Consider the following 57,671-nt stretch of genomic DNA (forward strand, 5'->3'; position numbering starts at 1 on the left):
GAAAGCAACACCAAAATAAGGGCGTTTTTACTCGATAATACCTTGTTTTCTCTAGCAAATACAATAAATTCTGAAAGATTTAAATCGGGATTGTCCGTCAATTTTTGATACACAAAATAAATGGCACCCCCAACAATGCTTAATTTAATAAGCACAAAAAAGAATTGTTTAGTTTTGTATGGAAGCGAGTTGTGCATGTTTCGGCTTGCAAAATAACCTTAAAGTCTTTATGAACCCAAAAATAAATCAACTTACCACGGTATTGCTATGGTTGTGCGTTTTGTTTTGCTGTTTTAGGACTATTGGGCAAGGTGACACCAGCACTATAAAAGGGCAAATTGCTTTAGGTGTTAGCAGTCCATCAAGTGGTGGGTTTGTGGATGGTTATGAAGGTAAGTCGATAAACTTTCCGTCCGTAAGTTTAGGGTTTCAATATATGTTTAAACCCAGACTGGGAGGTAAAATGGATTATAATTTCAGCAGAATTTCCAATGCTTCCAGCTCGCAGGAATTTAAGTTGAACTATTCGCGAGTCAATGTGCAACTGGTGTATGACGCTTCGAGGCTCATTTCATTTTCACAACGAATTGGCACTTTTTTTCATGCGGGTCCGGGATTGTCGTTTGCAAAACCCTTGGGGAATTTTGGGGCCAACAAAACGACTTTTTTTAATTCAATGGCCGGAGTGGAATTGCATTACGGTATTTCAGATACGTTGACTGTTTATTTGGACGGCTCTTATGTTTTTGGGTTTGGAAAAGAATTTAGTCCAATATCGGAAGGTTTCGGGTCGTTTAACGGAAACTTGCTCACTATCACTTTTGGGGTGTCCATTTCATTTAGCGGTTGTTATTTTTGTGGGGATTAAGAGAGAGGCTGTTTAAAAATATGTCAATTATTTTTTTATGTCCTTTTTTGCGTCCTTTGTCGTTAAAATTTTAGACCGTAACTTTGGCTATGCTGGAAAATTTTGCCTAACAGCCCATCAAAAATGAACTGTAAAAATTATAATCACACATTTCTAAACAGCCTCTTATGAAAGAGAAAATCATTTTAGGCATTGACCCTGGTACTACCATTATGGGTTTTGGACTTATAAAAGTGGAGGGGAAAACCATGCAGTTTATGCAGCTGAACGAGCTGGATTTAAAAAAATACGACGACCATTACCTGAAATTAAAATTGATTTTTGAGCGTACTGTCGAACTTATCGATACCCACCATCCCGACGAAATAGCGATTGAAGCGCCTTTTTATGGCAAAAACGTACAAAGTATGTTAAAACTGGGCAGAGCACAAGGCGTAGCCATGGCGGCCGGATTGAGCCGACAGATACCCATTACCGAATATCTTCCTAAAAAAATTAAAATGGCCATCACAGGCAATGGAAATGCAAGCAAAGAGCAGGTGGCAAAAATGCTCCAAAGTTTATTGGGGCTTAAAACGCTTCCAAAGAATTTGGATGCCACCGATGGATTGGCCGCCGCAGTTTGCCATTTTTATAATTCCGGTAGAGTTGAGGTGGGGAAGAGTTATTCTGGATGGAGTGCTTTTGTGAAGCAGAATCCGCAAAAAATAAGCCCCCTATCCCCCAAAGGGGGAATAAAACAGCCTAATAAATGAGTATGAGTGAGAGTTCCTCCCCCATGGGGAGGCTAGGAGGGGCTTTGGGTTTAGGAGGGGCCGGAATCTACATCCACATACCCTTCTGCAAACAAGCGTGCCATTATTGCGATTTTCATTTTTCAACGTCATTAAAAAAGAAGGATGAATTAATTCAATGTTTGGCCAAAGAAATCGAATTGCGAAAGGATGAATTGGGAGGAGAAACTGTTGAAACCATTTACTTCGGGGGAGGTACACCGTCTTTATTGTCGAATGACGAATTACGGTTTTTGATTGATACGGTTTACAAAAATTTTGAGGTTAGTGAAACCCCCGAAATCACTCTCGAAGCCAATCCCGACGATTTGTCCGATGAGCAAATAAACGAACTAACGACTACTCGGATAAACAGACTAAGCATTGGTGTCCAATCCTTTTTTGAGCGAGACTTAAAACTGATGAACCGAGCCCACAATGCTGAAGAAGCTAAAAATTGCCTATCGGAAGCCATCAAATCTTTCGAAAATATTTCCATCGATTTGATTTACGGCATTCCCGGGTTGTCCAATAATGAATGGATTTCAAATATTGAAAAAGCACTATCTTTTAAAGTACCGCATATTTCGGCTTATGCCTTGACCGTTGAACCAAAAACGGCACTGGCCTCATTCATAAAAAAAGGCATTGTTGACAATGTGGACGACGATTTGGCGCATGAGCAATACAATATTTTGGTTGATAAATTGCAGGCGGAAGGTTTTATCAATTATGAACTGTCCAATTTCGGTAAGCCCAATTATTTTAGCAAAAACAATTCGGCATATTGGCTGGGAAACCCCTATTTGGGCATTGGGCCTTCGGCACATTCCTTTAATGGTGACCAGCGTAGTTGGAATGTGTCCAATAATACAAAATACATCAAAGCCATTCAAAATGGCGAATTACCGCAAGAGATTGAGACCCTATCAAAGCGAGACCGTTTTAACGAATATGTGATGACCGGTTTGCGCACGATTTGTGGCGTTTCCTTGAAAAAAGTGGAACAGGATTTTGGTTTGGATTACAAAAAATACCTTTTGGAGCAGTCAGAAATTTATATTGACGAACATTTATTGTATATTGATGGAGCTAAATTATTAACCACAAAAAAAGGTAAATTTTTGAGCGATGGTATCGCTTCGCACCTTTTTAAAATCACCTAAATTTGATTGCTACCGTACAATACAATTCCAGAAAACTGCAGATAGATTTGTCCAAACCCTTGGATATTTCCATTCCGGTAAGCGATAGACAGGATAATGTAAACGCATGGTATATAGATAAACCCAGTGTTGAGCCTGTAAGAGAAGGCGAGTGGGTGGCTACCGTAAAAGATGGGGCTTGTATCAATTTTAATAATATAAAATTCAATCCACATTCGCATGGGACGCATACCGAATGTGTAGGGCATATTACGGAAAAAGTACACTCGATAAACCAAAATTTAAACCAGTTTTTCTTTTTGGCCGAAGTGATTACTGTGGCACCAGAGAACTATATGAAAGATAAAGTGATTTCCAAAAAGCAGCTCCAATTTGCATTGGGAAACAAAAAAAGGGACGCTGTGATTTTGCGCACCATGCCCAATACCAGGGAAAAATTAACCCGACAACATTCCAATACCAACTGGCCGTATCTGCTGAAAGAGGCGGTGGAGTTTTTGGTAAGCAAAGGCATCAAACACCTTTTGATAGACACTCCGAGTATTGATAGGGAAAAGGACGAATGTGAACTAGTGGGACACAATGTCTTTTGGAATACATCGGGGAAATTACGGATGGATGCTACGATAACAGAGTTTATTTATGTGGATAACAGGATAAAGGATGGGGAATATTTCTTGAATTTACAGGTAGCTCCTTTTGAAAATGATGCCTCACCAAGTCGTCCTGTATTATTTGAAGTGATAGATTAATGGAAGTATTTATTGCAATTATCATAGCAATTTTGGTCACACTTGGGGTGGTTACCGTTGTGAAATCCTTCAGAAAAAAACAATTGATTAATGCACAGTCCACTATCCTTCTAAATAAGATCAAAAAGGTGTGCAAGTTTATTACGGTGGAGGGGGATTTTGCCGAGATCTACCACTACGAGGACGTTAAGCAAAAGTTTTTAAAGCTGATTACAAGTAAAAAGAAAGCTTTGGTGGTGGTTAACGCAAAGGCACATGTGGGGTACGATTTGTCCAAAATTCATTTGAAAGCTGATAATGATAAAAGGAAAATTATCTTAGAGCATTTTCCACAACCCGAGGTTTTATCTATTGAAACTAATTTGAACTATTACGACAAAAGCGACGGGTATTTTAATAAGTTTGAAGCCAACGATTTAACCGATTTGCACAATGAAGCCAAGTTGCATATTCGGGATAAAATTCCTGAAAGCGGGCTCATTGAAATAGCACAGCAGGAAGCCTTGGAAACTATTTTGCTAATTGAAACCATTGTGGAAACCATTGGCTGGAAGCTGGATTACTCGTCTTTAAAAATCGAAGACAAAGAAGTTAAAAAACTGGAGTAAGGTGGACATAGAACAGATCAGAATACATTGCTTGAGTAAAAAAGGCGCCACAGAAAGTTTTCCATTTGATGAAAGCACGTTGGTTTTTAAAGTGTTGACTAAAATGTTTTTGATGGCCCCATTAAGCCGGTGGGATAAGGGCGAGAATACCATCACTTTGAAATGCGATCCAGAATACACCGAACAACTTCGAGCCGATTACGAAAGTATTTATGCAGGCCCCTACGTCAGCAACAAACATTGGAATACCATCGATATTTACAAAGGCGAATTAAAACCATTGTTTATCAAAGAGTTAATGGACCATTCCTATGACATGGTGGTAAAAGGCATGACCAAAAAAATGCGGGAAGAGCTTCAAAATTCCTAAAACCGCCTAGCTTTGTTGAAGCGACCGTTTTTTTATTGTATATTTAGATACTCTCAATTCTCCATCACATTTTAATAGCACCAGAATTTAGCCCCCAATCTTAATGTTACGTGAGTTCGAAATGGATTTTGCGGACAGGTTTCGCTGTTTGAGGTTTTTCGAAACCCTTGGCTAGTTTGTCCCGCGTTAGGGATTGCAGTGGAAATCCCACAGCGGAGTCAAGATTGCTATAGGGACGGAGCGAGGAATTGGAACGGAAAGCCCGACCCTCCCGATAGCTATCGGGAGTGGGTAACGCCCAAATGAAGAAATCAGTTTCGAAATCAGGTTAAAGTAGAGTGTGATTAATCAATATATTAACTTTAATTTTTTACTAATTATGAAAACTACCAACCAATTTTATGCAGTGCTTTTTGTATTGCTGATGGCTCCTGCCACATTTTTTACACAAGATGAAAAAGAGGCACCCCGCCCGCAGTACATTACGATGACCACCATGCACTGGAACATGGACATGGAGGATTTTGACATGGACGAGTGGAAGGCCGTTGAAAAGGAATACTTGGACAAGGTAACGGCCAAAAATGAGCATGTAATGGCCTCTTCCTTTTATATGCACCAAATGACGCCTGACAATCGGGAGCTGGTGTATGTAAGGGTCTATGCTTCTTGGGCTGATATTGAAAAGGCCCAAATGCGAAATGGGGAGCTGGAAGAAGAAGGCTGGCCGGATGAGGAGGCTAGAGAGGCTTATATGAAGAAACGTAATGCATATTATTCCAATTATCACTCCGATGAGATATATGCCACTTTACCATTGGTGAAACGGGTACAAGATGCTTCAAAGGATATGATTTGTTATGTTAGGACATCGCATTTGGCGTTTCCGGATGATGGGGATAATGATGAAATCAAAAAGGTGATGACTGATGATTTTAATAAAATGATAAAAGACAACCCATTGATTAAGGGGTATTATCCGCACAGACACGCTTGGGGCAGTGATGGAAGGGAAATAATGGAGGCCTACTTTTTGGATTCGATGACGGATTTAGATAAAATATTTAAAGGTCTCGGAGAAGCTATAGAGAAAGCATACCCGGATGAAGTGGATAGGAAAAAGCGGGAAGAGGTGCTCCAAAAGTATTTTACCGGAGTGCACGGGGATGCTATTTATAGATTTGTAGCTGGTTTGTCGAAATAATTTTTGCTTAGGTATATAAAAAGGACACTTTTTAAGTGTCCTTTTTTTTGAAAAGCCCCAGACCAAAGGGAAACATAAATACCAAAAAGAGATATCTGCCCGTAATCAATCCGTAAATGGTGATGCCGGCCAGAATGACCATCAGTATAACTTTGTAGCTATATTTCATAGGGCAAAAATAATTGTCTATTTTCAAAATATAAAATACCTATCCCAATGTTAGAAATTAGACCCACTTGCGAAAACTGTAACAAGGCCCTGCCTTTTGATGCCGAAGATGCCATGATCTGCACATTTGAATGTACCTTTTGCTGGGAATGTGCAGAAACGGTTTTAAAACAGGTTTGCCCAAACTGTGGTGGTAATTTTGAAAAGCGTCCTATTCGGCCAGAGCATTTGTTGGAGAAGTATCCGGTTTCTGAGGTGGTGGTTTATAAGCCGATTGACATTAAAAAGCATCAAAAACAGTATCCTCAGGGCACTAAAAGAATTGCTTAAACCGAAGTATCCGCAATAATCTTCCACTCACCATTAATTTTCTTAAATACCAACATAAAAATACCGTCGGCATTGCCAATGTCGCGCTTAATATGATACTCGCCAAAAACATAATAGGCATCCGTAGCGATTTTGTTGATGGCATTTATTTTAAAGCTCAACTTTCCGGTATATGCTGCGGTGGGGTAATAGGTTTGGTAATGATCCAAGGTTTCGTGCCATCCGTAGGTAACACCTTTTTTTCCATAGTAAGCAAGGGAGTCGCTTTTCCAGTAGCTGTCCATAAAGCCCTCAATATCGTTATTGGACCATGCCATACGTGCGTTTTTTAATACTTTGTTGATGGCCTTGGTGTCTTCGTTTTCTGGGGTCTGTGCATAAGATATGCTGAAAATTAGCAGACAAAAAAGTGTAACTATTTTTTTCATTGTTGTAGGTTTTTCAAAAGTAAAACTAGGCTAAAATAATCAAATATTATGCTAAACTTGCTACTCGTCGATGAAATTGACACCGACTGATTTTTCAACTAGAGTAAAAACCAATTTGTCGATTAATTGTTGCGTAATCAAATTTACTTTTTATATTTACGTCATATTCAGACTATTAATAGCCCAAATTTATTGTCGAACTAATATCATTTATAATGGAATTAAGAATTACTAGTTGTAATAATTTCTACAAACTAAAAGGTGTGCTCAACAAATCAAATGTTGACGCTTTTCAAACAGAATTCAAAGACGCTTTTCAAAAATTTAACAACCTGACCATCAGTATTGAAGGTCTGGAAAGTGTGGACCGCTATGGTGTTAACGCCCTAATGGATTTGCACGAGGAGTCTTTAAAAACTGCCAAGCAACTGTCTATTGTTGGTTTGGGTTGTAAAGAACTTTACGACCACTTTAAAACTAACGAAGCGGCCTAAGTCAAAGCGCAGTTTTCTGCCTGTTGTAAAACGCATCGGCTTGCAATTGCATCAATTCGCGAGCCTTTTTGTGTTTATAGGCGTATAATTCTTCGTCATTTTTAATGTCGTTGTAAACGTTGTCGTTTAAGGCATTTTCGGTTTGTACCAATTTGACTCGTTGTGCTTTATTTTGAAGGATAATGCTCTTTAGGGTGTCTTCCTGTTCTTCAAGATGATGGTCGTACGCGCCTTTTGGGGCTAATAATTTTGCAAAGATGGGGGCGGTTTCAATCGCGAGGAACAAAAGGAAAATAAAGAAAGAAGGCAACCATGGCAGTTTGTTCAAGGCATTAACCCGCGCCATCAATCCATCAAAATTATTGATGACGGGTTGGGTATTAACCACTTGTGTATTGTAATCCCCTTTTAAGGATGCGATTTCGTTTTCCGTAGCAAATATCTTGGCTTTGTTTTCTTCTTTAAGGGCTTGCAATTCTGCCAATGCGGTATCATGTTTTTCTCTTTTTTCCTTATACACCGGGCCTTTGCCTAAAAGCTTTGTGCCGGCAGTACCTTCTGCTTCGGAAATATATATGTCGTATAAGCCATTAACTTCTGCTTCTTTATCATTAATTTCTTTTTGTAAAGCCGTAATATCATTTTGAAGCGAAGTGATTTCAGGTGTATAACGTTGCGCGATTTGCTCTTGGTTGGCAAGTGTCATTTCATTTTTTTCTTCTAAAAGCACCTGATTGATTTCTTTTTCAAAAATCTTCAGTTCTAACGGTTTAGCGATAACCACAGCTATGATTAAGGCTAAAATAATTCGTGGCAGGGCTTGAATGAATTCGTCCAGCGCACTCCCTGTCTTTTTAATGGTAGATACAATATAACGGTCTAAATTAAAAATGAGAAGCCCCCAAATAAGTCCGAAGAAAACGGAAGTATATAAATTATCAAAAACAGTATAGAGCGCATAACTCGCCGCTATAAAAGCCATAATCGCTGTAAAGAAAACAGTAGCTCCAATACCAGCATATTTGTTTTGTTCTCCAACAGAACATTCTTCTAAAATATGAGTATCTGCCCCAGAGCAGAGGATAAAAAATCGCTTTAACATGATGTGGTCGTTTTTTGATTGATTGACTATTAGAACGTTAAAGCGATGGATTTGTTACATGTTTTTTGCTAAAAACTTCCAATCAAACTATTCAAGCAGTTTTAAAATGTATTTTTCAAATATTTCCCCATTGCCAAGTTCCATTTTTCCATTTTTTTTGAAATGGGGGAGGCCCCGTGTAATTTTTTTAACAACGCCATTCTTGTCAATGAATAAATTTTTGGGATAAGAACTATTGCCGATTTTTTCTAAATATGCCCTGGCATCGGTTAAGTGAATAAAGTGAAATGGTTGATTTTTTAAAAACTCTAATGTTGTTTCTTTGCGATCGGGGGTTATTGTGACAAAATTTACTTTATCAGCATATTTTTTTGACAGCTCATTCAAAACGGGGATTTCCTCAACGCAAGGCTTACATCTTGTAAGCCATAGATTTATGAGTGTGGGTTTGCCCTTAAGATCATTTGAGTTAAGTTCCTTGCCCTCCGCTGTGGTTAAGTTAAAATTTGGCAGTTCTTTATTGAGGTAAGTATTGATTTTTTCGGGAAGTCTTTTTGTGCCTTTATGGTGTCTTGTTCTTTTAATATCTAGTTGCATCGTCTTAATTATTGAATCATTGGATACAACACTGTCTGTCAAGCTTTCGTTTATTGTCACTTCTGCTCCGTCTTCACTGAGTTTCTTTCTAATGTGTTGTTTTAGCAGTTGATAGGATTCCTCAGAGTGAATTGTTGTAGAGCTATTCGTCTTATAATATACTTTTTGTTGAGCTTCAATATTTGAAATAAAAATGAATGCGATAACTAATATGGATATAACTTTATTCATATAACTTATTTATTTTGAATTTGTCTTGTTGGAAATACTCTTCTTTTTATTTCTTATTTCATACTGTTTGATGACGGGATATGGCAGGTTTGGGAAAATTTCAACTGATTCTTTTTCTTCTTCACTCAGTAGGTTATAGAGCAGGAATAATTTATCTATTTCAGGACGGGGATATCTTTGTCCGTTGGGATTGGGGTTGTTGTATTTTTTAGCCAAAATGTTATAAGCTTTAGCATTTTCAGATAGATTTTTTATGGTACTTATGGAATCATTTCTGACAGAATTTGAAGGTAGTTTAGGTGCTTTACGCGGTTTAAAGGACTCTAATTCGCTTTCAGAGAAATTATCATAAATGTTATCCAGTTGCTTCTTTAAAATTAACAATTCTGAAGTGTCCGAATTATCCCCTTTTTGATGTTTTTCAATTTCGTTTAGATACCTTACGTATAGTTTATGGTAGCTGTTATAATTTGCCTTCAAGACAATATTGTCATAGCCATCCTTAGTATATAATGCGCACGAATTTGGTTTCTTTATTTGAAGTGCTTCATGTTTAGACTTAGCACTTTTAGCCATGCGATAAAAAACGAAGTCGTTTGGTTTATAGTTTTTTAACTCTATGTTTTTTATCCTATGGGCATCAATGGATACAGTAATATCTGTGTCATTTTGCCACTGTTCAAGTTGAGTTCGTGTTGGCTGTTCTAATTTTGTTGATTCGGGGTTTTTAAAGGATTTTACTTCGGGATACATTTTAACGGTAGCCTGTTGAGCCTTGGTCATGATTTTATAAATAGCAATGGCCCTGCGCAATTCGTCGTGATGAATTCTTTTGGTTTTTTCGCATTCGTCAATAAATGCATTGTATTCTTGCATCATGGCTGGTGTTGCACCTTTTCCTTCTTTGCTTTGGACGCTAATATGTCCTATAGCATTGTGTTCTATGGATTTATTATGAAAATATGGGAAGGGCTCAGCAATATTTTTTTCGTCATCGGTCATGTTCTCATAAATAAAATACAAGCGTTTTATTTCATTAGATTTAATGAATATTTTCTTTTGAACATTCTGGTCATTATATTTTTTTGCCAGTGTATTATATTCAATGATTTCGTCGGACAATGTTTTTGAAAGGTCGGGCTTTGTGTACGTCAAACTAGGAATTTCAGGAGCTTGTCTTATGTTGAATTTGTCGAAATCTTCAGGTTGTAAATCATTATATAAATCATCCAATTGATGCTTTAGGAGTTTTAATTCACTGTCGTCTTTCTTTTCAGAATTTAGAAAATGTTCAATTTCACCTTTATACTTTAGAAGTGCTTTATTGTATAATCTCGCCCGGATGTCCTGCATGGATAAGCGATACCCATCTTTGGTCAATAGCATAAAATTATTGGAGTCGTAAGTGCCCTTATCTGGATCGCCGTCTATCGCAAATTTATTGCTGTAACTATAAATATCTTTGGGCGAGTACTTATTTAATTCTGAAGTTGGGATTGGTTTTCCGTCCATGTGAAAGACAAAGTTTGTCGTTTTTTTCCAACTATTAAATTCTTCTTGGGATGGATGTTGGGGGAGGGCATAATTCCGTCCGCGAGTCATCCATTTTAGGTTTAAATCTTTAATAGAATTTCGCTGTTCTGTGGTCATCATTTTATAAATGGTTTTTATCCTGGACAGCTTCTCATGTCCCAAGCCTCTAGTGCGTTTAAAATTCTCATTAAAATCGATAAACTCATCCATCATCGATTCGCTTACGCCATCTCCAGGAGGTATTTGGTCGAGATTAATACGCTGTATTTCAACATTTCTTGTTACGGTATTTTTTTGGCCAAATCCAAAAACTAACCCGCAAACCAACAGAAGAAGCCCCATATTTCTGACCCATAAAATTTTTTTAGAAGTGCTGTTTTTCATTATGGCAAACCTTTTTTTGATGGGTGAATAATTGAATCTACTGGAAAGAGTGGTGCAGGAAACCAAAGCCGTAAATTCCAGCATCATATTTTGGTATGCGGAAACATCAGCACCGTTTTTCAGAACCGCCCGGTCTGCTATGAACTCATGGTTGAGTTTGATGTCTTTTTTTATTAGAAACAACAAAGGGTTGAACCAAAATGCAATTTGAAGTATTTCAATAAAGAGAATATCCAATGAATGTTTTTGAGTCGCGTGTGTTTGCTCATGCAAAAGAATTTCCTCGGGAATGGCCTTTTTTTCAAATAGAGATTTATTCAAAAAAATATAACTAAAAAACGAATGAGGTGTTTCTAAATTGTTCAGTAAAACATACCAAAAACTGTGGGTTTTATGCTTCGGATTTTGCCTGATTTTTTGGATGAGTTGATGCAGATTGATGCAAAATCTGATAGAAAATAATATAGTACCTAACGCATAAATCCCCCATAAAATGTTGGGAAGATAGTCTTTTGTTGACTTTACTTCGGTAGTTTCAATATGTTGTATGATGGATTCACCTGGCCCATAACTGGTATCAAAAGAAGCGGTTTGTATAGGTACATCGACATATACCGTATAAGTTACAAAAGGGATGCAGGCAGATAGTAATACGATGCCTATCAAATAGAAACGTTTAAACGTATGGGCACTGGTTTTTTCTAAACAAAGTTTGTAAAACAGCATTAGGATGGCTAAACAGGCGCTGGATTTTAAAATCATCAAAGGCATAACTATTTCTTTTTAATTTCACTATCGATTAGGGCTTTTAACTCTTCCAATTCTTCCTTGCTAAGATTGGTTTCTTGTGTAAAAAAGGACGCAAATTGCGTTGCGCTTCCATCAAAAAAGTTTTTTACCAATCCTTTTACGTGCTTTGAGAAATAGTCTTTTTTCTTCACTAAAGGATAGTACTGTCGCGATTTTCCAAATAATTTGTATGCGATAAACCCCTTATCCGTCATGCGTTTTAACAATGTAGCTACGGTGGTTGTGGCTGGTTTTGGTTCAGGGTAAACTTCCAACAGATCTTTCATGAAGGCTTTTTTTAGCTTCCATAAATGATTCATTAATTCCTCTTCGGTTTTTGATAGTTGCATCTTCTACAAGTTTAGAATTGTTTCTACAAATGTAGAATAAAAATTCAATTCTACAAACGTAGAATACAAATATTAGTTAATTTTAACTATTTCCTAGACCGAATACTTTCGATAATTACCGTTGAAATAATCAATGTTCCTCCAATAAACGTATTGGAAGTAGGTATTTCATTTAAAAAGAAATAGGCCAAAAGAATCCCAAAAAATGGTTGTGTGCTTAAAATAATACTGGCAGTGCTTACTGAAAAATATTTTAGGCTTTTTATTAGTAAGGAATGTCCAACTGCTGTGGCCAATAGTGCTAGAATAATGACATAGGGGTATTGAGTCGATATTTCTGAAGTTCCAAATATGAATAATACGGGAACAAGGACAATGGTTACTACCAATAATTGGTGCATCATAATCATGGTACCATTATGGGATTTTGAGCTTCTCTTCAACATTATGTTGCGAAGTGTAAATAGTATTGCTGAAATTACTCCCCAAATGACACCTTTAAAATGTGAGTTTTCCGTGTTAAACTCTGGGGCCAAAATGTAAACACCGATTAAAACCAAAATGGCCAATAGCAAATGAACCTTGTTGAATTTGGTTTTGGTGAGAATGGGCTCCAAAATTGCGGTAATTGCCGGATAGGTGTATAGCGACAACATCCCAATGGACACATTGGATACTTTTACGGAATGGAAATAGGTAATCCAATGGGCTCCTAAAAATAAGGCGCTGATCAAAACAGTTCTGGCGTCCTTTTTTGACCTAAATTTCAAATTTACTTTTTGAAGTTTGCAGAATGCAAACAGAAAAATCAGGGCTAGTGCGGAACGCCACCAAATTATTACGGCAGTCGGCATTGCAATATATTTGCCCAATACCGCCGCAGAGCTTATTAAAACAGTAGCAAGTGTTAGTTCTAAAACATTTCTAAAATGTTGATTATTCATTTAAATTGACACTTGATTATGGCGTTCAAAAGTAGTTAAAATTTGCAGATACCTAGTTTTTCCTATTGAGTAATGTGCTATTTTATGTTACTTTTACCGTTTAGCTTTTTAAATTTATCGTAGTAGGTGATTGCCGCACATTCCATAGACCAAGTTTTTGATACTGCCAGAGTTGAGGAGGTAATCGGCGATTTTGTGCAATTGAAAAAGGCCGGTAGCAATTATAAGGGTTTAAGCCCCTTTAGCGATGAGCGAACGCCAAGTTTTATGGTATCGCCAGTAAAACAGATTTGGAAGGATTTTAGTACTGGAAAAGGTGGTAATGTTGTTGCTTTTTTGATGGAGCATGAACATTTTACCTATCCAGAGGCTATTCGCTATTTGGCAAAAAAATATAACATTGAACTTGAGGAAACTCAGCAAAGTGATGCTCAAAAGGAAGCCGCCAACGAACGTGAAAGTCTGTATCTGGTCAGTGAATTTGCTAATGTTTATTTTCAAAAGATATTAAACAAAACAGACCAGGGCAAATCTATCGGATTAAGTTATTTTAAGGAACGTGGTTTTACGGAAGAAACCATCAAAAAATTTGATTTGGGTTATGCCTTGGATGAATGGCAGGCCTTTACGGATGAGGCTTTAAAGCAGGGTTATCAGCTTGAATTTTTAGAGAAAACAGGACTTACTATTGTAAAGGGTGAAAAGCGTTTCGACCGTTTTAAGGGTCGCGTAATGTTCCCTATTAAAAGTATGAGCGGGCGTGTACTTGGTTTTGGTGGCCGAATTTTGATAAATGATAAAAAGGCCGCAAAATATCTGAACTCCCCCGAAAGCGAGATCTACCATAAAAGCAAAGTACTTTACGGTATATACAATGCAAAACAAAGTATTGCTAAGGAGGACAATTGTTATTTGGTGGAGGGTTATACGGATGTGATTCAATTCCATCAAACCGGAATTAAAAATGTGGTATCTTCTTCAGGAACAGCTTTAACTTCGGAGCAAATCCGTCTGATCAACCGACTTACCAAAAACATTACTGTTCTTTTTGATGGGGATGCGGCAGGAATGCGTGCATCACTTCGGGGTATCGATTTGATATTGGAGCAGGGAATGAACGTTAAGGTGTGTTCTTTTCCAGAAGGAGAAGACCCAGACAGTTTTGCCAAGCAAAACACCTTTGAGGAGCTCACACTTTACTTAGATGAACAGGCTCAAGATTTTATTCAGTTTAAGGCATCCATTCTTTTTGAAGACTCCAAAAACGACCCCATAAAAAAGGCCGAAACTATTCGCGATATTGTCAATAGCATTTCCAAAATTCCTGATACTATAAAAAAGGAGATTTATATTAAGGAATGTTCGAAAATTATGGATATCAGCGAAGAAGTGCTGTTTAGTACTTTAGCTCAAATCAGTAAAAAAGAACTTCAGGAAGAGAATAAAAAGTTCAAAAAAGAACAGCAGAGTTTTGAGGTGATACGCCATGAACAGCCACGAGAAAAAGTGGATGTGCAATATATTTTGGAGCGAAAGATTATCGAAATTTTATTGCTTTACGGCAACAAGATCGAGGATTTTGAGGATTTGGTGCTAAAGGAAAATGAACAAGGCGAGCTGGTGCGAGAGCCGGTCATTCAACAGGCCAAAGTGTTCGAAAAAATTTATCTGGATCTTCAGGAGGATGAAATGGAGTTTTCAGATCCTCAGTTCAAGGATTTGTACTACACGGTGATTGACAAGTTAAATCAAGAAGACAAAGATTTTGAGTTGAGAAACTTCATCAATACACTTGATGCCAATACGGCCAATGAGATTACCAACATCTTAATGGAAGATGAACGCTATACTTTGGACGATTGGCACCGAAAGAATATATTCCCAAAGGAAAAGACACAAACGGTCTCGCAATTGGTGAGCGAGACCATTTTAAATCTTCGATGCTTTTTAATAGAGCAAAAAGTACTAGAATGTCAACAAAAGACGTTGGAGCACAAATCTGAAATCAACAGGTCTGTACTGGAAGAAGTCAAAGAATACTCCAACCTTAAAATGTTGCTGTCAAGAAAATTGAGCCGCGTATTATAGGTCTAAAAACTTCGCTTGATTCACTAAGTCGACCAAATTGTCCACCTTTAGTTTTTTCATCAAACGTGCTTTATATGTACTCACAGTTTTTTCGTTGATATCCAATTCCTTGGAAACTTCCTTGTTCTTCTTTCCAATGGCCAAAAGTTTTAACACTTCGGTTTCCCTTGTAGAAAGTTTTTTAAAGAAGGTGCCATTTTTGTTGTTTCGGCTTCCAAATGCAAGTTCCTGGGTCAACTCATTGCTAAGGTGGATGCCGCCATCATGAACTTTGGAAACAGCTTCACTTACAGTAATGACATTTTCGTTTTTGGAAACGTAGCCAGAAGCTCCTGCTTTAATAGAGTTAAAGCCGTAAACATTTTCAGGTTGGGCACTGAACATCAATGCCTTTACATCTGGAAAGTCTGACTTTATGTGCCTTAGCACGGTTAAACCATTTAATTTAGGCAAATCAATTTCAGTCAAAAGAACGTCAACGGGTTCTTTTCTGAGAAAATCCAAAACGGCTTCGCCATTGTCAACACTGCCGACGATTTTCACGTCAGAAGAAGCAGAAAAAAGGTGCTCAAGCCCTTTTCTAATAATAGGGTGAGGGTCTGCTATTAATAATTTAATCATATTCTTAGGGTTTTAATTTACTATGATGTTGATTTTAATTGAGAGAATCATAGTATAGCTATTAGGGAATACACCCAAAATGCAAAAATACTAAAATTTTTGATGATAATACAATGCTCATATCAAATTGCTAGGAATTTCGCAAATTGGAATAGGAATCATCTTGTGCTTGTTGTTATTATTGTAACGCTTATAAATTCTGAAAACCTCTTGTTGTCGACCGGAAAAATCCTCGATAGTTTTACCATCGTCATCCATTTTCATGGCCCATTCCAATTCCGGGTAGGATGCTCCAATTTGGTCCTCGTCGCTACGGGCATCACCAAATAAACCGTCACTCGGTGCAGCTATCATAATGGATTCTGGTACTTTAAGGTACTCTCCGAGCATGTACACCTGGGATTTCAATAAATCTGCTATTGGGCTTAAATCAACACCGCCATCACCATATTTTGTGTAAAAGCCTACCCCAAAGTCTTCAACCTTATTACCAGTACCGGCTACTAAAAGCGAATATAGACCAGCATAATAATATAAAGTAGTCATTCGAAGCCGTGCCCTCGTATTTGCCAAGGCCATGTCAATAGTAGCTTGGTCGCCGTCCATAAATACCTCAGTTTTAAACTCCTCAAAAACTGGAGTCAAGTCTGCTCGGGTATCACTTACATTGTCAAACCTTGCTTTAAGTTGCTCAATATGTTCATGGGCGCGAGAAACATGGCTTTCTGCTTGGTGGATAGGCATTTCAACGCAAAGAACGTTCATGCCGGTTTTTGCGCACAATGTGGAAGTTACGGCAGAATCAATACCGCCAGAAACACCAACAACAAATCCATTAACACCGGCATTCGTGGCATAGTTCTTCAGCCAGTTTACGATAAAATCAACAACTTTTTCAGTTTGCATACAGTAAGAATTTTAATTTGGGAATAGTACCTTTGCAAACAAAAATAAAGCAATCACCCAATTAATAAAAATTTAAGGCGTTATACTTTTCATGAAAAATTTGATGTTGTTTATGTTGCTGATGCTCCTTATTTCCTGCGGAAATGACAATAAATTGGAGCAGGCGATTGCACAAATTAATACCGATATTTCTGTTGAAAGATTTGATTTGCTTTTTGGAAAAGCTACAAACAATGATTTACCTGAATTAAAAAGGGCCTATCCTTTTATGTTTTCCGAAAAGTTTCCCGATTCCTTTTGGATTGCGAAAATAAGGGATACCATTCAGCAGGAACTTGTTAAGGAAGTTGCAAAGGTATTTCCAAATCTTGATGAGGAGGAAATGGATATTGAATCGCTTTTCAATCATTTGAAATATTATTTTCCTGAATTTAATACGCCACGGGTGATTACGACCACTTCTATGGTGGACTATCGAAATCGGATAATCGTTACCGACACCATTGCCATTATTGCTCTTGATAATTATTTGGGGAAAGATCATTTTTTTTATCAGGAAATTCAAAAGTATATCCGAAAGAATTTTGAAGCCAAGCAGATTGTGGTGGATTTAGCATCTGAGTATGCAGGACGGTACATCTATCAGCCGCAACGGAAAACTTTATTGGATGAAATGGTATACTTCGGAAAGCAATTATATTTTAAGGACATTATGTTGCCAAATGTTTCAGAGGCTGAACGTATTGGATATTCTGAATCCGAATTGGAATGGGCCAGGGCTAATGAACACTACGTTTGGCGGTATTTTGTTGAGCGCGAATTACTATATAGTGCCGATACCAAACTGCCTAGCAGGTTTATCAATCCAGCTCCTTTTAGTAAATTTTATTTGGAAGAGATAGACACTGATTCTCCGGGTAGATTGGGCCAATACATCGGCTGGCAAATAGTTAGGGCCTATATGAAAAACAATGAAGTTTCCGTAAAGGACATGCTACAAATGAAACCTGAGGATATTTTTAATAATTCAAAGTTTAAACCACTTAAATAATGGCAAATACAATAACTTCAAAAATTGAGCTGAATGTTGAACTAGATGAAAACCGCGTGCCGGAAAAGCTCTCATGGTCAGCGGAAGATGGGGGCATAAGTAATGCAGAAGCCAAGGCGATGATGCTGTCTGTTTGGGACGATAAGGCTAAAGAAATGTTGCGTATTGATTTGTGGACCAAAGATATGCCCGTTGATGAGATGAAAATATTCTTCCATCAAACTTTAGTAGCAATGGCCAATACATTTAATCGGGCTACCCAGGACGAAAAAATGACGGCAACCATGAAGGATTTTTGCGATTATTTTGCTGAAAAATTGGAGTTGAAAAAATAAACGATTTATTCAAATATCTCCGTAAAATACTTGTAAAACCAAGGAATTGTTTCAATCCCTTTAATATAGTTCCAGATCCCAAAATGCTCGTTAGGGGAGTGGATGGCGTCACTATCCAAACCAAAGCCCATTAAAATAGTTTTGCTTTTTAATTCTTTTTCAAATAAGGCAACAATCGGAATACTGCCCCCGCTGCGCTGTGGAATGGGAGTTTTTCCAAACGTGGTTTCGTAAGCCTTACTGGCTGCAAGATACCCGATGCTATCAATTGGTGTTACGTACCCTTGCCCACCGTGATGTGGCGTTACCTTTACTTTCACACCTTTTGGGGCAATGCCTTCAAAATGGGTTTTAAACAATTGGGTAATTTCTTCCCAATCTTGATGTGGTACCAAACGCATGGAAATTTTAGCAAAGGCTTTACTCGGGATTACCGTTTTAGCACCTTCGCCAATATACCCGCCCCAAATACCATTTACATCCAAAGTAGGTCTAATTGAATTGCGTTCATTCGTGGTAAAGCCTTTTTCGCCATAAACAGCATCTATGTCCAGAGCGTTTTTGTAGCTTTCCAAATTAAAGGGGGCTTTTGCCATTTCGGCGCGTTCTTCTTTGGACAGTTCTTCTACTTTACCATAAAATCCTGGTATGGTAATGTGGTTGTTCTCATCGTGAAGTGAGGCTATCATTTTAGCGAGAATATTGATAGGGTTTGCCACTGCGCCTCCATACAAACCAGAGTGCAAATCACGATTTGGCCCCGTAACTTCTACTTCAACATAGCTTAGCCCGCGAAGCCCAGTTGTGATAGATGGGACATCATTGGCAATCATGCCCGTATCTGAAATAAGAATGACATCATTTTCCAGTTTCTTATGATTGTTCTTTACAAAGGTTGCCAAATTTGCGCTGCCAACTTCCTCTTCGCCCTCAATCATAAACTTCACATTACAGGGCAGTTGATTGGTGGCTGTCATAAACTCTAAGGCTTTCACATGCATATACAATTGACCTTTGTCATCACAAGCGCCTCTAGCAAAAATAGCACCGTCGGGATGTTTTTCCGTGGTTTTGATGACAGGCTCAAAAGGAGGGGAGTACCACAGATCTAAAGGGTCTGGGGGCTGTACGTCGTAATGTCCATAGACCAAAACGGTAGGTAAGGTTTTCCCAACTATTTTTTCCCCATAAACAATGGGGTAACCGTCAGTTTTGCATATCTCTACGGTATCGCACCCTGCTTTCTCCAGACTTTTTTTAATGGCCTCGGCCGTTTTTAAAACATCGTTTCTATAAGCCGAATCGGCACTTATTGATGGGATTTTTAGCAGATCGACCAGTTCATTGATAAAGCGTTCTTTGTGTTGTTTTATATAAGATTTAATCGCGTTCATAGGCCATATTGAATGAAGATATCCAAAAGTATAAAAAAGAATACTTTTTATAGCATCGAGGTTTGGAATTTAAAAATCTTAACTATATTTGCATCCCGATTCCCGATAGCTATCGGGAGGGACTATGCGGGCGTGGTGGAATTGGTAGACACGCTAGACTTAGGATCTAGTGCCGCGAGGTGTGAGAGTTCGAGTCTCTCCGCCCGCACATGACAAGAGCTTCTTTTTATAAAGGAGCTTTTTTTATGCAATACTGTTTGATTGAAAAATATGAAAGGAGACGCGAGAAGTTTATCATAAGGGTAGACTAAAGGGGCCCTCGTCAGTACATAAATCAAAAAGTGCTACATATTTTGCTGAATTAATACAGGACGTGCATTTTCTTCCATTAAAGAACTTGAAAATTTAACATTTATCCTCGTAACAATTAGACTGTTAGAACGTCTCTTTTATAACGACTAACCCAATAATTTGTAACTTTGTACCCTAATTTAATCCATAAGATGGACATCAACGATAGTATTGAGTCGCCAATGATGCTAAAAGTCAGCTTCAACAAGTTGCTTCAGCATTATGAAAAACTGGCCGAGAGTGAAGATGAATTTCTTTCTGCCAAGGCGAAGCGTGTCCTAAGGTCTGCGGCATCGTTTCCGGAGTTAAGGGATGGTTTTAGCGATACTCAAATTTTGGAGGACAGGAAAGAAGAGATAAGCATTATTCTTCAAGATTCATTTGCCCCCGTATTGACCAAAAATGAGATTAAGACAGCCTCTGTGCCTTTTCATAATTTGATATTCAATTCTTCGGAAAGGTTTAAAAATATTATCAAAACCGCAGGCGATGGTTTTGAGTTGAATATCAAAAATATGCCTGATGACCACAGGTATATTATTGCATGTACCATAATTCTAAATTTTTGCTATGGCTATAATTTGAATTTTAAGCGCCCATTTTATTATGAAATTCCGGATGCCAATGGCATTTTAAGGTTTTACAAGATAATGTACAATGCCGATTTTTGTGAAATCGTTCCAACGGAAAGGGCAAAAAAAATTACTGAAGAAGATTATAAAAAACTCCTGGATAATTTTGAAAATTTAGACTTATGGAAGGAACTTTTTCCTCAAGGTAGCTATATTTTCAAAGGCTTCGTGATTTCCAATATTTTTGATGTTACGGAGGATCAATCTATTTCCAACATAAAATCCAATTTAATCGGTGAGGATAAGCGTAAGGACGAAAACTTTATGTACGAGTTTCATGATGTATTTAGGTCTCTGCTGGGTATCAATGATTTGCAGGTTGGTTTTTCAATTTATAATGAAGAGGAAAAGGCTTTTGAGCGTGTATATGGGGTAGGGATCAATAGTTACCTTTTAGGGGACCAAGAACGCTTGGAATGTGATAGTTCATTGTGCAAATGGTCCTATAACAGATTGATTGTAGAGAACAAATATTTCTCTATTTCTGACGTAGATGGTGTTTATAAAAAAGCAAAAGGAGGTTTTGCACCTCAGGTGGAGGTGTTGCATAAACAAGGTTTTAAAAGTGCCATTTTTGCACCAATTGCTAATGATGAAGGACTTATGGGAATAATGGAAATTGTATCCAATACACCACATGCTTTGAATAGTATCAATGCCAATAAGTTGGTGGATGTGATGCCATTTATCGTTTCGGCAGTGGAGCGGTCCAAAAAGGATGAAGAGAATCTTATTGAAGCTATTATTCAAAAGGAATGCACCTCAATTCATCCGAGTGTGCATTGGCGTTTTGCTAAAGAAGCAAAGAATTATATAAAGGCTGAAATGGAAGGGCAAGAGGCTTCCTTTCGAAAAATTGCTTTTGATAATGTATACCCGTTGTACGGGCAAATAGATATTAAGGGGTCCTCCGAAGCTAGAAACTATGCGACAAGAGAAGATTTGTCGCTTCAACTTAGAGCGGCAAAACAGATTTTGGATAAGGCTTTGAAATTGGAACATTTGCCAATCTATGAGCAGTTTATTTATCAGATAAATGATTTTCAGAACGGATTGGACGAAAACTTCCAAGTGGATAGCGAGCAACAGATTTCATCCTTCTTCAAAGAAGACGTTGAACCTCTTTTAGATCATTTAAAAAGTAAACAACTGTTGAATGATGATGTAGAAGCCTACTACGAAAATATTGACGAAAAGGTCAACGTACTTTACAGACATAGAAAAGACTACGACGAAACTATTGCCAAAATTAATGTGGAAATGGCTACGCTCTTGGATAAAAAACAAGAGGAAGCGCAACAGATGTATCCGCATTATTTTGAACGCTTTAAAACCGATGGTGTTGAGCATAATATGTACGTTGGAGAGTCTATTACCAAAGAAGATAGTTTCAATAAAATTTACTTGTACAATCTGCGTTTATGGCAATTGCAGGTAATGTGTGAAATGGAAAACGCCTATTACCAAATGCAATCTGATTTTCCAGTGGCGTTGGACGTAGCCTCCATGATTTTGGTGTTCAACCAGCCTTTGACCATCAGTTTTAGGATGGACGAAAAGCAATTTGATGTGGACGGCACCTACAATGCACGTTACGAAATCGTAAAAAAACGTGTAGATAAGGCTTATATAAAAGGCACCACAGAGCGCGTTACGCAAAAAGGAAAAATCAGCATCGTGTATTCCCAAAAACAGGATGAAATTGAATATTTGGGTTACATCAAGTTTCTTCAGTCCAAGAATTATTTGGATACTGATGTAGAAATCGTAGAGTTGCAAGATTTACAGGCGGTAACCGGATTAAAAGCAATTCGCGTAAGTGTACTATATCATAAAAACGAAAATGACAAGGCGTTTTATACCTATGATGATTTGATGAAGGAACTTAAGGCATAATACTTCTAGGGCGCGCCACTGGTCGCAAAAGCTATTCCAAAAGCAATAACACTTACCACAATACCAATCATAAATACGGTATAGGTAGTTCGTAAAAGGTTGTATTTCCTATTGAGAACAAGCCCCAAAAAATAGAGATCTTTGGTCAATGAACCATACAAATAATCCTTGTCCTGCATCATTTCCCCCATGGCCCATTCAAAATCTTTTAAGCTCATTTGATGGAAATTCCCGAAGAATAATAGATTTACTTTTTTATTGGCTACGTCCTCTTTTGTGAACTGCCCCTTTGTGACGTTCGGCCTAGTTGCCAAAACTGATAAAACAGTTGAGGCAACCGTGAACAATAGAAAAATTAACGTGGGATATATCAGATAACTATTGGAAGGATTGTCCAGTTTGGGCAATAAATTAGATAGGGCTACCGAAATTATAATAGCATTTACCGAAAGCAAAATATTGGCTTTGGTATCGGCAATATCGCTTAGTGTAATATGGTTTCTTAATGCTACCCGAAACATGGTTTCGATACCTCGATCTGGCAATTCCACCTTACTTTTTTTAAAACTGAGCTCCTCCTTTTTCTGATTTAATTTTTTGGAATCCGCATCAATCTTTTTCTTCATTTTGATTAGTTGCGAAAGATTTTTACCCTTGCGATTATCCCACATACTTGATGCCTCTGTTGAATAAAATCGATGTCTGGTGGTAAGGAAATCAATATTTTCCGCAATCCATTCGGACTCAGTAAGGCTCTTATTGCACAGCAATTCCCATTCCTTTCTGAGCAGTTCAGAAATTTCCAAATAATTTTTGCTTCCTATATGAGAACTGTCCGCGTCCCTAATAATGCATTCCAATTGATTTTTTGGGACGGCGTCGATTTTAGTTGCTAGAATTAAATCACAAATTGTTTTTACGTCCTTTTCTGGGCAGTTTTGTCCTGCCAAAAACGCCTTGGCTATTTTAACACTCTCTTCTTCGTGGTCTTTCGCCCCTTTAGTGTAGCCCGTGTCGTGTAACCATGAGGCCACCAAAAGCAGATTTTTATCAGCCTCCTCAATATTGGCTAATTCAGCAAGCTCTTTTGCGCTATTTACTACACGTTGCGTATGTGGGATATTGTGATATAAAAAAGATGTGTCTAACTTTTCGTTGAGTAGGTTAAGTGCAAATTTCTCGGCTTCAGCAATCAACATAGGCGTGATTTAAAATGATTATTGGTAAAAATACTAAACTTTAGTTGAAAAAGGATTTCTCGATGTTTGCATCGATATTTCCTTTGGGGTTTAGTATGAATAACGGCATAATTTGTCGTAAATTTCAATTATGCTTTCAATGGCCTATGAAATAGATAGAAATGTAAGTTTTCTAGTCTTTTTTAGACTAATGGCTCGTTTGAAAGCATATATTAATTTAACAATGAAAGGACAAAAAATATGCTAACTTGGAAAGAAGTTATCGGTTTTTCCGTAAACGGAAACCCAACCCCCGACCGGCGAGTTGAAAAAACACCAGCCGAATGGCAAGCACAATTAACCCCGGAACAATTCAGAATTGCGAGATTAAAAGGTACGGAACGACCGCATAGTGGTGCGCTATGCAGTATTTATGAGGCCGGAAAATACAATTGTGTATGTTGCGACACACCTTTGTTTGATTCCACCATTAAGTTTGAATCGGGGACGGGCTGGCCTAGTTTTACGCAACCCATTAAAGAAAATGCGATTAAATATGAAAAAGATAGTTCCTTTGGAATGGTGCGGGTTGAGGTGCTGTGCAATACCTGTGATGCGCATTTAGGGCATGTATTCCCCGACGGTCCAGAACCAAGTGGACTGCGCTATTGTATCAATTCGGAATCCATGCAATTGGAAAAACAATAAAACATATCAAAATAATCAAATAGCTCCTTCGCTTTTGAAGGGAAGGTGGGTTTCAATTCCCTAGAATTGAAACTCGGAAGGGTAATAAAATGACAAACAAAAATATACAAATAGCAACAGTTGGCGGAGGATGCTTTTGGTGTACCGAAGCCATATTTCAGGAATTAAAAGGTATTGAGAAAGTAGTGTCCGGATATTCCGGGGGGGATGCTCCCGGAAAACCAACATATCGCGAAGTATGTTCGGGTTTAACCGGTCATGCCGAAGTCGTGCAAATTACCTTTGATGCCAATATGATTTCCTATGAGGAAATTCTACTTATTTTTATGACCACACATGACCCTACAACGTTGAATAGGCAAGGGGCAGACAGGGGAACACAATACCGCTCGGTGATTTACCATCACGACGAAACCCAAAAAGAAATAGCTCAGGTTGTGGTAAAAGAAGTCGCCAAATATTTTGATGACCCAGTAGTAACTGAAATATCGCCTTTGGTTGTTTTTTATGATGCCGAGGATTACCATCAAGATTATTATCGCAACAATACACAACAAGGCTATTGTAATGCAGTGATTACACCAAAGTTGGCGAAATTCAGAAAGTTGTATGCTGAAAAATTAAAGTAACTTCAAGTTTAAGACCCGCGAGGTTTAAGGTGCCGGACTGGTTTCACTATCAAACCTTATGATTTGGAACATTAAAACAAAAGGAAAATCGATGTCTTATTACGCAAATAAACCACAACTGTTTAAAGCCCCAGAATTTGGTGTTGACACTTGGGTGGATAGTGACGGAAATAAAACTGATGCCATAAAATTGTCAGATTTTAATGGAAAATTTAAGGTAGTGTTTTGTTTTCAAAGCTGGTGCCGTGGTTGTCACACTAAAGGTTTGCCCGACTTAAAAAGAATGGTCGATGCTTTAAAAGAAAATGACAATGTGGTTTTTTTGGCCATTCAAACGGTTTTTGAAGGTCATCATGCAAATACGTATGAAAAAACGTTGGAAACTCAAAAGAAATATGGCTTACAAATACCGTTTGGATATGATGCTGGTAAAGAAGATGACTTGCAGTCCACTTTAATGCGCAACTATAAAACGGGTGGCACACCTTGGTTTATCTTTATAGATAAGAAGGATTTTGTAGTGTTTTCGGAATTCCATTTATACCCAAATAATGCCATCGAATTTCTTAAAACAATGTGATCTATGGTGCCGAAAATCAAAATTTATGGTACTGAAAGATGTCATAAAAGTCAATATTATATTCATTTTTTAAAAGGTTTGAATCTTGATTTTCAGTTTCTTGATGTAGAAATAGTTGAGGCCAATGCTGAGGCGTTACGAAGTTTATATGAAAATAGGCGACTTAATTTTCCAACGATTACCATTGGCGAAAAGAAACTAAGAAACCCATCAGATTCAGATTTAAAAAAATGGATTGAAAAGTTATCATGAAACTAAAAAGACCTGTCAGGTTTTCAAAACACTACTGTTCGGAAGAGTTTTGAAGAACCCTCCTAATCCCGCCTCTGGCGGGATTGTTCTCCCTTTTGAAAAGGGAGGAGCCAAAAAGCGACAAAAATTTAGGTTTAAAATTAAGAGATTCCTAGATTTAATCTCATATTAAGTTCTTCTCTTTTTGTAAAGAGGAGAATGAATTTCAATTTTTCATTAAAAAAAATTGAAAGAAAGAGGAGTTAAGACCCTATAAAACGCTTTTATTCGTCTTCCGAGCACTTGTGTTTTCAAAACCTGACAGGTCTAAAAAGTAGAAAATGAAATTAAACATAAAAGATAAGTTCAATAAAGAGTTACCGGCAGATCCTATTAAGGAAAACTCCAGAAGACAGGTGTCTGGAGCATGCTTTTCTTTTGTAGCGCCCGGGGAAACGTCAAAACCTGAATTGTTGCACGTATCTCCAGAAATGGCAAAAAGTTTAGGGCTTTCTTTGAAGGATACTGAAAGTAAGGAGTTCTTAAATGTTTTTACGGGAAATAAGGTGTTGCCAAATACAAAACCTTATGCCATGTGCTACGGCGGGCATCAATTTGGAAATTGGGCGGGCCAACTAGGTGACGGCAGGGCGATCAATCTTTGCGAAGTAGAACATGACGGCAAAAATTGGGCATTGCAATTAAAAGGTGCCGGGGAAACGCCCTATTCCAGAACGGCTGATGGATTGGCTGTTTTACGGTCTTCTATTCGGGAGTATTTATGTAGCGAAGCTATGTTTCATTTGGGCGTGCCTACTACTCGGGCTTTGTCATTGGCATTATCCGGAGACCGCGTGTTGCGGGACATGATGTATGATGGCAATGCCGCTTATGAAAAAGGGGCCATAGTTTGCAGGGTTGCCGAGTCCTTTTTACGTTTCGGGAACTACCAAATTTTTGTGGCGCGGCAAGATGAGGCAAACTTGAAAGTTTTGGTGGATTACACGATAAAACATCATTTTTCACACTTAGGTGAGCTCTCAAAAGAAACTTATATCGATTTCTTTAGGGAGGTCACCAATCGCACTTTAGACATGATTATCCATTGGCAACGCGTTGGTTTTGTGCATGGTGTGATGAATACCGACAATATGTCAATTCTAGGTTTGACAATTGATTATGGACCGTACGGTTGGTTAGAAGGTTATGATTATGGATGGACACCAAATACTACGGATAGGCAGCACAAACGTTACAGATATGGCAATCAGCCCAATGTTGGTCTTTGGAATTTGATACAGCTCGCCAATGCGCTTTACCCATTGATTGAGGAAGCTGAGCCTTTGGAAGCCATTTTAAATCAGTATAAAACGGACTATGATGAGAAGTCTTTAGAAATGATGCGTTCGAAATTGGGATTGGAAATTGAAGATGAAAATGATCCAGACTTAATTCGGGATTTAGAAGATGTTTTACAACTCTCGGAAACGGACATGACAATCTTTTTCAGGAGTTTGGCCGATTTCAAAATAGAAGATGATTCCAAAGGTTTAAATTTTATTTTCGACGCATTTTACAAGCCAGATGAAGTTGCGTTCAATACTGAGGAACGTTGGAAAGATTGGTTTGTAAAATACGGAGAACGTTTACAAATGGAAACGCTTTCTTTTGAAGAGCGAAAAACGAAAATGAATGCCGTCAATCCCAAATATGTCCTAAGAAATTACATGGCGCAAATGGCCATCGATGATGCCGATAAAGGCAATTATGGATTAATTGACGAATTATTCAGAATGCTCAGGAAGCCTTACGACGAGCAACCCGAATATGAAAAATGGTTTGCAAAACGACCAGAGTGGGCACGTTATAAAGTGGGGTGTTCGATGTTATCGTGTAGTTCTTAGAATTAAATTTATAAATTAAAAGTTTGAGTTTCCCCTCTAAAAAGCCTGTGCTGAGCTTGTCGAAGTAAGGGGAGAAAGGGGTGTGTTTTTAGGATTAGTGAAGTTTTTTGAAATTGATTTACACCTCCCTGAATCCCTCCTTGTTAGGAGGGACACTTAAAAATAAAACTCAAATGCATGAAACAAAAAATAGTTTTCGGAGGCGGTTGCCATTGGTGTACGGAAGCCGTATTCCAATCTTTGAAAGGTGTGTCAAAGGTTGAACAGGGTTTTGCGGCTTCCACGGGGGCGGATCACAGTTTTTCCGAGGCGGTTATTGTACACTTTGATGAGGCTGAAATCTCATTGAATGTGCTTGTCGAGATTCATATACATACCCATAAAAGTACTTCAAATCATTCTATGCGACCTAAATATCGCTCTGCCATTTATACGTTTTCAGAAGAGCAAAAATTGGAAGCAATTTTAATTTTAGAAATGCTACAATCCCAATTTCAGCACAAATTAATTACCCAAATATTAACTTTCGATAAATTTAAAGCGTCGCGCAAGCAAATTCAAAACTATTATTTCAGCAATCCTAAAAAACCTTTTTGTGAAAGTTTTATCAACCCAAAACTACAAATACTACTGAACAAGTTTTCAAAATATACAAATAAGAATAAATTAAAGCATTTGAAAGATGAATCGCGAAAGACTATCTATACCAAACACCAAAGGTCATAACTTACAGGCTTATCTAGAGTTGCCGGCCGACCAAATACCGCATTATTTTGCCATTTTTGCGCATTGTTTTACCTGCACCAGTAATTTATCGGCCGTAAAGAATATCAGCCGTTCGTTGACCTCTCACGGATTTGGCGTAGTGCGTTTCGATTTTACGGGCTTGGGAAGAAGTGAAGGCGAATTTGCTGAAAGCTACTTTTCCGCCAATGTGGACGATCTAATTGCGGTGAATGATTATATCAAGGAACATTATAAAGCACCGGGATTGTTGGTGGGGCACTCATTGGGTGGCGCCGCAGTTATTGTTGCGGCTTCAAAATTGGAAAACGTTAAAGCTGTTGCAACGATTGGAGCGCCTTCAACTGTAAACCATGTAACGCATTTGTTTTCTCATGGTATTGATGAAGTCAAGCAAAAAGGCGAAGTTGAGGTGAATATTGGAGGGAGACCGTTCAAAATTAATCGAGAATTTATTAAAGATTTTGATAAAATTGACTTGCCCAAAATCACCAAAAATCTGCGTAAACCTTTGTTGATTATGCACGCCCCTTTCGATAAAACTGTTGGGATAAATAATGCACACGATTTGTATCATAACGCCCATCACCCTAAGAGTTTTGTGAGTTTGGACGATGCCGACCATTTATTGTCGAATTCAAAAGACAGCAACTATGTAGGTAATGTTATTGGCACTTGGGCCGATCGGTATTTTGAGCCTCGGGACAATACAATGTTGGATACAAATGGTGAGCAATTGGTGGCGCATTTGAATTTAGTGGAAGATAATTTTACCACATCAATTCAAACCAAAAAACACAGTTTTATTGCCGACGAGCCCGAAAGTATCGGAGGTGATGATTTTGGCCCCTCGCCATACGATTTTTTAAGCGCTGCATTAGCATCTTGTACGGTTATGACACTAAAAATGTATGCCCAACGCAAGCAGTGGGATCTGAAAGAAGTATATGCTTACATCACATATTCCAAAAAGCACAGCGATGATTTGATGTTGGATTTGGACGAACCTAAACGAATGGACCATCTCCAAAAACGTTTAAAATTTATTGGTAATTTGGACGATACCCAAAAAATGAAACTTCAAGAAATTGCTTCAAAATGCCCAGTACATCGTACCTTGCAATCTGAAATTATAATAGAAACCGAAATGATAGATTAATGGGCAACAATACCACAAAAATAGGATTAGGCTTGGCGGCGCTGGGGCGACCTGAATACATCAACATAAGGGAAAACAAGAGTTTGGATAAATCTGAAAAAGCCTTTAAGGAAAACACGTTTTCCGTTTTGGACGAAGCGTACAATCTGGGGATTAGCTATTTTGATACTGCGCCGTCGTACGGAAAAGGCGAGGCGTTTTTACAGGAATGGAACGCATCAAGAAATCATCAAAATGTGATTCTTGGTACCAAATGGGGCTATACTTATATGGCAAACTGGGAATTGGGTTTTGATGGCAAACACGAAGTTAAAGAACATTCATTGGAAAAATTGACGGAGCAATGGGACGTGTCCAAACAACTTTTGCCACGTTTAAAATATTACCAAGTGCATTCTGCAACCTTTGAAAGTGGCATCCTTGAAAATCAGGCGGTTTTAAATCAATTGCATCACATAAAAAGGACGACAAATTTAAAAATTGGTATCACCGCAAGTGGGGCTAACCAAAAGGAGATCGTTAGTGCGGCATTAAAAATAAAAGTTGAAAACGAACCGCTTTTTGATAGTTTTCAGGTGACCTATAATGTCTTTGAGCAAGACGCATTTCGGATTTTAAATACAGTGCTATCCCAGGGAAAGTCCGTTATTGTTAAAGAAGCTTTGGCTAATGGTCGGGTGTTTCCAAACGAAAATTTTGGACATTACAAATACTCTTATGCCGTTTTAAATGAACTATCTGAAAAATACGGGGTAGGGATAGACGCTTTAGCGCTTCGTTTTGTAATGGATAGTTTGAAACCGACTTATGTGTTGAGCGGTGCCTCAAATAAAAAACAACTCAAGGAAAATGTAAAAGCCAATGATTTTAGTTTTTCCAAAAATGAGTTGGAGGTGTTGGGAAACCAGAGAATTGCTCCGGAACTCTATTGGAAAGAGCGGGACTTGCTAGCATGGAATTAAACCAAATGCTTATCTTTAAACGTTAATCCATTTACGTATGAAGTTTAAAAAACTCACACTTTTAGTCATTGTAATTTTCGTTTTGCATGCCTGTGCAACCTATAAGCCTCAGCGCAAGGATACAAATGCACATGTTGCATTTCCGGAAAAAACCATAGCACATTCCTTTTATTTAATCGGCGATGCAGGACTTGCTGGGGATGCAGAATCTTCTCAAACTATTGCCAATTTTAAAGCTGAATTAAATAAGGCTTCGGTAAATAGTACCGCTATATTTTTGGGCGATAATATTTATCCGAAAGGGATGCCAAAAAAAGGGGAAGAAGGTCGCGCATCAGCCGAAAAGCAATTGAATGCGCAAATTAATGCTGTCGAGAATTTTAATGGCGAAACCGTTTTTATTCCGGGTAATCACGATTGGTACAGCAACGGCCTCAAAGGGTTGAAACGTCAAGAAAAGTACATTGAAGATGCCTTAGGGAAGAATACATTTCTGCCTGAAAATGGTTGCCCTATTGAAAGGGTAAACATCGGTAAAAATATAGTTTTAATTCTGGTGGATTCAGAGTGGTACATGACCAATTGGGATAAACAACCAACCATTAATGACGATTGCGAAATAAAAACGAGGACGAAGTTTTTTGATGAACTGGAAGGCGAAATAAAAAAGGCAAGAGGAAAAACTACAATTGTTGCGGTGCATCATCCAATGTTTACCAATGGTTCCCATGGTGGACAGTATTCCTTCGGAAGCCATCTGACGCCTCTCCCAGTTTTGGGGACTTTGAAAAATTTCATAAGAAAAACTGGCGGTGTTGCAACCGTTGATGACCAAAACAAACGTTATAACGAATTCAAGAAACACTTGGTTACCCTGGCTCAGGAAAATGACAAGACCATTTTTGTGTCGGGCCACGACCATAATTTGCAGTACATCGTTGAGGATAATCTACCTCAAATCGTAAGTGGTTCGGGTTCTAAAGCAAACCCTACGCGTAATGTTGGTGGTGGACAATTTTCTTATGGTGCCATGGGCTACGCGCGACTGGACGTTTTTAAGGATGGCTCGTCCCATGTGCGGTTTTATACTGATAATAAAGTTGTATTTCAAACCCAAGTGCTAAAACCGGATGATAAAAAAGTATTTACAACATACCCTTCATCCTATCCAGAAAGTAAAACAGCATCAATTTATACAGAAGAGGAAACCACAAAAGGCGGGTTGTATCAATTCTTTTGGGGAGACCGCTACCGGAAGGATTTTAGCACAAAAGTAAAAGCACCAACGGTGGATTTGGATACCTTGTTTGGCGGTTTAAAAGTGATTAGAAAAGGTGGTGGGCATCAGTCCATGTCCTTGCGTTTGGAAGACAAAAAAGGGCGGCAATATGTGATGCGTGCACTTCGTAAAAACGCTATTCAATATATACAAGCAGTAGCGTTTAAAGACCAATATATTGAGGGCCAATTTAATGATACGTACACCGAAAATTTACTTTTGGATGTATTTACAGGCTCTCACCCTTATGCGCCATTCACAGTGGGAACTTTGGCAGATGCCGTTGAGGTGTATCACACAAATCCAGTATTGTATTATGTGCCAAAACAGAATGCTTTGGGGCATTTTGCTGATGAGTTTGGCGATGCACTTTATATGATAGAAGAACGCACCGATTCCGGACATGGCGATAAGGCTAGTTTCGGGTTTTCCAATAAGTTGATAAGTACGGATGATGTCCTAAAAAAGCTAAATAAGGATGAGGATTTTGTCCTGGATGAAGAAGCATATATCCGAGCACGGCTGTTTGATATGCTTATTGGCGATTGGGACCGTCATGAGGACCAATGGCGTTGGGCAGAATTCAAAATTGATGGCAAAAAAGTATACCGTCCAGTACCCAGGGATCGCGACCAAGCTTACTCCATAATGGCGGACGGCGCATTGCTTGGAGTCGCGACTAAAATAGTTCCGGCTTTAAGATTATTGCGAAGCTATAAGGAGGAGTTAAAGAGTCCAAAATGGTTCAATTTGGAGCCCTATCCCTTGGATATGGCTTTGATAAATCAATCGGGAAAGGAGGTGTGGGATGCCCAAGCAAAACGAATTGTTGAAAATATAACCGACGAGGTTATTGATGAAGCTTTTAAATTCTTTCCACCGGAAGTAGATCAAAACACGATTAAAGATATCAAACGAAAATTGATAGGACGACGGGCTAATCTTAAAAAAATATCAGACACCTATTATGCTCATGTGAATAAGTACGGTGTGATAAAAGGTACCAATAAAGATGATTGGTTTGATATTGAACGGCTTCCAAATGGAGAGACTAAGGTGGTGGCCTATCGCATTAAAAAAGGGAAAAAGGCAGATGTGTTCCATAGTCGCACTTATATTTTTGACGATACCAAAGAAATTTGGATTTATGGCTTGGATGACGATGATCGATTCGAAGTTTTTGGCGATGGGGACAACCTGATTAAGATAAGGTTGATTGGTGGGCAGAATAACGATGTGTACAACATCACCAACGGAAAGCGACTAAAAGTCTATGACCATAAATCAAAGGAAAATACTTTCATGACCAATAAAGGAGGTAAGAAGTTGACCGATGATTATGAAACGAATGTATACGACTATAAGAAGTTAAAAAATAGTTCCAACCAATTTTTGCCGACTATTGGAGCAAATCCAGATGATGGACTAAAAGTAGGCTTTGTGCATACCTATACTAACTACGGTTTTGAGCGTAATCCGTTCAGTTCCCAACACAGTCTTTCTGCTGCGTATTATTTTGCCACCAATGGTTTTGATTTGGGGTATCACGGTGAATTTGCCAATGTTTTTGGGTCTTGGAACTTAGAGTTGGGCGCCAAATTTACTAGCCCTAACTATGCCATTAATTTCTTTGATTTTGGAAATGAGACGATCAATCCAAATGCTGAGGACAGCGATATGTTCAACTTAAATTATAACCGTGTAAAACTTAGGACCTTTAAGGTGTCTCCGGCATTGACTTGGCGAGGACAATTAGGGGGCAGTTTTAATTTTGCGGTGTCGTACGAATCCAACGAAGTGGATAAAACCTCAGGTCGATTTATTGCCATGCCAATGATTTTGCCAGATTCGACATTTGACCAACAGGATTTTTATGGCGCGGACGCTAAGTATGAATACGCCAATACGGATAACGAGGCATTCCCTACTTTAGGGATGTTGTTTGCGCTTCATGCGGGGTATAGAAATAACGTTAGTACCTCGAAGGGGTTTGGTTATATCATTCCCGAGTTAGCTTTCGACTATAAATTGATACCAAGTGGGCAATTGGTTTTGGCCACAAGGTTGAAGGGGCATTTTAATTTGGGTGACGATTTTGAATTTTATCAGGCCGCCAGTTTAGGAAGAAACAATGGCTTAAGAGGTTATAGGGATGAGCGCTTTATCGGTAATTCGGCATTTGCCCAAAGTACGGATATAAGATTGAATCTTCGAAAAGTAAAGACAGGGTTATTGCCATTAAACATTGGAGTTTATGGCGGTGCGGATTACGGACGAGTATGGTTGGATGGAGAAGATTCTGATAAATGGAATAACTCCTTCGGTGGCGGTATTTTCGCCAATGCAGCCGATATGATTACCTTAAATGTTTCAGCTTTTAACAGTGATGATGGTTTGTTATTTGCTTTTAGAATGGGCTTTGGGTTTTGATACGAAGTTGTCACCCTGTCCCGATTGCTATCGGGATTGTTTCAGGGTCTTATTTTTATACAGTAATGTTTACCTAGTTTTTACGTCTAAAATGTCGTAAAAGAAATAAAAAATGAAAAGCAATTTCAACGACATTATAAATTCTGAAAAAGTAGTTTTAGTAGATTTTTTCGCTACTTGGTGTGGGCCTTGCCAAGCTTTGATGCCCATATTAAAAGAGGTAAAAGATGAAGTAGCTGATGCTGTAAAAATCGTAAAGATTGATATTGATAAGAACCACAATCTAGCAGTTAAATATCAAGTGAGAAGTGTGCCTACAATGCTTCTGTTTGTCAATGGTGAACCAAAATGGAGGCAATCGGGTGTGCTTCAAAAGAAAGATATACTTCACGTCATCCAGACACATTCCGGTTCGACTGTTTAGTTTAGGCTGAAACTATATAAATTTCCACCCTTAACCTTGGTCCTTTCGTCTGTGATATAAATCGAAGAATTGTCCTTAAAACAAATGCCTTCCTTTTGGGAACTATGGTCAAATTGTATTTCTTCAATGTCGGCCGAAAAAAAATCATCCGATTCAAAATTAGTGATTTTCCAAAGTTTGTCATGCGTCAATAATATCACGGTTTTTCCATCATCACTAATGTCGGCAGAAGTGATTTTCAAATGCTTGTCCTTCAGCTTAGAAATCTTAATCGCAGTGTGTTTGCCAACCATATTAGGAACTTTAAAAAGCATGGAAGATTTATTATCCTTACTGAAAAGGTAGAAGAAATTATTCCAAAGGAAAAAGGCCTCAAAATCTTTAGGTTTCACGGATTTGGGTAAAGTGAAATTAATACGCTCCCCTTTTGCTTTGTCCGAAGTCAAATCCGAAACTTTGTAAATTGTAAAATCGTCCCGATTACGGCTGTTATTCCCAAAATCACCAATGTAAATGTTGCCCTGTTTGTCCGAGGTTAAATCCTCCCAATCTATGTTGCTCGATCCTTTGATGTCAATATCCTTAATGATTTTTCCTTTTAGGTCAATACCATAAATATTGTTCTTGTTACCAGAATCTTCAATCGTCCAGAGCAAACGTGAACGTGCTACTGTTTCTATTGCCGAGCATTCTTTTAAACTGTTTGGTAAGTCTGCTAAAACCTTTAGTTTTCCCGTGTCGCAGGAGGTAAATACAAAAGCACAAATGATAAATGTTTTAATTTGATTCATTGATAGAATTCCGAACTGTCCAATGTAATCACTTTAAATGCGTTTCAAAAATTTAAAATCATAAACTATTGGTAAAAATTGATGTTGGGCGTATATTATTTAATAATTTTAAAGTTTCAAATAGCTGTGAAATATGACTACTGTAGATGATTTATTAGGCCTACTTGTTTTGGAGAAAATTAGCGACACTGTGTTTAACGGTGTAAGTGAAACTGTAGGTAGTCCTATTGTTTTTGGTGGACAAGTGTTGGCTCAGGCTGTTAATGCGGCGAGCAGAACCATTAAAAATGAAAGGATATTGCACTCCTTGCACGCCTATTTTTTGGAAGCGGGAGATTTAAAGGTGCCTATAACATACACCGTCGGTATTATAAGGGATGGAGGTAGTTTTTCGGTAAGACGGGTTACGGCTTCTCAAAATGAGCGGACTATTTTTATTTTGGCGGCCTCCTTTCACAAAATGGAGGAAGGGTATGAGCATCAGATTAAAATGGATTCAAATGTAAAACCTCCAGAAGATCTGTTGAGTTGGACGGATGTGCGGGTTGAATTTAGCAACGCGTTGCCAAAAGGGTTAAAATCATTCTTAGAAATAAAACGTCCTATAGAATTTAAACCTACGGCATTTTCCAACCCATTACAGCCTCGAGATTTGCCACCAAAACATCAGGTCTGGTTTAAGTTAAAAGGCGAAGTAAATGGATTGGATTTGGCAACTAAACAGCAAATCCTGACCTACATTTCGGATTACAATATTTTAACGGCCACACTAAACCCACACGCCAGTAAAGCACATTGGGGCAATACGCAGACGGCAAGTTTAGACCATTCCATGTGGTTTTTTAGGGATTTTGATTTTACGGATTGGCTATTGTATTCCATGGATTCGCCAAGTACTTCCAATGCCAGAGGTTTGGCCAGAGGGCATATTTTTACAAGAAGCGGAAAGTTGATTGCTTCCGTAGCGCAAGAAGGTTTAATGAGACCAATGAAAAAATAATTATGGAACCATTTAAAATAGGGCATAGAGGTGCAAAAGGTCATATGGCTGAAAATACTTTGGAATCGATCCAAAAAGCTATCGATTTGGGCGTTCATGGGGTCGAAATCGATATCCATAAATGTGCTTCAGGCGAATTGGTCGTTTTCCATGATTTTACTTTGGACAGGATAACTGACGGCACCGGTGAAATCTCTAAAAAGTCACTTTCAGAATTAAAAAAGCTGAAAGTAATGGGGCAATATGCCATTCCAACTTTGCATGAGGTCATGCAGCTTATGGGTGATTTGCGACCACTTTTAAATTTGGAATTGAAGGGTCAAAATACAGGTGAAGCCATTGTTGAAATCATGGATTACTATGTCGATAACCATGGATGGAAATGGCGGGATTTTATCGTTTCCAGCTTTCAAAAGGAACTGTTGCAAGATGTATTTCATTCTGGAGAGCCTTTTATGACAGGAGTGCTAACCGATACAAATTTGGAAGATGCCATCGATTTTGCCCAGGCAATTAATGCCGTGTCTATCCATCCTGATTATACCATGTTGACCAAAGAAAATGTGCAATTGATGCAGTCTTTGGGGTTTCAAGTAATGACCTATACCGTGAATGATAAGGCAGATATTGAACGGATGCATGCCTATGGGGTGGATGGGATCATTTCGGATTTTCCGGATAGAATTTAATATATATTTTATATATTTGATATATACAATTTATATATAATGGGAAAGACGAAAAAATTAATAGAACTGGACGATAAAGCCATTGAGATTTTGGAAAAACAGGCCAAACTTCAAAAACGCTCCTTAAAAAATTACTTGGAATATACTTTAGAAGATACCGCATTGCGCTACAGCGAACCTTCTGAAGAGTACAAAAAGATGATGGACGATATGATTAAAAGAGACGAAGAGGGGACATTAAAAACCATTTCTTGGGATGACTTAAAGTCTCAGTGTGGCAGGTAAAACTATCAAGTTCACTGAGGAGGCCCGCATTGAATTCCATAAAGTAAAATGTTATATGACCCTTGTTGGGAAAGAAGAGGATTTCTGGACCGATGTGGATAGGCAATTGCATATAGCATTGCAGTATCCAGAGGCCTTTCAGGTTCGTTATAAAAACGTACGAATAATTACTTTGGAAAGATTTAATTATTCAATTCATTACGTTCTAAAACCTTATGGGATTTTAGTGTACCGTTTTTTGATGCAAAATCAAGACTATTAATGCAAACCTACATCACACTCCTAAGAGGTATCAACGTCAGTGGCCAAAAGAAAACCCCGATGGCGGAACTTCGAAAACTACTATCGGAATCAGGTTTGGAACAGGTGCAAACCTATATTCAAAGTGGAAATGTGATTTTTCAATCTTCTGAAATAGAAACAAAAACATTAGAATCTAAAATCCATGAATCCATAAAATCCCATTTTGGTTTTGAAGTACCTGTTTTGGTGTTGAAACCTGAAGAGTTACAACAAATTTTTGACGACTGCCCCTTTCCGCCGGACAAAAAAGAAAACAGTTATTTTATGATGCTGTATGCCAAGGCAGACGAAACCGCAGTTGAGGAAATTTCAAAGTTGTCCTATCCCAATGAGGAATTTTTAATAACGGATAAAGCGGTATATTTCTATTGTTCGGTAGGTTATGGCAAAGCAAAGATGAGCAATAACTTCTTCGAGCGGAAATTAAAAGTTACGGCTACCGCCAGAAACTATAAAACAATGGTAAAACTATTATCTTTGTCAACTGAAATTTAACGGATGACGGAGCAAGATTTTATTCCAAAGCCTTATGGCAAAAGTATTGAAAGTGGACAATTTACTTGGGAATCGCCAAGCAATATCGCATTGATAAAGTATTGGGGCAAAAGGAAAAACCAGATACCAGAAAACCCGTCCGTTAGTTTTACGCTCAGCAATTGCAAAACCATAACATCCTTAAGTTTTTCAAAAAAAGAAAATAACGATGCGTTCTCTTTTGAGGTATTTTTGGACGGTGAAAAAAAGGATGACTTTAAACCAAAAATTGAAACGTTCTTCAAAAGGGTCGAAGCCTATTTGCCGTTTTTAAAGGATTATCGCTTTAAAATAGAAACCTCAAATACATTCCCGCACAGCTCTGGGATTGCCTCCTCGGCATCTGGAATGAGTGCCTTGGCCTTGTGTTTAATGAGTGTTGAAAAGGAGTTAGTAAATTCTGATGTCACCCTGAGCGCAGTCGAAGGGTCTATGGAAGAAGATTATTTCATTAAAAAAGCATCTTTCTTGGCGCGATTGGGCTCAGGTAGTGCCTGCAGAAGTTTGGAAGGCGATTTGGTGCTTTGGGGAGCGCATGAAGCCATTGAAGGTAGTTCGGATTTGTTCGGAGTGAAATTTCCTCATGAAGTTCACTCGAATTTCAAAAACTATCAAAACACCATTTTGTTGGTGGATAAAGGTGAAAAGCAAGTAAGCAGTACAGTCGGCCATAACTTGATGCACGGCCATCCTTTTGCTCAGAAGCGGTTTGAACAGGCCAATTCCAATCTTTCGGATATGGTTTCAATTCTAAAAGATGGCGATTTGGACAGATTTATCGCAACAGTTGAAAGTGAAGCTTTGACATTGCACGCGATGATGATGACAAGCATGCCCTATTTTATCTTGATGAAACCCAATACATTGGAGATTATCAATAAAATTTGGGCCTACAGAAAGGCTACAGGTTCCAAAATTTGTTTCACTTTGGATGCTGGGGCAAATGTACACGTCCTTTACCCTGAAAATGAACTTTCATCGGTATTGGAATTCATTAAAACTGAATTAGTTGCATATTGTCAGAATGGACAGTATATTTGCGACGTTATTGGTTTGGGGGCTAATAAATTATAAAATAGCATCAATTTTGTTTAAAAAAATTGTATATTTGTTAAACAATTTGTTCCAAACTATGAACATTTTATGAAAGGACCTCTCTTTTACTCTAAAATTTTACTCTTCGGAGAGTACGGTATCATTAAGGATTCCAAAGGCTTATCTATTCCTTACAGTTTCTATAATGGCGCTTTGAAAAAGGATGAAAATCCGTCCAAATCAGCCGTGAAATCCAACGAGAGTTTAAAGCGTTTTGCAACATATCTTGAGGATATGGACGATACTTTGGTACGTTTTGATAACGAAAGACTTTTAGATGATGTCAATTCGGGAATGTATTTTGATTCTTCCATTCCCCAAGGTTACGGCGTTGGCAGTAGCGGTGCTTTGGTAGCGGCTATTTACGACAAGTACGCCTTTGATAAAATTACGGTTCTTGAAAATCTAACAAGAGAAAAGTTACTTAAGCTGAAGTCCATTTTCTCTGCTATGGAATCATTTTTCCATGGGAAATCTTCTGGTTTAGACCCATTAAATAGCTATTTGAGTATTCCTATTTTAATCAATTCGAAAGATAATATTGAGGCCACTGGTATTCCTGCACAGCAAAGTGAAGGTAAGGGCGCCGTATTTTTATTGGACAGTGGCATTATAGGCGAAACCGCTCCGATGGTGGGTATTTTTATGGAAAACATGAAGCAGGAAGGCTTCCGTAGTATGTTGAAAAATCAGTTTATCAAGCGTACCGATGCCTGTGTGGACGATTTCCTTAAAGGCGATATCAAATCCCTGTTCAAAAACACAAAGCAGTTATCCAAAATTGTGTTGAATCATTTTAAACCCATGATTCCGCAACAGTTTCATGAACTTTGGAAAAAAGGTATCGAAACCAACGAATACTATTTGAAACTTTGTGGTTCTGGTGGTGGAGGCTATATCCTGGGCTTTACCGAGGACATTGAAAAAGCTAAGAAGGCTTTGGCTAAATACAAATTGGAAGTCGTTTACAACTTCTAACTTTCTTACTATCTTTATTTCCTGTATAGTGTCCCCCTGAGCGCAGTCGAAGGGCTCTAAAATTATTTCCATGCTTTCCAGAAGACAAAAACATATTTTGCTTAAGTTTTTTAGTATGTTTTCCGTCGTGCGGGGATACAATATACTCGTAGTGGTCATCGCACAATATCTCACGGCTATTTACATTTTGGCTTACGACAAGCCACTAAAAGCTGTGGTTTTCGACTTGAACCTGTTGATGCTCGTCCTCGCCTCTGCCGCAACAATTGCCGGAGGTTATATCATCAACAATTTTTACGATTCGGAGAAGGATTTGATCAACCGGCCCATTAAATCCAGATTGGACCGATTGGTCAGCCAAAACACCAAACTGTCGTTTTATTTCGTTCTTAATTTTTTGGCCGTCATCATGGCCAGTTATGTATCGTTTAAGGCTGTGGTATTCTTTTCGGTTTATATTTTTGCCATTTGGCTGTATTCCCATAAGTTGAAAAAATTGCCGTTTGTGGGCAACCTTACTTCGGCTATTTTAACCATCACGCCGTTTTTCGCTATTTTTATGTACTACAAAAATTTCGAAACCGTAATTTTTGTACATGCCATTTTCCTGTTCCTTATGATTTCCATGCGCGAACTCACCAAGGATTTGGAAAATATCAAGGGCGATATTGCCCAAAATTATATTACCATTCCAGTAGCCTATGGCGAAAAGGCATCCAAAATAATGCTGACCATTTTGGCGGCACTCACGCTTGTTCCGGCCTATCTCTTATTGTTCCGTTTTGAAGTGGGCCACATGTACCTGTTCTTCTATTTAAGTATTTTTCTGTTGTTTATTTTTCTGTTACTCCTATGGAAATCAAAAACCAAAATTCAATATTTGGTATTGCACAACATATTGAAATTCATAATACTGGCTGGTGTATTTAGTATTTTATTGATTGATGTCAGCGTGATTTTAAATCGTATTTAGGTAATTTGGGCGTTACCCACTCCCGATAGCTATCGGGAGGGTCGGGCTTTCGGCAGTCGCTCCCTCCTAAGGTCGGGGAGCTTCAACAAATGCCTCAATCCCTAACGCGATATAAACAAATAGTTCATACCAAAACCAACAATCTTAATATTAAACATATCTTTGCACAAATTTTCAATTAATGAACAGGCATCAAGGAGGCAAAGGCAAAGGAAAAACTGGTAAGCGTAACCAAGGCAACAAACGTTTTACGGGCAATTCTAAACAGCATGCGCCTACTAAAAACACAGGTGGGGCTCCAAAAAAAAAATCGGGAAATCCCGATGAAATCCGATTGAACAAATATGTAGCCAATTCGGGGGTTTGCTCTCGCCGTGAGGCCGATGTCCATATTGCTACTGGTTTGGTATCGGTAAACGGTAAGGTGGTGACCGAAATGGGCTATAAGGTAAAGTCCGGGGATGAGGTGCGTTACGACGGGGCAAGGATTACCCCAGAGCAAAAAGCATACGTTTTGCTGAACAAGCCCAAAGGTTTTGCCACGACTACCAGTGAGGGCAAAGGCAGAACTGTGATGGATTTGGTAGCCAACGCCACGAGTTCCAGAGTTAAGCCCATCGGCCGATTGGGGCGCAACTCCAAAGGGTTGTTGCTCTTTACGAACGATGACGAGGTGGTGCAAAAATTTACCAATTCCAAAAACGGGATTGCCCGTTTGTTTCATATTGAATTGGACAAAAACCTGAAGCTTGAGGATTTAAAAAAGATTCAAAACGGGTTTAAATTGGACGGTAAACTTATCGAGGTTGAAGAGATCAGTTATATTGACGGCTCGCCAAAAAAGGAGGTAGGCCTTAAAATCAAGAATATCGGAAACACAATTATCCGTACTATTTTTGAACATTTCAATTATGATTTACTGAGCATTGACTGCGTAGCCATCGGACACTTGACCAAAAAGGATTTGCCCAGAGGGCATTGGAAGCATTTGACCACTCAGGAGTTGAATACTTTAAAGATGTTGTAGATTCCGAAAAAATCCGGATAACAATCGGGACGGAATGACACAAGGTAGTCTTGTAATTTAATGATTTTTAAGATTGGATAATCTTTATCTTATTAAGATTAACATCGATAACACTGCAAATAGACTTATAATATTCTAAAACCCGCGTTAGGGATTGAACGGCCTGTTTGAAATCCCAGACGCAGGAGGGATTGATTAGTGAAAGCCCGACCCTGACCCATAGGCGTCAGGGTAACGCCCAAAAAATTATTTTAGAAATATCTGGAAAACCTTTGCCGTGTCAAAAAATAATCTACATTTGCGCCACTTTTAGCTGAACATTTTGAAACCTGTTTCTACGTTCGGGCTTTTGAAAATTAGGAAGTCATATTCAAAAGCAGCTTATAGATTAAGCGACCGGATTTTAAAGCTAACTTCCGCTTTTCCGATTAATGCAGTGCAGCACGAGTACGCTTTCGTGCCTACAACCAGCAAAACTTTCCGTATTTGATAATTATTTGTTATTCCCGTAACCTGTAGTTTATACATTTTTAACATTTATAACAACACAAATTGAATACAAAATATATTGATTTAATCAATCAAACTTTTAATTTTCCTCAGGAAGAGTTTAAGGTTGATAAAGGACAGTTGCATTTTCATGGAATAGATTTAATGCAGTTGACAAAACAATATGGTGCACCGTTAAAATTCACCTATTTACCACAAATTTCAAACAATATTAACAGGGCAAAACAATGGTTTAGGAGTGCCATGGAAAAGCATGATTATCAGGGTAGTTACAACTACTGCTATTGTACAAAGAGTAGCCATTTTAAGCATGTTTTGGACGAGGCTTTAAAGAATGATATTCATATTGAAACGTCTTCGGCATTTGATATTGATATTGTGGAGCGTTTAAAGTCTGAGGGCAAAATTAACAATGATACCTATGTGCTTAGTAATGGGTTTAAGCGTGCCCAATATATTACGAATATAGCCCGATTGATTAATAACGGCCATAAAAACGCCATTCCTATTATTGATAACTATGAGGAAATCGATTTGTTGTCCAAAGAGATTGAAGGAAAATTTAATATTGGTATCCGCATAGCATCGGAGGAAGAGCCCAAGTTTGAATTTTACACCTCCCGATTGGGCATTGGATATAAGAATATAGTGCCGTTTTATAAGAATCAAATCGCCAATAATGCCAAGGTTGAACTCAAGATGCTCCACTTTTTTATCAACACGGGTATTCGCGATAACGCCTACTATTGGAACGAGCTTTTAAAATGTTTGAGGGTTTATACTAGTTTGAAAAAGATTTGTCCGTCATTGGATAGTTTGAACATTGGTGGTGGTTTTCCGATAAAAAATTCATTGGCTTTTGATTATGATTACGAATATTTGGTTGATGAGATCATCAATCAAATCAAACTGACCTGTGAAGATGAAGAGGTGGATGTCCCCCATATTTTTACAGAGTTTGGAAGTTTTACGGTTGGTGAAAGCGGGGGTGCTATTTATGAAGTGCTTTACCAAAAACAGCAAAACGACCGCGAAAAGTGGAATATGATCAACTCCTCGTTTATTACTACCCTACCAGATACTTGGGCTATTAGCAAACGTTTTATTCTATTGGCCGTAAACCGCTGGCAGGATAGCTACGAACGAATTTTGCTAGGCGGATTAACCTGTGATAGCGACGATTACTATAACAGTGAACAGCACATGAACGCCATTTATTTGCCCAAATACCATAAGGAAAAACCATTGTACATTGGGTTTTTTAATACTGGGGCGTATCAGGAAACCATTGGTGGTTTTGGTGGCTTGCAACACTGTTTGATTCCGTCTCCAAAGCATATTTTGATTGATAGGAATGCTGATGGCAACCTCACGACCAAGTTATTTAGTGAACAACAAAAAAGTGAAGACTTACTTAAAATATTGGGTTACCAAAAGGCGCATCTACCTACTATAAAGGAGGATGCCGTGGAAGTAACCTCTGAATTCTAATTAATACAATGAATACTAAAACTTACGCTGGAATTCCACAGGAATTCGCGAAATTGGAACAAGCAAAAATTGTTTTAATCCCCGTGCCCTATGATGGCACTAGCACTTGGCAAAAGGGTGCCGATAAAGGCCCTCAAGCATTTTTGGAAGCTTCAGAAAACATGGAGCTGTATGATATTGAAACCGATACCGAGGTGTATCGACAAGGCGTTTATTTGGCGGCACCGGTAACTGAAAATACTTCGGCGGAAACTATGGTGGAGGCCGTGCACCAAACTACTAAAAAATACATCAAAAAAAATAAGTTTGTGACCCTTTTTGGAGGCGAGCATTCTATTTCAATAGGTAGTATTCGTGCGTTTAACGAGATGTTTCCCGGTTTAACAGTGCTTCATATCGATGCCCATGCCGATTTACGTAAATCTTATGAAGGCAGTAGTTGCAATCATGCTTGTGCGGTATATGAGGCCAGCCAAACTGCCAATTTAATTCAAGTAGGTATTCGGTCTATGGATATCAAAGAGAAATCGGTGATGGATTTGGACAAAACGTATTTTGCACACGATATGGCAACCGATGATTCTTGGACGGATGCCGCCATTGACCAAATGACGGATAACGTATTCATAACCTTCGACTTGGATGCTTTTGATCCATCAATTGTACCGAGTACAGGAACGCCAGAGCCAGGTGGTCTGTTGTGGTACGAAACCTTGGAGTTTTTGAAACAAGTATTTGAAGAAAAAAATGTGGTGGGTTTTGATATTGTGGAATTATGTCCCAATCCAAACGAGAAGTCTTCAGACTTTTTGGCAGCCAAGTTATATTATAAAATGCTGAGTTATAAATTTATGAATGTTAATGAGGAAGACGATTTCGATAATACATACGAAGCAGAATATAACAAAAGATCAACATCAAAATTTATAGAAGATGACAACTACTAAAGGGCCAATTTCAAAATTTATAGAACAACACTATTTGCATTTTAACGCGGCCGCTTTGGTGGATGCAGCAAGAGGCTATGAGTCACAATTAAATAATGGTGCCAAAATGTTGGTATCCCTGGCTGGGGCTATGAGTACGGCAGAGTTGGGCAAAAGTTTTGCCGAAATGATCCGTCAGGATAAAGTGCAAATCATTTCCTGTACCGGTGCTAACTTGGAGGAAGACATTATGAATTTGGTAGCCCATTCGCATTATAAACGGGTGCCGCATTATAGGGATTTAACCCCTAAGCAAGAATGGGATTTGCTGGAAAAAGGGCTTAATAGAGTAACTGATACCTGCATTCCTGAGGAAGAGGCTTTCCGAAGGTTGCAACAACATATATATGAGATTTGGAAAGATGCCGAATCCAAGGGCGAGCGTTATTTGCCTCACGAATACATGTATAAAATGTTGCTTTCCGGCGTTTTGGAGCAATATTATGAGATAGATGTAAAGGATTCGTGGATGTATGCGGCGGCGGAGAAGAATTTGCCTATTGTTTGCCCAGGTTGGGAAGACAGTACTATGGGCAATATTTTTGCAAGCTATGTGCTTAAAGGGGAATTAAAGGCGTCCACCATGAAATCGGGCATAGAATATATGACTTTTTTGGCCGATTGGTACACCAAGAATTCAAAGAATGGTATCGGTTTTTTTCAAATTGGTGGTGGAATAGCTGGAGATTTCCCTATTTGCGTGGTGCCAATGTTATACCAGGACATGGAACGTACCGATACACCGTTTTGGAGCTATTTTTGCCAAATTAGTGATTCAACAACAAGCTACGGTTCCTATTCTGGTGCCGTGCCAAATGAGAAAATCACCTGGGGAAAACTGGGTATCGATACGCCAAAATTTATTATAGAAAGTGATGCAACTATTGTTGCGCCATTAATTTTTGCTTATCTTTTGGGTTGGTAAAATGAAGGTAGAAAAGATTGAAAATATTGAGCTTAAGTTCCTCACTGTTGACGACTTTGAAGAACTTAAAATAGCAACCTTGGAATCTTACGACGGGATACTGGATTCCTATTGGAAAAAACATCACATTGAACAGCTAACTACTTTGTTTCCTGAAGGTCAGGTGGTCATTAAAATTGACGGGCAATTGGCCGGGTGCGCATTGTCTTTAATTGTGGATTATGATACAATTGATGATAACCATACCTATGCCGATATTATTGAAGGTGATTCTTTTAAAAGGCATAACCCCAATGGCGATGTGCTGTATGGTATTGACGTGTTTATCAAACCCGAATTTAGAGGTTTGCGTTTGGGCCGCCGTTTATACGATTACCGTAAAGAAGTTTGCGAAAATTTAAACTTAAAAGGGATTGTATTTGGTGGAAGAATGCCAAACTACCACAAATACAAGGATTTATCACCAAAGGCATACATAGAAAAAGTAAAGCGAAAAGAAATCCACGATCCTGTTCTAAATTTTCAGATTTCCAACGATTTTCACCCTGTTAGGGTATTAAAAGGTTATTTAGAAGGCGATTCCGCCTCAAATGAGTACGCCGTTTTAATGGAATGGGATAATATTTATTATACCAAACCTTCAAAAAAGGCGGCCACTGTAAAAACCATTGTCCGTTTGGGGCTTATTCAATGGCAAATGAGAAGCTATGAAAACCTTGATGCGCTGATGCAACAGGTAGAATACTTTATAGATAGCGTGGCAGCATACAGAAGTGATTTTGCTTTATTGCCCGAGTTTTTCAATGCGCCGTTAATGGCAGAGTTTAATCATCTGCACGAACCAGATGCTATTAGGGAGTTGGCTAAATTCACGCATAAAATAGTGGATAAACTGAAAGAACTATCAATAAGCTACAATATTAACATTATCAGTGGCAGTATGCCCGAAGTGGTTGAAAACAAGCTACACAATGTAGGATATCTCTGTAAAAGAGATGGCAGTGTAGAACGTTACGAGAAAATCCATGTTACCCCAGATGAGGCCAAGGTATGGGGTATGCAAAAAGGAAACAAATTGCAGACCTTTGATACTGATTGTGGAAAAATTGGTGTATTGATTTGTTATGACTCTGAATTCCCTGAGCTTTCACGATTGTTGGCTGATGAAGGAATGGATATATTGTTTGTTCCTTTTTTAACCGATACTCAAAATGGCTATTCTAGGGTGCGTTTGTGTGCACAGGCAAGGGCAATTGAAAATGAGTGTTATGTTGCTATTGCAGGCAGTGTGGGCAATTTACCTAATGTGAATAATATGGATATTCAATACGCCCAATCTGCGGTATTTACACCTTGCGACTTTTCCTTTCCCAGTAATGGTATTAAAGCAGAGGCAACGCCAAACACAGAAATGATTTTGGTTGCTGATGTAGATATTAGTCTTTTAAGGGAGTTACATTCATTTGGAGCCGTGAAGAATTTAAAGGACAGAAGAAAAGATTTTTACGATGTTGTTAGGAAACAAAATGATAAATAGTATATTTAGAACAGAAATACTAAATCCAAATCATTAGAAGCAAAGACCAACCTTATGAAAAATAGAAATGACAACTTAAAAAGAGTCATCGTAGATTTCAAAAAACTCACCCCTGAGATTTTAGCCTTGCTCGTAGAAAAATATCCAGATGGTTACGATGATGATCATATTATATCTTTTAGAAACCAGCATAATGAGATAGTTGAAGCCGTTGAAGTCACAACTAAGGACACCAAGTATTTGGTAAAGGTAAGCACCAAACTAGCTGTGACTATGGAGAACTACGATGAGGATGATTACGAGGATTATGACGATGACGATCCTGAAGCGGTTCAGGACCCCGATATTTCTGATGAAGATTCAGACGATAACGATTAATATATTTTTTCACTTTTATTATGAGAATTGCCGCTTTTAAGTACTACAAAAACGGTTATTATACGTTTTGGTTTGAAAATGGTGAGGAACTGGCTTTTGAAGAAGTGCACCCTCGCATTTTAAAACAATTCGACCTAAAAAACGACAAAAGTTTAAGGGACAAGGATTTCAAGATTACCTTTGTTGAGGATGGTGACGACGAGGACCCGATCTATCGTGTTGATAGTTTAAAGCCCTTGTAGCCTCTTTACCATTTTGTATAGATGGTAATGATTGGAAGTTCGTCTTTTTGTTATAAGCAAGTTTATCGAAAGTTGATGTGAAAACATCTTTTGTATAATAATAAAACGTATATTTATTTGACCGCTACGGAAGTTCCTTTTTGAACTTCTTTTAGTGGCATGTTTTTTGAAACGATAGATTTAAAGATATAAATTCATTACAATGAAAACAAAAACTAGAATACTTGCTTTGGGCAGTTTATTGTTAATTGCCTTTTCTTTTATGAGCTTTACTGCTGAGAAGTCTAAAGCCAACACTTCGGCACATATGTTGGAGCAGGAGGGATTAATCGTTTATGCTACCTACGATGGGAAAGAAGATTACGGGTACAATTTTGTAACCACGGATAAAAACGGTGAAGAAAGAACCTTAACTTTTCAGAGCATAGCTGAGCCGGCGCTTAGCCTTTTTGACTTGAACGCCGATACCTTTGTTGGCACTAAGTTTAAAGTCACCTTTACTAGGGACATCAAAGTGACCAAGGATGAGAACAATATGGAAGACGAAGAGGAAATCAATACGATAACCAATTTAGAAAAGTTATAGGTTTTACCCGCTTTGAACTTATAAAGAAATGGGTTTCTGAAAAGAAGCCTTTTTTTATGCCCCAATTTTAAAGCACCACTTTTAGCAGGTCATAATATTCCTTGGTAATGTGTAGGCCGTTGTGTCCAGCATCCGTAATAAAATGAAGCGTGATGTCGGGCTTTAGCACCAGTAGTTTTTTGGAATTGGTTTCTGGATTTACCAGAAAATCTTTGGTACCATGAAATATATGAATAGGGCATTTTACCTGTTGCACAAATTTATAATTGGGAATATCGTATTTAATCAAAAATTTAGGTACCGGAGGTGCAATTTCTTCAGAAACCAAAGTTTTCCAAGAGTAATACGGGGCATTTAAAATGAGCATTTTAGGTTTATTTCGAGAGGCCACGTAGCTGGCGGCACCCGTGCCCAAAGAAAAGCCCAGCACGGTAATATCTTTTTCCTCATAACGTGTTTTGGTGTAATCGTACACCTTTTGGGCGTCGGATAAAAACTCATCGCTATTGCAATAACCCCCATCGCTTTTGCCATAGCCCCGATAGTCCACAAATATAATATCGTAGTTGTTTTCTAAAAAAAGATGTGCACGCTTTCCCCAATCGTGAATGGCTCCGGCATTACCGTGGAAGTATAAAATAACCCCTTTTGATGCTTCAGCTTTAAACAGGACGGCGTTTAAAAAAATATTGTCTTCTACCTCAATGTTAATTTCCTCAAAAGGTTCTTTAAATTCAAACCTATAGTCCTTGCTTAATATTTTTGGATTGAAGAAGAAGCGCTCCTGCTTAAAATATAAAAACACCAGGGAGGCCAAATAAATTACGATTAGGGCAATAATAGTCCGCGCTAAGCGTCTAAGTATTTTTCTGAAATTAATTCTCAACAGGCTTTCTTTTAAAGTGTTCAAACAAAAATACGGTATAAACCACCACATATTCAATAGCTATCACCCAAAGATTTTCGGATTTATCAGCCTTATTCAGATTGAGGTAGGCCAGATAGCTCAAAATAATTACAAAACTCCACACTAATGGAAACTTGTATTTTGTGAAAACCGATAAAATCAAAAGTGTGGCGATGTACCAAGGGTGTACGGTAGTAGCTGTAAAATAGTATATTGAAAGTACCAATAGCATTGCTGTAATCAACTCCGCCATAGTTTTATTTCTTCTGAAAAAAGTGAGGATAAGTGTCACAACGATCACAACTATTGGAATCACTTTTCCAATAACGGCAATTTCGTTATAGCCTCGAAATGAGTATCCAATTGCCCTGGCGATGTAATATATGCTAGCATTAAATTCAAAATTTTGAAACCAAAGCCCCACGGTTTCAGAATAATTATGGATGAATTCACGAGAATAAAAAGGTAGAAAGAGCAAAGCTGTTGTGCCAATTAAGATGGCATAAAACAATATTAATCGCCATAGTCTTCTCAAAACGTCATTAAGAGTCGATTTCGTCGAAGTAATCTTTGGATTTAAAGAAGATTGCTTCTCTCCGTTCGCAATGACGGAGGGTTTCATAAACCACTGAAAAAAGAGGGGCAAGAAAATTAACGGTATCAATTTCACAGAAATAGAAAGTGCTAAAACCACGGCACTCCATCGCCACTTTCCAATAAAAAGTAAATAAAGGCTCCATATTAAAAAGAAAATCATAACGCCTTCAAAGTGAAGATTTCCTGTAAGTTCAATAATGATAAACGGATTAAGGATATACCAAAAGATATTGTAAACAGGGATTTTTAATTTTTTCAATAGCCTTATTCCAAAGTGAAGCGTGCCAAAATCAGCAACAATTATCAATAACCGCAATACGACTGCCGAGCCTAGAATGCTCTTTCCTGCAAATATCCCGGCAATAATAAAACACAATTGGTTTATGGGTGGGTAATTCGTAAAATGGCTTGCGTTCAGTGTGCCCATGCCTTCCCGAAGTTCCAATGCTTGCGCTACTGGTAATTCGCCTTGGCCGATAAAAGATTCAACGGTAAATAAATAAGGATTGAAGCCCTCAAGAATCATCCGCCCATCCCAAATAAATCTATAAAAATCTTGTGAGAGGTTGGGTATGGCCAAAATAAAAACGGCCCGAAACCCAAAGGCCAAATAAGTCAGTAATTTGATATTGTGTTTTAAGTGCTTTATCAACTGGAAGAAGAGCAAAAATAGTCCTGCGTAGAGCGCAATGAGCTTTGCATATTCCGTTCGCTCTAAACCATACGCAAAATTCCAGTAAAGTATGATGCTTCCAAGTACAACCAGTACTGGCGCCATATTTTTTTTAAAGAATATCAGATTTAAAAGCACAGGTTAAATATAACGCTATTTGTGAGTTTGATTAAACCACTTGACAGAACAAAATAAATCGAGTAACTTCGTTGGGCTTCATATTCCTTTTAAATTCTGTGCTATGAAAAATTTTAAGTTATCCGTATGGTTTTTGTTTTTGACATTTTCGGCATTTGCCCAAGACCGACTTACAGGGCAATTATTTGCTACCCGTTCTGAGGTTATTGCCCAAAATGGCATGGTGGCCACCAGTCACCCGCTCGCTACTCAAGTTGGGATTGATATTTTAAAAAAAGGTGGCAACGCCATTGACGCCGCTATTGCGGCCAATGCGGCCCTTGGACTTATGGAGCCTACCGGTTGTGGTATTGGAGGTGATTTATTTGTGATTCTGTGGGATGTCAAAACCCAAAAACTATACGGGCTAAATGCAAGTGGCCGATCCCCGAAAAGTTTAACGCTTGAGTATTTTGAAGAAAAAGGATTAACCAGAATCCCTTCAACTGGCCCACTTCCTGTTAGCGTGCCGGGCGCGGTAGATGGGTGGTTTGAGTTACACAACAAGTTTGGGTCGCTTCCTATGAAAACTATTTTGGCTCCGGCCATTGGATATGCAGAAAATGGGTTTCCTTTTACAGAGCTTATTGGGTTAAGTTTTAATCGTACTGTTCGATATTTTAAAAATTCTGGGTTTCCCAATATTGAGGATACTTATATGATTGATGGTAAGATTCCAAAAGAAGGTGAAATTTTTAAAAACCCTTATTTGGCTGATACTTATAAAAAAATAGCCAAGGGTGGCAGGGATGCTTTTTATAAAGGTGAAATTGCTAAAACCATAGCGGATTTTATAAAAGATAAGGGTGGCTTTTTGTCAGAGGAAGATTTGGCCAGCCATAAAAGTGAATGGGTAGATCCTGTATCCGTAAATTATCGAGGTTACGATGTTTGGGAGTTACCACCCAATGGACAGGGCATAGCGGCGCTTCAAATGTTGCAGATATTGGAAGGTTATGATTTTTCAAACATTGAATTTGGAAGTGCCGAGCACTTGCATTTGTTTACCGAGGCGAAAAAACTGGCTTTTGAGGATCGAGCGAAATATTATGCCGACATGGATTTTGCAAAAGTCCCTGTTTCCCAATTGATTTCTGATGAGTATGCTGATGAACGGCGAAAACTAATTACTGAAAGGGCATCGAAATACGAGGCGGGCGAAATCAGTGCTGGTGAAACTATTTATCTTACTACCGCGGATAAGGAAGGCAATATGGTTTCTTTTATACAAAGTAATTATAGGGGTATGGGTTCTGGAATGGTGCCTCCAAAATTAGGTTTTATGTTGCAGGATCGGGGTGAACTTTTTAATTTGAACCGGGGTTATTTTAATACCTATGAACCTGGGAAACGGCCATTCCATACCATCATACCTGCATTCGTCACCAAGGATGGTAAGCCTTTTTTAAGCTTTGGGGTGATGGGTGGCGATTTTCAGCCCCAAGGGCATACACAAATTATTATGAATATTATTGATTTTGGGATGAATGTGCAAGAGGCTGGTGATGCGCCCCGATGGGACCATTCAGGAAGTTCAAAACCTACCGGTGAAACAACAGAGGGCACTGGGACGATCCGTGTTGAATCTGGGATACCTTATGAAACCATTCGAGAATTGATGTGGAAACGACATAAGGTAGGTTTTGGACTGGGCGGATACGGCGGTTATCAGGCTATTATGTGGAATGATGAAAATAAAGTGTACCATGGTGCTTCGGAAAGTAGAAAGGATGGACAGGTTTCTGGGTATTAAACCTTAGAAGCCAGAGACTTAAAAAAGACATAGCCAAAACCAAAAAACAGCATAAGGTGAAAGGGAAACAATCCAAAGTCACCACCTTGGTCTCCCACAATAAAGGCGCTGTACATTCCAAAGCCAAAATACAGCATCAAAAGCCCTTCAAAAACTACATGTACGGATACATTCTTTTTAAGGTATTTGTTGTTCTTCCAGTTGTCTTTATACTTTTTGATATTGAATTTTGGGGTGCGCACAAATTCGCTCTTTTTGCCCCAATGTCCTTCTAAAACCGCAATGGAATTATGTAGTGAAAAGCCCATAGCAATGGAGAAAAACAGGAAAAACGTTCCAATGTAATTCATAAAATTTTTAATACCGCTACCATAGATTTTTCGATACATCATCCAGTAGCAAACAAAGAATATGATAGTACTAATCACGAAGAAACTCATTACATAAAAGTAAGGTTTCAAATGAGTGTATTCGTTTTTGATATAAAGCATTGGAATACTTAGGATAGCTACTATTAGTATGTTCAGGAACATCGTACTATTAAGTAAATGCAACAGCCCATGTACTTTGGTTTTTGCGGATATGTTTTCATTCTTCAAAACTTTCCAGAGCATTTTTCTGAAGTTTTCGGCACCACCTTTATTCCATCGGAATTGCTGTGAGCGCGCTGCGCTAATCACTATCGGCAATTCTGCGGGCGTTTCCACATCTTCCAAATACTTGAATTTCCACTTTTTCAATTGTGCCCTATAGCTCAGGTCCAAATCTTCAGTAAGCGTATCGCCCTGCCAATTACCCGCATCAATGATGCACTCTTTTCGCCAAATACCAGCCGTACCGTTAAAATTGATAAAATGCCCTTTTGAATTTCTACCGGTCTGTTCCAAAGTAAAATGGGCATCCAAGGCAAAAGCCTGAATTTTGGTCAACAGTGAATAGTTACGATTGATGTGCCCCCAGCGGGTTTGCACCACCCCAATGGATTCATCTTTAAAATAAGGAACGGTACGTTTGATCCAATCTTCATTTGGTAAAAAATCGGAATCAAAAATAGCAATGAACTCACCTTTGGCAAATTCTAAACCTTCCTTGAGAGCACCCGCTTTAAAACCTTGTCTATTGGTTCTGGTGATATGTTTGATATCCAATCCAGTTTTTTGAAGTGTCGCAATATGTGCAGCAGTGCTTTCAACCGTTTCGTCTGTTGAATCGTCCAGCACCTGGATTTCAAGCTTGTCCTGCGGATAGTCAATTTTAGCAATATTTTCCAGCAACCGTTCCATCACATACATTTCGTTGAAAACGGGAAGTTGAATGGTAACGAGGGGGATTTCATCGGGATTGGATAAATCGAATTTTGGACAATCCTTTTCCTTATTTTTTGCAGTGAGATAGTTGAACAGCAAATTCAGTTGCGCCAAGGCATATAAAAATATCATCACTAGCGCGATGGTATAAATAACAATAATGACGGCTTCTACATACATTATTTAAAGCTGTATTTGAAAATCCAACTAAGTATTTTTATGCCAGCAAATATACTACCTTTTACGGTTCCTGAAACTTTTGAGTAACCTATTCTGTTTCGGTACTTTACAGGCACTTCGGTATATGATAATTTTTGCTTTAAGGCCTTGAGTTGCATTTCTACAGTCCAGCCGTAGGTTTTGTCTTCCATTTTTAAACCGAGCAGTTTATCGTATTTGATGGCCCTAAATGGGCCTAAATCGGTGAACTTAGCACCAAAAAAAAGTTTCATCAAAAACGTGGCCAGCCAATTTCCAAAAATTTGGGGGCCGGTCATGGAACCCTTTTCACGTAGTCGTTTAACTCGGGCTCCAATTACAAAATCAATGTTATCATTTAGGATAGGCGTGACAATTTTGGTTAGTTCTTCGGGATAATCACTATAATCCCCATCTATAAAAACGATAATGTCCGGTTGTTCTGCTTTTTTGGCAACATAGTCCATACCTTTTAAACAGGCGTAGCCGTAGCCCCTTTGGGTTTTCCTTAACACCGTAGCGCCCGCTTTTTCAGCATTGATTTCGGTAGTGTCACTGGAGTTGTTGCTTACCACGATGATTTCATCCACAATATCGGGAATGTCCGTAACTACATTCGCAATGGAATCTGCTTCATTATAGGCAGGAATGATGACATTTATACTTTGGCTATGCTCAGCACCTGTTTTGCTCATTTTAAATCGTTAAGATTATTGTCTCTTTTGAAAGATCGGAAATCCGTCCATTCCTTAAGTTGTTTTCCGTCCTTAAAACGTCTGGCGGACACTAATCTTTCGTTTTGATACATTAAGCAATAGCCGTTTTTGAGATTGTTCTTTAATTGACATTTATGGTTTAACTTTTCCATAGCGTCATAAAACAACCACCAATTATTTTTTTTGCCATGAATGAAGTGGCCCTCGCTCTCCTTAGTGCCATTTTCGCGGTAAAAGTACCAATATTTTACAGGTTTACCATTTTTAAAATGCCCCTCTTTTTTTGTATTGCCGTTTGAATAGTAGAAGGTCCAATACTTGATTTTCAAATTATCTTCCGTCCAGCCTTCAGATTTCAAAACCCCATTTTTATAGTAGTTCCTTTGATATCTTTTTTGTGCCGAAAGAGTTGAGGTAAGTAAAAGTAGACTGAATACTGCTACTAAAAATCGCATATTACTTTTGATTAACCAATTCCATTAAATCGACATCATTCCCCAACAAAATTTCGTTTGGATTGATACGTCCTTTCATGCTATCGTTTTCAAGTTTTAATACGCCACGCGGGCAAACTGCCGAGCAAATCCCGCAGCCCACACAGCTGGAGCGCACAATATTTTCACCCTTTTGAGCATAGGCGCGAACATCGATACCCATTTCGCAATACGTTGAGCAATTTCCACAGGAAATACACTGTCCACCATTGGTCGTAATTCTAAACTTGGAAAATAAACGTTGCTGAAACCCGAGAATGGCCGCCATTGGGCAACCAAATCTGCACCAAGCTCTACTCCCCAAAATGGGATAAAATCCAGTACCTATTACCCCTGAAAATATGGAACCAATATAAAGGCCATATGCAGAGCGTAACGTACCTCCTTTAATGAAAAATAAATGGTCTGTGGTACTTGTAAAATGCATGATAAGTAAGAGTGTAATGGTTACGAAAAAGCCAATGGCACCCATTTTGGCATCTTTGCCCAATTCTTTTCTTTTGAAGACCATTACACCAACAAAAATCAAAGTTAAAAATGCAATAACAAGGCTGATAAAAACCCCTCGGGTCAACCAGAAGTCATTACTACTGTAGCCGAGATAGGTATAGGCCATCGCGGTAGTCATCACTACAGAAAAGACCAATACCGTATGAATGAGCCAACGCTCCAATCGCCACGCGGAAAGTTTTTTTGAGGATAACTGTCGAAACGAATCACCTGCAGTTTCGGCCAATCCACCACAACCACAAACCCAGGAGCAGTACCAACGTTTTCCAAATTTATAAGTTAAAATTGGAGTGATGACGAATATGGAAATGATGCCAAAAAGCAGCAATGCTAAACCAATCGTTCCGTTGGACAGAAATGCCTTTACGGACCACTCATCAAAAATATAATAGTTGAGCGGCCAGATACTTTTTAAATCGTAATACGGCAAATCGCTGTTCATCACATACATAAATTCCGGAATCAAAAAAGCAAAGCCCAATTGAAAAAACATCACCGAAACTGTGCGTATCTGCTGGTAGCGATTGTGTCGATATTTCAAAATAAATTTATAACCGAAGGCCAAAATGGCAATGGTGTAGAGCGTACCGTAAACAAACCATTGGCTGGCAGGTCGTCCACTTAATAGTTTGCTTAAGGGGTCAAAAAGGCTTATTAAACCTGTGTTTTCCACTCCGTCGGTTCCGAGCCCCAAGTACTTCGGGAAGAAATAAAGTATAATGTAAAATGCGGTAAGGATTACACCAACAATCCAGCCCCAAACCCCTCTGGATGAAATTGATTTTAGCCAAACCCCATCGTTTTTGATACCCTCCAATTTTTTTAGGTAGGCTTCTCTGGAATACAAAATAGTACCTCCAGTGATGAGTCCTAAAGCTAGGGTTAAAAACAACCCTTGATTAGGAAAGTCAACATTGAAAAGCGCCAACGCCAAAATGAAAAGCCCAATAATTCCTAATGCCAAGGCTACTTTTTGGGTGTTTGTAATATCAAGGGCATCCGGTGTTGCCAAAGACATGCTATGGTTTATTTTATTGTTCATGATTGTACGATTTGTAAAGTTTTAGAGAATGCCGAAAGAATTTCGGTTTCGTAACGGCCATAAAATTCTGGGTCGAAATTAGCTTGAGATAAATGATTCATAACATAATCGACATCACGTTTTTCCGTTAGCCATCTATCAAAAACCTCATGGCGCATTCGGATGCCAAATGTATTTATTCCCAAAAATTGATTGGTATTTTTATGATATGCCACAGTAATGCATTTTGTGTCATCTTTGTGTATCCAATGGAAATGAGTTTCATAATCTTGCTTATTGCGCTCGCTAAACACCCATCCGTAAGTCTGGTATTCAATATCCAAAAATTTGGCAGAGTTGAACCAATGTCCAGGCTTGTATTCAATTTTATTTCC

60 protein-coding genes and 1 tRNA gene (2 of these 61 only partly in view) are annotated in these 57,671 nt (G+C 38.4%); 41 read left to right on the forward strand and 20 right to left on the reverse strand.

The genetic code is table 11. The features are described from left to right. Window positions 1–155, reverse strand: the 5' portion of a protein-coding gene (locus H7U19_RS01445; protein ID WP_343069061.1) for a lysylphosphatidylglycerol synthase domain-containing protein. It extends 769 nt beyond the left edge of the window; 155 of the gene's 924 nt are visible here — the first part of the coding sequence; the start codon lies at window positions 153–155; its stop codon lies beyond the left edge, outside the window. A 74-nt stretch (window positions 156–229) separates the two neighbouring features. Here H7U19_RS01445 and H7U19_RS01450 point away from each other — a divergent pair, with 74 nt between their 5' ends. From H7U19_RS01450 to H7U19_RS01480, 7 genes are all read left to right on the forward strand, one after another. Then, window positions 230–868: a cell envelope biogenesis protein OmpA gene (locus H7U19_RS01450; protein WP_186558059.1), complete on the forward strand. Its 639-nt coding sequence runs from the start codon at window positions 230–232 to the stop codon at window positions 866–868. Window positions 869–1,035: 167 nt separating this feature from the next. After that, window positions 1,036–1,623, forward strand: coding sequence for a crossover junction endodeoxyribonuclease RuvC (ruvC, locus tag H7U19_RS01455; RefSeq protein ID WP_186558060.1), 588 nt, complete (start codon window positions 1,036–1,038; stop codon window positions 1,621–1,623). Window positions 1,624–1,625: 2 nt separating this feature from the next. After that, window positions 1,626–2,807: a radical SAM family heme chaperone HemW gene (hemW, locus tag H7U19_RS01460; protein ID WP_246454604.1), complete on the forward strand. Its 1,182-nt coding sequence runs from the start codon at window positions 1,626–1,628 to the stop codon at window positions 2,805–2,807. A gap of 2 nt (window positions 2,808–2,809) precedes the next feature. Then, a complete protein-coding gene (locus tag H7U19_RS01465) occupies window positions 2,810–3,559 on the forward strand; it encodes a cyclase family protein (protein WP_186558062.1) in 750 nt (249 codons plus the stop codon). Next, window positions 3,559–4,167 carry a DUF4230 domain-containing protein gene (locus tag H7U19_RS01470; protein ID WP_186558063.1) on the forward strand — a complete coding sequence of 203 codons (609 nt, stop codon included), beginning with the start codon at window positions 3,559–3,561 and terminating at the stop codon, window positions 4,165–4,167. The genes H7U19_RS01465 and H7U19_RS01470 overlap by 1 nt, the downstream gene beginning before the upstream one ends. 31 nt (window positions 4,168–4,198) lie before the next feature. After that, window positions 4,199–4,537, forward strand: coding sequence for an MmcQ/YjbR family DNA-binding protein (locus H7U19_RS01475; protein WP_222597364.1), 339 nt, complete (start codon window positions 4,199–4,201; stop codon window positions 4,535–4,537). Between the two features lie 379 nt (window positions 4,538–4,916). Next, window positions 4,917–5,741: a hypothetical protein gene (locus H7U19_RS01480; RefSeq protein ID WP_186558065.1), complete on the forward strand. Its 825-nt coding sequence runs from the start codon at window positions 4,917–4,919 to the stop codon at window positions 5,739–5,741. Window positions 5,742–5,772: 31 nt separating this feature from the next. On the opposite strand, the gene H7U19_RS01485 is transcribed toward H7U19_RS01480, so the two are convergent. Next, window positions 5,773–5,910: a hypothetical protein gene (locus H7U19_RS01485; protein WP_186558066.1), complete on the reverse strand. Its 138-nt coding sequence runs from the start codon at window positions 5,908–5,910 to the stop codon at window positions 5,773–5,775. 47 nt (window positions 5,911–5,957) lie between these two features. Here H7U19_RS01485 and H7U19_RS01490 point away from each other — a divergent pair, with 47 nt between their 5' ends. Next, window positions 5,958–6,239 carry a DUF1272 domain-containing protein gene (locus H7U19_RS01490; RefSeq protein ID WP_186558067.1) on the forward strand — a complete coding sequence of 94 codons (282 nt, stop codon included), beginning with the start codon at window positions 5,958–5,960 and terminating at the stop codon, window positions 6,237–6,239. Here the strand turns inward: H7U19_RS01490 and H7U19_RS01495 are convergent. Then, window positions 6,236–6,667, reverse strand: coding sequence for a YybH family protein (locus H7U19_RS01495; RefSeq protein WP_186558068.1), 432 nt, complete (start codon window positions 6,665–6,667; stop codon window positions 6,236–6,238). The genes H7U19_RS01490 and H7U19_RS01495 overlap by 4 nt on opposite strands. A gap of 215 nt (window positions 6,668–6,882) precedes the next feature. Between H7U19_RS01495 and H7U19_RS01500 the strand changes: the two genes are divergently transcribed. Continuing rightward, entirely contained in the window at window positions 6,883–7,161 is a 279-nt protein-coding gene (locus H7U19_RS01500) for an STAS domain-containing protein (RefSeq protein WP_186558069.1), read from the forward strand. 1 nt (window position 7,162) lies between these two features. Here H7U19_RS01500 and H7U19_RS01505 read toward each other — a convergent pair whose 3' ends face one another. The 5 genes from H7U19_RS01505 to H7U19_RS01525 all read right to left on the reverse strand — a co-directional run bounded on the left by H7U19_RS01505 (window position 7,163) and on the right by H7U19_RS01525 (window position 13,091). Continuing rightward, complete coding sequence (locus tag H7U19_RS01505; protein WP_186558070.1) at window positions 7,163–8,263, reverse strand: DUF4407 domain-containing protein; 1,101 nt, start codon at window positions 8,261–8,263, stop codon at window positions 7,163–7,165. An 87-nt stretch (window positions 8,264–8,350) separates the two neighbouring features. Continuing rightward, window positions 8,351–9,091: a TlpA family protein disulfide reductase gene (locus H7U19_RS01510; protein WP_186558071.1), complete on the reverse strand. Its 741-nt coding sequence runs from the start codon at window positions 9,089–9,091 to the stop codon at window positions 8,351–8,353. A 9-nt stretch (window positions 9,092–9,100) separates the two neighbouring features. Then, window positions 9,101–11,779, reverse strand: a complete 2,679-nt coding sequence (locus H7U19_RS01515; RefSeq protein ID WP_186558072.1) for a M56 family metallopeptidase — start codon at window positions 11,777–11,779, stop codon at window positions 9,101–9,103. 2 nt (window positions 11,780–11,781) lie between these two features. Further along, window positions 11,782–12,147, reverse strand: a complete 366-nt coding sequence (locus H7U19_RS01520) for a BlaI/MecI/CopY family transcriptional regulator (RefSeq protein ID WP_186558073.1) — start codon at window positions 12,145–12,147, stop codon at window positions 11,782–11,784. 86 nt (window positions 12,148–12,233) lie between these two features. Beyond that, window positions 12,234–13,091 carry a DMT family transporter gene (locus H7U19_RS01525; protein WP_186558074.1) on the reverse strand — a complete coding sequence of 286 codons (858 nt, stop codon included), beginning with the start codon at window positions 13,089–13,091 and terminating at the stop codon, window positions 12,234–12,236. Window positions 13,092–13,217: 126 nt separating this feature from the next. Here H7U19_RS01525 and dnaG point away from each other — a divergent pair, with 126 nt between their 5' ends. Further along, window positions 13,218–15,179 (forward strand): DNA primase, encoded by a 1,962-nt coding sequence (gene dnaG, locus H7U19_RS01530; protein ID WP_186558075.1) that lies wholly within the window; start codon window positions 13,218–13,220, stop codon window positions 15,177–15,179. Here dnaG and H7U19_RS01535 read toward each other — a convergent pair. Together H7U19_RS01535 and nadE are read right to left on the reverse strand one after the other, a co-directional pair. Beyond that, window positions 15,174–15,800, reverse strand: coding sequence for a response regulator (locus H7U19_RS01535; protein ID WP_186558076.1), 627 nt, complete (start codon window positions 15,798–15,800; stop codon window positions 15,174–15,176). The genes dnaG and H7U19_RS01535 overlap by 6 nt on opposite strands. A 117-nt stretch (window positions 15,801–15,917) precedes the next feature. Further along, complete coding sequence (gene nadE / locus H7U19_RS01540; protein ID WP_186558077.1) at window positions 15,918–16,706, reverse strand: NAD(+) synthase; 789 nt, start codon at window positions 16,704–16,706, stop codon at window positions 15,918–15,920. 91 nt (window positions 16,707–16,797) lie between these two features. Between nadE and gldB the strand changes: the two genes are divergently transcribed. Together gldB and gldC are read left to right on the forward strand one after the other, a co-directional pair. Next, window positions 16,798–17,757 carry a gliding motility lipoprotein GldB gene (gldB, locus tag H7U19_RS01545; protein ID WP_186558078.1) on the forward strand — a complete coding sequence of 320 codons (960 nt, stop codon included), beginning with the start codon at window positions 16,798–16,800 and terminating at the stop codon, window positions 17,755–17,757. Next, the gene (gene gldC, locus H7U19_RS01550) at window positions 17,757–18,092 is read left to right on the forward strand and encodes a gliding motility protein GldC (protein ID WP_186558079.1); all 336 of its coding nucleotides are present in this window, start codon (window positions 17,757–17,759) and stop codon (window positions 18,090–18,092) included. The genes gldB and gldC overlap by 1 nt, the downstream gene beginning before the upstream one ends. Before the next feature lie 5 nt (window positions 18,093–18,097). Here gldC and H7U19_RS01555 read toward each other — a convergent pair whose 3' ends face one another. Beyond that, window positions 18,098–19,486, reverse strand: coding sequence for a dipeptidase (locus tag H7U19_RS01555; RefSeq protein ID WP_186558080.1), 1,389 nt, complete (start codon window positions 19,484–19,486; stop codon window positions 18,098–18,100). Window positions 19,487–19,612: 126 nt separating this feature from the next. Here H7U19_RS01555 and H7U19_RS01560 point away from each other — a divergent pair. Both H7U19_RS01560 and H7U19_RS01565 read left to right on the forward strand, forming a co-directional pair. After that, window positions 19,613–19,694, forward strand: a tRNA-Leu gene (locus tag H7U19_RS01560). A gap of 295 nt (window positions 19,695–19,989) precedes the next feature. Next, window positions 19,990–22,365, forward strand: a complete 2,376-nt coding sequence (locus H7U19_RS01565) for a GAF domain-containing protein (protein WP_186558081.1) — start codon at window positions 19,990–19,992, stop codon at window positions 22,363–22,365. 5 nt (window positions 22,366–22,370) lie between these two features. On the opposite strand, the gene H7U19_RS01570 is transcribed toward H7U19_RS01565, so the two are convergent. Continuing rightward, complete coding sequence (locus tag H7U19_RS01570; RefSeq protein WP_186558082.1) at window positions 22,371–23,564, reverse strand: Pycsar system effector family protein; 1,194 nt, start codon at window positions 23,562–23,564, stop codon at window positions 22,371–22,373. 240 nt (window positions 23,565–23,804) lie between these two features. Between H7U19_RS01570 and msrB the strand changes: the two genes are divergently transcribed. From msrB to trxA, 10 genes are all read left to right on the forward strand, one after another. Further along, a complete protein-coding gene (gene msrB / locus H7U19_RS01575) occupies window positions 23,805–24,251 on the forward strand; it encodes a peptide-methionine (R)-S-oxide reductase MsrB (protein WP_186558083.1) in 447 nt (148 codons plus the stop codon). A gap of 89 nt (window positions 24,252–24,340) precedes the next feature. After that, window positions 24,341–24,880 (forward strand): peptide-methionine (S)-S-oxide reductase MsrA, encoded by a 540-nt coding sequence (gene msrA / locus H7U19_RS01580; protein WP_186558084.1) that lies wholly within the window; start codon window positions 24,341–24,343, stop codon window positions 24,878–24,880. Window positions 24,881–24,971: 91 nt separating this feature from the next. Further along, window positions 24,972–25,460, forward strand: a complete 489-nt coding sequence (locus tag H7U19_RS01585) for a peroxiredoxin family protein (RefSeq protein ID WP_186558085.1) — start codon at window positions 24,972–24,974, stop codon at window positions 25,458–25,460. 3 nt (window positions 25,461–25,463) lie between these two features. Next, the gene (locus tag H7U19_RS01590) at window positions 25,464–25,712 is read left to right on the forward strand and encodes a glutaredoxin family protein (RefSeq protein WP_186558086.1); all 249 of its coding nucleotides are present in this window, start codon (window positions 25,464–25,466) and stop codon (window positions 25,710–25,712) included. Window positions 25,713–26,032: 320 nt separating this feature from the next. Beyond that, window positions 26,033–27,595 carry a protein adenylyltransferase SelO gene (locus H7U19_RS01595; RefSeq protein WP_186558087.1) on the forward strand — a complete coding sequence of 521 codons (1,563 nt, stop codon included), beginning with the start codon at window positions 26,033–26,035 and terminating at the stop codon, window positions 27,593–27,595. Window positions 27,596–27,772: 177 nt separating this feature from the next. Next, the gene (locus H7U19_RS01600) at window positions 27,773–28,321 is read left to right on the forward strand and encodes a peptide-methionine (S)-S-oxide reductase (protein ID WP_186558088.1); all 549 of its coding nucleotides are present in this window, start codon (window positions 27,773–27,775) and stop codon (window positions 28,319–28,321) included. Further along, complete coding sequence (locus H7U19_RS01605) at window positions 28,278–29,498, forward strand: bifunctional alpha/beta hydrolase/OsmC family protein (RefSeq protein ID WP_186558089.1); 1,221 nt, start codon at window positions 28,278–28,280, stop codon at window positions 29,496–29,498. Before H7U19_RS01600 ends, H7U19_RS01605 begins: the two co-directional genes overlap by 44 nt. After that, window positions 29,498–30,460 carry an aldo/keto reductase gene (locus H7U19_RS01610; RefSeq protein ID WP_186558090.1) on the forward strand — a complete coding sequence of 321 codons (963 nt, stop codon included), beginning with the start codon at window positions 29,498–29,500 and terminating at the stop codon, window positions 30,458–30,460. Before H7U19_RS01605 ends, H7U19_RS01610 begins: the two co-directional genes overlap by 1 nt. Window positions 30,461–30,497: 37 nt before the next feature. Further along, window positions 30,498–34,169: a metallophosphoesterase gene (locus H7U19_RS01615; protein ID WP_186558091.1), complete on the forward strand. Its 3,672-nt coding sequence runs from the start codon at window positions 30,498–30,500 to the stop codon at window positions 34,167–34,169. Between the two features lie 112 nt (window positions 34,170–34,281). Then, window positions 34,282–34,593, forward strand: a complete 312-nt coding sequence (trxA, locus tag H7U19_RS01620) for a thioredoxin (RefSeq protein ID WP_186558092.1) — start codon at window positions 34,282–34,284, stop codon at window positions 34,591–34,593. Here trxA and H7U19_RS01625 read toward each other — a convergent pair. Continuing rightward, window positions 34,590–35,384 (reverse strand): hypothetical protein, encoded by a 795-nt coding sequence (locus H7U19_RS01625; protein WP_186558093.1) that lies wholly within the window; start codon window positions 35,382–35,384, stop codon window positions 34,590–34,592. The two genes, trxA and H7U19_RS01625, sit on opposite strands and share 4 nt — an antisense overlap. 133 nt (window positions 35,385–35,517) lie before the next feature. On the opposite strand from H7U19_RS01625, the gene H7U19_RS01630 reads away from it, so the two are divergent. The 16 genes from H7U19_RS01630 to H7U19_RS01705 all read left to right on the forward strand — a co-directional run bounded on the left by H7U19_RS01630 (window position 35,518) and on the right by H7U19_RS01705 (window position 48,923). After that, window positions 35,518–36,384 (forward strand): acyl-CoA thioesterase, encoded by an 867-nt coding sequence (locus tag H7U19_RS01630; RefSeq protein ID WP_186558094.1) that lies wholly within the window; start codon window positions 35,518–35,520, stop codon window positions 36,382–36,384. A gap of 2 nt (window positions 36,385–36,386) precedes the next feature. After that, window positions 36,387–37,073 carry a glycerophosphodiester phosphodiesterase gene (locus H7U19_RS01635; protein ID WP_186558095.1) on the forward strand — a complete coding sequence of 229 codons (687 nt, stop codon included), beginning with the start codon at window positions 36,387–36,389 and terminating at the stop codon, window positions 37,071–37,073. Between the two features lie 39 nt (window positions 37,074–37,112). Next, the gene (locus H7U19_RS01640) at window positions 37,113–37,358 is read left to right on the forward strand and encodes a hypothetical protein (protein WP_186558096.1); all 246 of its coding nucleotides are present in this window, start codon (window positions 37,113–37,115) and stop codon (window positions 37,356–37,358) included. Beyond that, window positions 37,348–37,620, forward strand: a complete 273-nt coding sequence (locus tag H7U19_RS01645; RefSeq protein WP_186558097.1) for a hypothetical protein — start codon at window positions 37,348–37,350, stop codon at window positions 37,618–37,620. The genes H7U19_RS01640 and H7U19_RS01645 overlap by 11 nt, the downstream gene beginning before the upstream one ends. After that, window positions 37,620–38,156 carry a DUF1697 domain-containing protein gene (locus H7U19_RS01650; RefSeq protein ID WP_186558098.1) on the forward strand — a complete coding sequence of 179 codons (537 nt, stop codon included), beginning with the start codon at window positions 37,620–37,622 and terminating at the stop codon, window positions 38,154–38,156. Before H7U19_RS01645 ends, H7U19_RS01650 begins: the two co-directional genes overlap by 1 nt. Before the next feature lie 3 nt (window positions 38,157–38,159). Beyond that, the gene (locus H7U19_RS01655) at window positions 38,160–39,269 is read left to right on the forward strand and encodes a diphosphomevalonate decarboxylase (RefSeq protein ID WP_186558099.1); all 1,110 of its coding nucleotides are present in this window, start codon (window positions 38,160–38,162) and stop codon (window positions 39,267–39,269) included. A gap of 69 nt (window positions 39,270–39,338) precedes the next feature. Continuing rightward, complete coding sequence (locus H7U19_RS01660; protein ID WP_186558100.1) at window positions 39,339–40,268, forward strand: mevalonate kinase family protein; 930 nt, start codon at window positions 39,339–39,341, stop codon at window positions 40,266–40,268. Between the two features lie 70 nt (window positions 40,269–40,338). Continuing rightward, window positions 40,339–41,241 (forward strand): geranylgeranylglycerol-phosphate geranylgeranyltransferase, encoded by a 903-nt coding sequence (locus H7U19_RS01665; RefSeq protein ID WP_186558101.1) that lies wholly within the window; start codon window positions 40,339–40,341, stop codon window positions 41,239–41,241. A gap of 181 nt (window positions 41,242–41,422) precedes the next feature. Beyond that, window positions 41,423–42,268 carry a pseudouridine synthase gene (locus H7U19_RS01670; RefSeq protein WP_186558102.1) on the forward strand — a complete coding sequence of 282 codons (846 nt, stop codon included), beginning with the start codon at window positions 41,423–41,425 and terminating at the stop codon, window positions 42,266–42,268. Window positions 42,269–42,820: 552 nt separating this feature from the next. Then, a complete protein-coding gene (locus tag H7U19_RS01675) occupies window positions 42,821–44,269 on the forward strand; it encodes a type III PLP-dependent enzyme domain-containing protein (protein WP_186558103.1) in 1,449 nt (482 codons plus the stop codon). 8 nt (window positions 44,270–44,277) lie between these two features. Then, window positions 44,278–45,216 (forward strand): agmatinase, encoded by a 939-nt coding sequence (speB, locus tag H7U19_RS01680; RefSeq protein ID WP_186558104.1) that lies wholly within the window; start codon window positions 44,278–44,280, stop codon window positions 45,214–45,216. Further along, window positions 45,203–46,180 (forward strand): deoxyhypusine synthase family protein, encoded by a 978-nt coding sequence (locus H7U19_RS01685; RefSeq protein WP_186558105.1) that lies wholly within the window; start codon window positions 45,203–45,205, stop codon window positions 46,178–46,180. The genes speB and H7U19_RS01685 overlap by 14 nt, the downstream gene beginning before the upstream one ends. Window position 46,181: 1 nt before the next feature. Further along, window positions 46,182–47,717, forward strand: coding sequence for a bifunctional GNAT family N-acetyltransferase/carbon-nitrogen hydrolase family protein (locus H7U19_RS01690; protein WP_186558106.1), 1,536 nt, complete (start codon window positions 46,182–46,184; stop codon window positions 47,715–47,717). A gap of 54 nt (window positions 47,718–47,771) precedes the next feature. Then, entirely contained in the window at window positions 47,772–48,095 is a 324-nt protein-coding gene (locus H7U19_RS01695) for a hypothetical protein (RefSeq protein ID WP_186558107.1), read from the forward strand. A 20-nt stretch (window positions 48,096–48,115) separates the two neighbouring features. Further along, the gene (locus H7U19_RS01700) at window positions 48,116–48,337 is read left to right on the forward strand and encodes a hypothetical protein (RefSeq protein WP_186558108.1); all 222 of its coding nucleotides are present in this window, start codon (window positions 48,116–48,118) and stop codon (window positions 48,335–48,337) included. A 202-nt stretch (window positions 48,338–48,539) separates the two neighbouring features. Next, window positions 48,540–48,923 carry a hypothetical protein gene (locus tag H7U19_RS01705; RefSeq protein ID WP_186558109.1) on the forward strand — a complete coding sequence of 128 codons (384 nt, stop codon included), beginning with the start codon at window positions 48,540–48,542 and terminating at the stop codon, window positions 48,921–48,923. A gap of 67 nt (window positions 48,924–48,990) precedes the next feature. Here H7U19_RS01705 and H7U19_RS01710 read toward each other — a convergent pair whose 3' ends face one another. Both H7U19_RS01710 and H7U19_RS01715 read right to left on the reverse strand, forming a co-directional pair. Then, window positions 48,991–49,809 carry an alpha/beta hydrolase gene (locus tag H7U19_RS01710; protein ID WP_186558110.1) on the reverse strand — a complete coding sequence of 273 codons (819 nt, stop codon included), beginning with the start codon at window positions 49,807–49,809 and terminating at the stop codon, window positions 48,991–48,993. After that, entirely contained in the window at window positions 49,799–51,205 is a 1,407-nt protein-coding gene (locus tag H7U19_RS01715) for an MptA/MptB family glycosyltransferase (protein WP_186558111.1), read from the reverse strand. Before H7U19_RS01715 ends, H7U19_RS01710 begins: the two co-directional genes overlap by 11 nt. 136 nt (window positions 51,206–51,341) lie before the next feature. Between H7U19_RS01715 and ggt the strand changes: the two genes are divergently transcribed. Beyond that, entirely contained in the window at window positions 51,342–53,030 is a 1,689-nt protein-coding gene (ggt, locus tag H7U19_RS01720) for a gamma-glutamyltransferase (RefSeq protein WP_186558112.1), read from the forward strand. On the opposite strand, the gene H7U19_RS01725 is transcribed toward ggt, so the two are convergent. The 5 genes in view from H7U19_RS01725 to H7U19_RS01745 are tightly spaced (at most 1 nt apart) and all read right to left on the reverse strand, a layout consistent with a single transcriptional unit that may run on beyond the window. After that, window positions 53,027–54,517: a cellulose synthase family protein gene (locus H7U19_RS01725; protein WP_186558113.1), complete on the reverse strand. Its 1,491-nt coding sequence runs from the start codon at window positions 54,515–54,517 to the stop codon at window positions 53,027–53,029. The two genes, ggt and H7U19_RS01725, sit on opposite strands and share 4 nt — an antisense overlap. Further along, the gene (locus H7U19_RS01730; RefSeq protein ID WP_186558114.1) at window positions 54,517–55,230 is read right to left on the reverse strand and encodes a glycosyltransferase family 2 protein; all 714 of its coding nucleotides are present in this window, start codon (window positions 55,228–55,230) and stop codon (window positions 54,517–54,519) included. Before H7U19_RS01730 ends, H7U19_RS01725 begins: the two co-directional genes overlap by 1 nt. Next, a complete protein-coding gene (locus H7U19_RS01735; RefSeq protein ID WP_186558115.1) occupies window positions 55,227–55,706 on the reverse strand; it encodes a toxin-antitoxin system YwqK family antitoxin in 480 nt (159 codons plus the stop codon). Before H7U19_RS01735 ends, H7U19_RS01730 begins: the two co-directional genes overlap by 4 nt. A 1-nt stretch (window position 55,707) precedes the next feature. After that, window positions 55,708–57,297 (reverse strand): 4Fe-4S binding protein, encoded by a 1,590-nt coding sequence (locus tag H7U19_RS01740; RefSeq protein ID WP_186558116.1) that lies wholly within the window; start codon window positions 57,295–57,297, stop codon window positions 55,708–55,710. Next, on the reverse strand, window positions 57,294–57,671 hold the 3' portion of the coding sequence (locus H7U19_RS01745) for an NAD(P)/FAD-dependent oxidoreductase (RefSeq protein WP_186558117.1). The gene runs 933 nt beyond the window's last position; the window shows 378 of its 1,311 coding nt (coding positions 934–1,311); its start codon lies beyond the right edge, outside the window; its stop codon occupies window positions 57,294–57,296. The genes H7U19_RS01740 and H7U19_RS01745 overlap by 4 nt, the downstream gene beginning before the upstream one ends.

The organism is Hyunsoonleella aquatilis (assembly GCF_014270105.1).
Classification (GTDB): domain Bacteria; phylum Bacteroidota; class Bacteroidia; order Flavobacteriales; family Flavobacteriaceae; genus Jejuia; species Jejuia aquatilis.

Bases quoted from the DNA above. Each gene is read 5' to 3' on its own strand.
- H7U19_RS01450 (WP_186558059.1), top strand. From the start codon at position 230: ATGAACCCAAAAATAAATCAACTTACCACGGTATTGCTATGGTTGTGC.
- ruvC (WP_186558060.1), top strand. From the start codon at position 1,036: ATGAAAGAGAAAATCATTTTAGGCATTGACCCTGGTACTACCATTATG.
- hemW (WP_246454604.1), top strand. From the start codon at position 1,626: ATGAGTGAGAGTTCCTCCCCCATGGGGAGGCTAGGAGGGGCTTTGGGT.
- H7U19_RS01470 (WP_186558063.1), top strand. From the start codon at position 3,559: ATGGAAGTATTTATTGCAATTATCATAGCAATTTTGGTCACACTTGGG.
- H7U19_RS01480 (WP_186558065.1), top strand. From the start codon at position 4,917: ATGAAAACTACCAACCAATTTTATGCAGTGCTTTTTGTATTGCTGATG.
- H7U19_RS01485 (WP_186558066.1), bottom strand. From the start codon at position 5,910: ATGAAATATAGCTACAAAGTTATACTGATGGTCATTCTGGCCGGCATC.
- H7U19_RS01490 (WP_186558067.1), top strand. From the start codon at position 5,958: ATGTTAGAAATTAGACCCACTTGCGAAAACTGTAACAAGGCCCTGCCT.
- H7U19_RS01495 (WP_186558068.1), bottom strand. From the start codon at position 6,667: ATGAAAAAAATAGTTACACTTTTTTGTCTGCTAATTTTCAGCATATCT.
- H7U19_RS01500 (WP_186558069.1), top strand. From the start codon at position 6,883: ATGGAATTAAGAATTACTAGTTGTAATAATTTCTACAAACTAAAAGGT.
- H7U19_RS01505 (WP_186558070.1), bottom strand. From the start codon at position 8,263: ATGTTAAAGCGATTTTTTATCCTCTGCTCTGGGGCAGATACTCATATT.
- H7U19_RS01510 (WP_186558071.1), bottom strand. From the start codon at position 9,091: ATGAATAAAGTTATATCCATATTAGTTATCGCATTCATTTTTATTTCA.
- H7U19_RS01515 (WP_186558072.1), bottom strand. From the start codon at position 11,779: ATGCCTTTGATGATTTTAAAATCCAGCGCCTGTTTAGCCATCCTAATG.
- H7U19_RS01520 (WP_186558073.1), bottom strand. From the start codon at position 12,147: ATGCAACTATCAAAAACCGAAGAGGAATTAATGAATCATTTATGGAAG.
- H7U19_RS01525 (WP_186558074.1), bottom strand. From the start codon at position 13,091: ATGAATAATCAACATTTTAGAAATGTTTTAGAACTAACACTTGCTACT.
- H7U19_RS01535 (WP_186558076.1), bottom strand. From the start codon at position 15,800: ATGATTAAATTATTAATAGCAGACCCTCACCCTATTATTAGAAAAGGG.
- nadE (WP_186558077.1), bottom strand. From the start codon at position 16,706: ATGCAAACTGAAAAAGTTGTTGATTTTATCGTAAACTGGCTGAAGAAC.
- gldB (WP_186558078.1), top strand. From the start codon at position 16,798: ATGAAAAATTTGATGTTGTTTATGTTGCTGATGCTCCTTATTTCCTGC.
- gldC (WP_186558079.1), top strand. From the start codon at position 17,757: ATGGCAAATACAATAACTTCAAAAATTGAGCTGAATGTTGAACTAGAT.
- H7U19_RS01555 (WP_186558080.1), bottom strand. From the start codon at position 19,486: ATGAACGCGATTAAATCTTATATAAAACAACACAAAGAACGCTTTATC.
- H7U19_RS01565 (WP_186558081.1), top strand. From the start codon at position 19,990: ATGGACATCAACGATAGTATTGAGTCGCCAATGATGCTAAAAGTCAGC.
- H7U19_RS01570 (WP_186558082.1), bottom strand. From the start codon at position 23,564: ATGTTGATTGCTGAAGCCGAGAAATTTGCACTTAACCTACTCAACGAA.
- msrB (WP_186558083.1), top strand. From the start codon at position 23,805: ATGCTAACTTGGAAAGAAGTTATCGGTTTTTCCGTAAACGGAAACCCA.
- msrA (WP_186558084.1), top strand. From the start codon at position 24,341: ATGACAAACAAAAATATACAAATAGCAACAGTTGGCGGAGGATGCTTT.
- H7U19_RS01585 (WP_186558085.1), top strand. From the start codon at position 24,972: ATGTCTTATTACGCAAATAAACCACAACTGTTTAAAGCCCCAGAATTT.
- H7U19_RS01590 (WP_186558086.1), top strand. From the start codon at position 25,464: ATGGTGCCGAAAATCAAAATTTATGGTACTGAAAGATGTCATAAAAGT.
- H7U19_RS01595 (WP_186558087.1), top strand. From the start codon at position 26,033: ATGAAATTAAACATAAAAGATAAGTTCAATAAAGAGTTACCGGCAGAT.
- H7U19_RS01600 (WP_186558088.1), top strand. From the start codon at position 27,773: ATGAAACAAAAAATAGTTTTCGGAGGCGGTTGCCATTGGTGTACGGAA.
- H7U19_RS01605 (WP_186558089.1), top strand. From the start codon at position 28,278: ATGAATCGCGAAAGACTATCTATACCAAACACCAAAGGTCATAACTTA.
- H7U19_RS01610 (WP_186558090.1), top strand. From the start codon at position 29,498: ATGGGCAACAATACCACAAAAATAGGATTAGGCTTGGCGGCGCTGGGG.
- H7U19_RS01615 (WP_186558091.1), top strand. From the start codon at position 30,498: ATGAAGTTTAAAAAACTCACACTTTTAGTCATTGTAATTTTCGTTTTG.
- trxA (WP_186558092.1), top strand. From the start codon at position 34,282: ATGAAAAGCAATTTCAACGACATTATAAATTCTGAAAAAGTAGTTTTA.
- H7U19_RS01625 (WP_186558093.1), bottom strand. From the start codon at position 35,384: ATGAATCAAATTAAAACATTTATCATTTGTGCTTTTGTATTTACCTCC.
- H7U19_RS01630 (WP_186558094.1), top strand. From the start codon at position 35,518: ATGACTACTGTAGATGATTTATTAGGCCTACTTGTTTTGGAGAAAATT.
- H7U19_RS01635 (WP_186558095.1), top strand. From the start codon at position 36,387: ATGGAACCATTTAAAATAGGGCATAGAGGTGCAAAAGGTCATATGGCT.
- H7U19_RS01640 (WP_186558096.1), top strand. From the start codon at position 37,113: ATGGGAAAGACGAAAAAATTAATAGAACTGGACGATAAAGCCATTGAG.
- H7U19_RS01650 (WP_186558098.1), top strand. From the start codon at position 37,620: ATGCAAACCTACATCACACTCCTAAGAGGTATCAACGTCAGTGGCCAA.
- H7U19_RS01655 (WP_186558099.1), top strand. From the start codon at position 38,160: ATGACGGAGCAAGATTTTATTCCAAAGCCTTATGGCAAAAGTATTGAA.
- H7U19_RS01660 (WP_186558100.1), top strand. From the start codon at position 39,339: ATGAAAGGACCTCTCTTTTACTCTAAAATTTTACTCTTCGGAGAGTAC.
- H7U19_RS01665 (WP_186558101.1), top strand. From the start codon at position 40,339: ATGCTTTCCAGAAGACAAAAACATATTTTGCTTAAGTTTTTTAGTATG.
- H7U19_RS01670 (WP_186558102.1), top strand. From the start codon at position 41,423: ATGAACAGGCATCAAGGAGGCAAAGGCAAAGGAAAAACTGGTAAGCGT.
- speB (WP_186558104.1), top strand. From the start codon at position 44,278: ATGAATACTAAAACTTACGCTGGAATTCCACAGGAATTCGCGAAATTG.
- H7U19_RS01685 (WP_186558105.1), top strand. From the start codon at position 45,203: ATGACAACTACTAAAGGGCCAATTTCAAAATTTATAGAACAACACTAT.
- H7U19_RS01690 (WP_186558106.1), top strand. From the start codon at position 46,182: ATGAAGGTAGAAAAGATTGAAAATATTGAGCTTAAGTTCCTCACTGTT.
- H7U19_RS01695 (WP_186558107.1), top strand. From the start codon at position 47,772: ATGAAAAATAGAAATGACAACTTAAAAAGAGTCATCGTAGATTTCAAA.
- H7U19_RS01700 (WP_186558108.1), top strand. From the start codon at position 48,116: ATGAGAATTGCCGCTTTTAAGTACTACAAAAACGGTTATTATACGTTT.
- H7U19_RS01705 (WP_186558109.1), top strand. From the start codon at position 48,540: ATGAAAACAAAAACTAGAATACTTGCTTTGGGCAGTTTATTGTTAATT.
- H7U19_RS01715 (WP_186558111.1), bottom strand. From the start codon at position 51,205: ATGGCGCCAGTACTGGTTGTACTTGGAAGCATCATACTTTACTGGAAT.
- ggt (WP_186558112.1), top strand. From the start codon at position 51,342: ATGAAAAATTTTAAGTTATCCGTATGGTTTTTGTTTTTGACATTTTCG.
- H7U19_RS01725 (WP_186558113.1), bottom strand. From the start codon at position 54,517: ATGTATGTAGAAGCCGTCATTATTGTTATTTATACCATCGCGCTAGTG.
- H7U19_RS01730 (WP_186558114.1), bottom strand. From the start codon at position 55,230: ATGAGCAAAACAGGTGCTGAGCATAGCCAAAGTATAAATGTCATCATT.
- H7U19_RS01735 (WP_186558115.1), bottom strand. From the start codon at position 55,706: ATGCGATTTTTAGTAGCAGTATTCAGTCTACTTTTACTTACCTCAACT.
- H7U19_RS01740 (WP_186558116.1), bottom strand. From the start codon at position 57,297: ATGAACAATAAAATAAACCATAGCATGTCTTTGGCAACACCGGATGCC.